This is a genomic window from Croceivirga sp. ABH4_376 (genome assembly GCF_056160685.1).
Genome location: NZ_JBSWXQ010000008.1, coordinates 1 through 57,671, shown reverse-complemented (window position 1 = coordinate 57,671; position 57,671 = coordinate 1). Strand labels below are relative to the sequence as shown.

Annotated in this window: 56 protein-coding genes, 5 tRNA genes and 1 pseudogene (1 of these 62 running past the window's edge); 38 read left to right on the top strand and 24 right to left on the bottom strand. The window is 36.1% G+C overall.

Features of this window, described 5'->3' with window-relative positions; genetic code table 11:
- Window positions 1–326: the 5' portion of a ribosome silencing factor gene (gene rsfS, locus ACXAGS_RS14305; protein ID WP_010519857.1), read on the bottom strand. Its footprint begins 49 nt before the window's first position; 326 of the gene's 375 nt are visible here — the first part of the coding sequence; its start codon is at window positions 324–326; its stop codon lies beyond the left edge, outside the window.
- A gap of 94 nt (window positions 327–420) precedes the next feature.
- On the opposite strand from rsfS, the gene ACXAGS_RS14300 reads away from it, so the two are divergent.
- Window positions 421–1,152 (top strand): biotin--[acetyl-CoA-carboxylase] ligase, encoded by a 732-nt coding sequence (locus ACXAGS_RS14300; protein ID WP_474907704.1) that lies wholly within the window; start codon window positions 421–423, stop codon window positions 1,150–1,152.
- Here the strand turns inward: ACXAGS_RS14300 and ACXAGS_RS14295 are convergent.
- Together ACXAGS_RS14295 and pyrE are read right to left on the bottom strand one after the other, a co-directional pair.
- Window positions 1,146–1,544 (bottom strand): SRPBCC family protein, encoded by a 399-nt coding sequence (locus ACXAGS_RS14295; protein ID WP_474907703.1) that lies wholly within the window; start codon window positions 1,542–1,544, stop codon window positions 1,146–1,148. The two genes, ACXAGS_RS14300 and ACXAGS_RS14295, sit on opposite strands and share 7 nt — an antisense overlap.
- A 1-nt stretch (window position 1,545) precedes the next feature.
- Window positions 1,546–2,190, bottom strand: coding sequence for an orotate phosphoribosyltransferase (pyrE, locus tag ACXAGS_RS14290; protein ID WP_474907701.1), 645 nt, complete (start codon window positions 2,188–2,190; stop codon window positions 1,546–1,548).
- Window positions 2,191–2,197: 7 nt separating this feature from the next.
- Here pyrE and ACXAGS_RS14285 point away from each other — a divergent pair, with 7 nt between their 5' ends.
- On the top strand, window positions 2,198–2,791 hold the full coding sequence (locus ACXAGS_RS14285) for an NUDIX hydrolase (RefSeq protein ID WP_474907700.1): 594 nt from the start codon (window positions 2,198–2,200) through the stop codon (window positions 2,789–2,791).
- Here ACXAGS_RS14285 and ACXAGS_RS14280 read toward each other — a convergent pair.
- The 5 genes from ACXAGS_RS14280 to ACXAGS_RS14260 form a co-directional block, all read right to left on the bottom strand.
- A complete protein-coding gene (locus tag ACXAGS_RS14280) occupies window positions 2,780–4,561 on the bottom strand; it encodes a M14 family metallopeptidase (RefSeq protein WP_474907698.1) in 1,782 nt (593 codons plus the stop codon). The genes ACXAGS_RS14285 and ACXAGS_RS14280 overlap by 12 nt on opposite strands.
- Window positions 4,562–4,603: 42 nt before the next feature.
- On the bottom strand, window positions 4,604–5,014 hold the full coding sequence (locus tag ACXAGS_RS14275; RefSeq protein WP_474907697.1) for a response regulator: 411 nt from the start codon (window positions 5,012–5,014) through the stop codon (window positions 4,604–4,606).
- Window positions 5,004–6,779: a PAS domain-containing sensor histidine kinase gene (locus tag ACXAGS_RS14270; RefSeq protein WP_474907695.1), complete on the bottom strand. Its 1,776-nt coding sequence runs from the start codon at window positions 6,777–6,779 to the stop codon at window positions 5,004–5,006. The genes ACXAGS_RS14275 and ACXAGS_RS14270 overlap by 11 nt, the downstream gene beginning before the upstream one ends.
- 220 nt (window positions 6,780–6,999) lie before the next feature.
- Window positions 7,000–7,464: a pantetheine-phosphate adenylyltransferase gene (coaD, locus tag ACXAGS_RS14265; protein WP_474907694.1), complete on the bottom strand. Its 465-nt coding sequence runs from the start codon at window positions 7,462–7,464 to the stop codon at window positions 7,000–7,002.
- Between the two features lie 34 nt (window positions 7,465–7,498).
- Window positions 7,499–8,479: a D-alanine--D-alanine ligase gene (locus ACXAGS_RS14260; RefSeq protein ID WP_474907693.1), complete on the bottom strand. Its 981-nt coding sequence runs from the start codon at window positions 8,477–8,479 to the stop codon at window positions 7,499–7,501.
- 76 nt (window positions 8,480–8,555) lie between these two features.
- Here ACXAGS_RS14260 and ACXAGS_RS14255 point away from each other — a divergent pair, with 76 nt between their 5' ends.
- The 4 genes from ACXAGS_RS14255 (at window position 8,556) to ACXAGS_RS14240 (ending at window position 11,430) form a co-directional block, all read left to right on the top strand.
- The gene (locus ACXAGS_RS14255) at window positions 8,556–9,146 is read left to right on the top strand and encodes a PASTA domain-containing protein (protein ID WP_474907691.1); all 591 of its coding nucleotides are present in this window, start codon (window positions 8,556–8,558) and stop codon (window positions 9,144–9,146) included.
- Window positions 9,146–10,174: an RluA family pseudouridine synthase gene (locus ACXAGS_RS14250; protein WP_474907689.1), complete on the top strand. Its 1,029-nt coding sequence runs from the start codon at window positions 9,146–9,148 to the stop codon at window positions 10,172–10,174. The genes ACXAGS_RS14255 and ACXAGS_RS14250 overlap by 1 nt, the downstream gene beginning before the upstream one ends.
- A gap of 89 nt (window positions 10,175–10,263) precedes the next feature.
- On the top strand, window positions 10,264–11,025 hold the full coding sequence (gene yaaA / locus ACXAGS_RS14245; protein ID WP_474907688.1) for a peroxide stress protein YaaA: 762 nt from the start codon (window positions 10,264–10,266) through the stop codon (window positions 11,023–11,025).
- Between the two features lie 45 nt (window positions 11,026–11,070).
- Entirely contained in the window at window positions 11,071–11,430 is a 360-nt protein-coding gene (locus ACXAGS_RS14240) for a hypothetical protein (protein WP_474907687.1), read from the top strand.
- On the opposite strand, the gene ACXAGS_RS14235 is transcribed toward ACXAGS_RS14240, so the two are convergent.
- Entirely contained in the window at window positions 11,431–11,559 is a 129-nt protein-coding gene (locus ACXAGS_RS14235; RefSeq protein WP_010519843.1) for a 30S ribosomal protein THX, read from the bottom strand.
- Window positions 11,560–11,624: 65 nt separating this feature from the next.
- On the opposite strand from ACXAGS_RS14235, the gene ACXAGS_RS14230 reads away from it, so the two are divergent.
- A complete protein-coding gene (locus tag ACXAGS_RS14230) occupies window positions 11,625–12,284 on the top strand; it encodes a uracil-DNA glycosylase family protein (RefSeq protein WP_474907685.1) in 660 nt (219 codons plus the stop codon).
- 197 nt (window positions 12,285–12,481) lie between these two features.
- Window positions 12,482–15,028, top strand: coding sequence for a phosphoenolpyruvate carboxylase (locus tag ACXAGS_RS14225; protein WP_474907761.1), 2,547 nt, complete (start codon window positions 12,482–12,484; stop codon window positions 15,026–15,028).
- A gap of 57 nt (window positions 15,029–15,085) precedes the next feature.
- Here ACXAGS_RS14225 and ACXAGS_RS14220 read toward each other — a convergent pair whose 3' ends face one another.
- The 11 genes from ACXAGS_RS14220 to ACXAGS_RS14170 form a co-directional block, all read right to left on the bottom strand.
- Window positions 15,086–15,229 (bottom strand): hypothetical protein, encoded by a 144-nt coding sequence (locus ACXAGS_RS14220; RefSeq protein WP_010519840.1) that lies wholly within the window; start codon window positions 15,227–15,229, stop codon window positions 15,086–15,088.
- Window positions 15,230–15,401: 172 nt separating this feature from the next.
- Window positions 15,402–16,901 carry a M20/M25/M40 family metallo-hydrolase gene (locus ACXAGS_RS14215; RefSeq protein WP_474907683.1) on the bottom strand — a complete coding sequence of 500 codons (1,500 nt, stop codon included), beginning with the start codon at window positions 16,899–16,901 and terminating at the stop codon, window positions 15,402–15,404.
- Between the two features lie 51 nt (window positions 16,902–16,952).
- A complete protein-coding gene (locus ACXAGS_RS14210; protein ID WP_474907682.1) occupies window positions 16,953–17,177 on the bottom strand; it encodes a hypothetical protein in 225 nt (74 codons plus the stop codon).
- A gap of 1 nt (window position 17,178) precedes the next feature.
- Entirely contained in the window at window positions 17,179–17,940 is a 762-nt protein-coding gene (gene trpA, locus ACXAGS_RS14205) for a tryptophan synthase subunit alpha (RefSeq protein WP_474907681.1), read from the bottom strand.
- Window positions 17,941–18,014: 74 nt separating this feature from the next.
- Window positions 18,015–19,196 carry a tryptophan synthase subunit beta gene (trpB, locus tag ACXAGS_RS14200; RefSeq protein ID WP_474907679.1) on the bottom strand — a complete coding sequence of 394 codons (1,182 nt, stop codon included), beginning with the start codon at window positions 19,194–19,196 and terminating at the stop codon, window positions 18,015–18,017.
- Window positions 19,177–19,806, bottom strand: coding sequence for a phosphoribosylanthranilate isomerase (locus tag ACXAGS_RS14195; RefSeq protein ID WP_474907677.1), 630 nt, complete (start codon window positions 19,804–19,806; stop codon window positions 19,177–19,179). The genes trpB and ACXAGS_RS14195 overlap by 20 nt, the downstream gene beginning before the upstream one ends.
- Window positions 19,807–19,810: 4 nt before the next feature.
- Window positions 19,811–20,599 (bottom strand): indole-3-glycerol phosphate synthase TrpC, encoded by a 789-nt coding sequence (trpC, locus tag ACXAGS_RS14190; RefSeq protein ID WP_474907676.1) that lies wholly within the window; start codon window positions 20,597–20,599, stop codon window positions 19,811–19,813.
- A gap of 95 nt (window positions 20,600–20,694) precedes the next feature.
- The gene (gene trpD, locus ACXAGS_RS14185) at window positions 20,695–21,687 is read right to left on the bottom strand and encodes an anthranilate phosphoribosyltransferase (protein ID WP_474907674.1); all 993 of its coding nucleotides are present in this window, start codon (window positions 21,685–21,687) and stop codon (window positions 20,695–20,697) included.
- Between the two features lie 126 nt (window positions 21,688–21,813).
- Complete coding sequence (locus ACXAGS_RS14180) at window positions 21,814–22,377, bottom strand: anthranilate synthase component II (RefSeq protein ID WP_474907672.1); 564 nt, start codon at window positions 22,375–22,377, stop codon at window positions 21,814–21,816.
- Window position 22,378: 1 nt separating this feature from the next.
- The gene (locus ACXAGS_RS14175) at window positions 22,379–23,779 is read right to left on the bottom strand and encodes an anthranilate synthase component I family protein (protein WP_474907670.1); all 1,401 of its coding nucleotides are present in this window, start codon (window positions 23,777–23,779) and stop codon (window positions 22,379–22,381) included.
- A gap of 207 nt (window positions 23,780–23,986) precedes the next feature.
- Window positions 23,987–24,484 (bottom strand): hypothetical protein, encoded by a 498-nt coding sequence (locus ACXAGS_RS14170; protein ID WP_474907668.1) that lies wholly within the window; start codon window positions 24,482–24,484, stop codon window positions 23,987–23,989.
- A 363-nt stretch (window positions 24,485–24,847) separates the two neighbouring features.
- On the opposite strand from ACXAGS_RS14170, the gene ACXAGS_RS14165 reads away from it, so the two are divergent.
- A complete protein-coding gene (locus tag ACXAGS_RS14165) occupies window positions 24,848–28,000 on the top strand; it encodes a SusC/RagA family TonB-linked outer membrane protein (protein WP_474907666.1) in 3,153 nt (1,050 codons plus the stop codon).
- A 10-nt stretch (window positions 28,001–28,010) separates the two neighbouring features.
- Window positions 28,011–29,462: a SusD/RagB family nutrient-binding outer membrane lipoprotein gene (locus ACXAGS_RS14160; protein ID WP_474907664.1), complete on the top strand. Its 1,452-nt coding sequence runs from the start codon at window positions 28,011–28,013 to the stop codon at window positions 29,460–29,462.
- A 116-nt stretch (window positions 29,463–29,578) separates the two neighbouring features.
- Here the strand turns inward: ACXAGS_RS14160 and ACXAGS_RS14155 are convergent, their stop codons facing one another.
- The 3 genes from ACXAGS_RS14155 to ACXAGS_RS14145 are packed head-to-tail and all read right to left on the bottom strand — an operon-like array spanning window position 29,579 to window position 31,256.
- Window positions 29,579–30,148, bottom strand: a complete 570-nt coding sequence (locus ACXAGS_RS14155) for a YceI family protein (protein ID WP_474907662.1) — start codon at window positions 30,146–30,148, stop codon at window positions 29,579–29,581.
- Window positions 30,149–30,175: 27 nt separating this feature from the next.
- Window positions 30,176–30,808, bottom strand: coding sequence for an NAD(P)H-dependent oxidoreductase (locus ACXAGS_RS14150; protein WP_474907660.1), 633 nt, complete (start codon window positions 30,806–30,808; stop codon window positions 30,176–30,178).
- A 1-nt stretch (window position 30,809) separates the two neighbouring features.
- The gene (locus ACXAGS_RS14145) at window positions 30,810–31,256 is read right to left on the bottom strand and encodes a MarR family winged helix-turn-helix transcriptional regulator (protein WP_474907659.1); all 447 of its coding nucleotides are present in this window, start codon (window positions 31,254–31,256) and stop codon (window positions 30,810–30,812) included.
- Window positions 31,257–31,389: 133 nt separating this feature from the next.
- On the opposite strand from ACXAGS_RS14145, the gene ACXAGS_RS14140 reads away from it, so the two are divergent.
- The 27 genes from ACXAGS_RS14140 to ACXAGS_RS14010 all read left to right on the top strand — a co-directional run bounded on the left by ACXAGS_RS14140 (window position 31,390) and on the right by ACXAGS_RS14010 (window position 54,953).
- The gene (locus ACXAGS_RS14140) at window positions 31,390–31,914 is read left to right on the top strand and encodes a TlpA disulfide reductase family protein (RefSeq protein WP_474907657.1); all 525 of its coding nucleotides are present in this window, start codon (window positions 31,390–31,392) and stop codon (window positions 31,912–31,914) included.
- Between the two features lie 17 nt (window positions 31,915–31,931).
- Entirely contained in the window at window positions 31,932–32,549 is a 618-nt protein-coding gene (locus tag ACXAGS_RS14135; RefSeq protein ID WP_474907656.1) for a thioredoxin family protein, read from the top strand.
- Between the two features lie 57 nt (window positions 32,550–32,606).
- Window positions 32,607–32,918, top strand: coding sequence for a rhodanese-like domain-containing protein (locus ACXAGS_RS14130; RefSeq protein ID WP_474907654.1), 312 nt, complete (start codon window positions 32,607–32,609; stop codon window positions 32,916–32,918).
- 51 nt (window positions 32,919–32,969) lie between these two features.
- Window positions 32,970–34,250 carry a DUF2851 family protein gene (locus ACXAGS_RS14125; RefSeq protein WP_474907652.1) on the top strand — a complete coding sequence of 427 codons (1,281 nt, stop codon included), beginning with the start codon at window positions 32,970–32,972 and terminating at the stop codon, window positions 34,248–34,250.
- Between the two features lie 8 nt (window positions 34,251–34,258).
- Entirely contained in the window at window positions 34,259–34,486 is a 228-nt protein-coding gene (locus ACXAGS_RS14120) for a PspC domain-containing protein (protein WP_010519823.1), read from the top strand.
- A gap of 2 nt (window positions 34,487–34,488) precedes the next feature.
- Window positions 34,489–35,499, top strand: coding sequence for a potassium channel family protein (locus ACXAGS_RS14115; RefSeq protein ID WP_474907651.1), 1,011 nt, complete (start codon window positions 34,489–34,491; stop codon window positions 35,497–35,499).
- Between the two features lie 96 nt (window positions 35,500–35,595).
- Window positions 35,596–37,665: an amino acid carrier protein gene (locus ACXAGS_RS14110; protein WP_474907649.1), complete on the top strand. Its 2,070-nt coding sequence runs from the start codon at window positions 35,596–35,598 to the stop codon at window positions 37,663–37,665.
- A gap of 122 nt (window positions 37,666–37,787) precedes the next feature.
- Window positions 37,788–38,552: a ComEA family DNA-binding protein gene (locus ACXAGS_RS14105; protein WP_474907648.1), complete on the top strand. Its 765-nt coding sequence runs from the start codon at window positions 37,788–37,790 to the stop codon at window positions 38,550–38,552.
- A gap of 10 nt (window positions 38,553–38,562) precedes the next feature.
- Entirely contained in the window at window positions 38,563–39,732 is a 1,170-nt protein-coding gene (locus ACXAGS_RS14100) for an acyl-CoA dehydrogenase family protein (RefSeq protein WP_474907647.1), read from the top strand.
- 92 nt (window positions 39,733–39,824) lie between these two features.
- On the top strand, window positions 39,825–40,019 hold the full coding sequence (gene rpsU / locus ACXAGS_RS14095) for a 30S ribosomal protein S21 (protein WP_010519818.1): 195 nt from the start codon (window positions 39,825–39,827) through the stop codon (window positions 40,017–40,019).
- A gap of 75 nt (window positions 40,020–40,094) precedes the next feature.
- Window positions 40,095–40,982 carry a tyrosine-type recombinase/integrase gene (locus ACXAGS_RS14090; protein WP_474907645.1) on the top strand — a complete coding sequence of 296 codons (888 nt, stop codon included), beginning with the start codon at window positions 40,095–40,097 and terminating at the stop codon, window positions 40,980–40,982.
- A gap of 43 nt (window positions 40,983–41,025) precedes the next feature.
- A complete protein-coding gene (hpf, locus tag ACXAGS_RS14085) occupies window positions 41,026–41,328 on the top strand; it encodes a ribosome hibernation-promoting factor, HPF/YfiA family (protein WP_010519816.1) in 303 nt (100 codons plus the stop codon).
- Between the two features lie 103 nt (window positions 41,329–41,431).
- Window positions 41,432–41,505: transfer RNA gene (locus tag ACXAGS_RS14080), tRNA-Thr, on the top strand.
- A gap of 27 nt (window positions 41,506–41,532) precedes the next feature.
- A tRNA-Tyr gene (locus ACXAGS_RS14075) sits at window positions 41,533–41,614 on the top strand.
- Between the two features lie 70 nt (window positions 41,615–41,684).
- Window positions 41,685–41,757: transfer RNA gene (locus ACXAGS_RS14070), tRNA-Gly, on the top strand.
- A gap of 76 nt (window positions 41,758–41,833) precedes the next feature.
- A tRNA-Thr gene (locus tag ACXAGS_RS14065) sits at window positions 41,834–41,905 on the top strand.
- Between the two features lie 47 nt (window positions 41,906–41,952).
- The gene (tuf, locus tag ACXAGS_RS14060; protein WP_010519815.1) at window positions 41,953–43,140 is read left to right on the top strand and encodes an elongation factor Tu; all 1,188 of its coding nucleotides are present in this window, start codon (window positions 41,953–41,955) and stop codon (window positions 43,138–43,140) included.
- A 67-nt stretch (window positions 43,141–43,207) separates the two neighbouring features.
- Window positions 43,208–43,280: transfer RNA gene (locus ACXAGS_RS14055), tRNA-Trp, on the top strand.
- Window positions 43,281–43,296: 16 nt separating this feature from the next.
- Window positions 43,297–43,596, top strand: a complete 300-nt coding sequence (gene secE / locus ACXAGS_RS14050) for a preprotein translocase subunit SecE (protein WP_474907643.1) — start codon at window positions 43,297–43,299, stop codon at window positions 43,594–43,596.
- A gap of 5 nt (window positions 43,597–43,601) precedes the next feature.
- Complete coding sequence (gene nusG, locus ACXAGS_RS14045; RefSeq protein ID WP_010519813.1) at window positions 43,602–44,153, top strand: transcription termination/antitermination protein NusG; 552 nt, start codon at window positions 43,602–43,604, stop codon at window positions 44,151–44,153.
- Between the two features lie 67 nt (window positions 44,154–44,220).
- Window positions 44,221–44,658 carry a 50S ribosomal protein L11 gene (rplK, locus tag ACXAGS_RS14040; protein ID WP_010519812.1) on the top strand — a complete coding sequence of 146 codons (438 nt, stop codon included), beginning with the start codon at window positions 44,221–44,223 and terminating at the stop codon, window positions 44,656–44,658.
- Window positions 44,659–44,675: 17 nt separating this feature from the next.
- Window positions 44,676–45,365, top strand: a complete 690-nt coding sequence (rplA, locus tag ACXAGS_RS14035) for a 50S ribosomal protein L1 (protein WP_010519811.1) — start codon at window positions 44,676–44,678, stop codon at window positions 45,363–45,365.
- Between the two features lie 25 nt (window positions 45,366–45,390).
- On the top strand, window positions 45,391–45,906 hold the full coding sequence (gene rplJ / locus ACXAGS_RS14030) for a 50S ribosomal protein L10 (protein WP_474907641.1): 516 nt from the start codon (window positions 45,391–45,393) through the stop codon (window positions 45,904–45,906).
- A 52-nt stretch (window positions 45,907–45,958) separates the two neighbouring features.
- Window positions 45,959–46,339: a 50S ribosomal protein L7/L12 gene (rplL, locus tag ACXAGS_RS14025; RefSeq protein WP_474907640.1), complete on the top strand. Its 381-nt coding sequence runs from the start codon at window positions 45,959–45,961 to the stop codon at window positions 46,337–46,339.
- A gap of 130 nt (window positions 46,340–46,469) precedes the next feature.
- Window positions 46,470–50,279: a DNA-directed RNA polymerase subunit beta gene (rpoB, locus tag ACXAGS_RS14020; RefSeq protein WP_474907639.1), complete on the top strand. Its 3,810-nt coding sequence runs from the start codon at window positions 46,470–46,472 to the stop codon at window positions 50,277–50,279.
- A gap of 61 nt (window positions 50,280–50,340) precedes the next feature.
- A complete protein-coding gene (gene rpoC, locus ACXAGS_RS14015; protein ID WP_474907638.1) occupies window positions 50,341–54,639 on the top strand; it encodes a DNA-directed RNA polymerase subunit beta' in 4,299 nt (1,432 codons plus the stop codon).
- A gap of 2 nt (window positions 54,640–54,641) precedes the next feature.
- Window positions 54,642–54,953 (top strand): DUF3467 domain-containing protein, encoded by a 312-nt coding sequence (locus tag ACXAGS_RS14010; protein ID WP_474907636.1) that lies wholly within the window; start codon window positions 54,642–54,644, stop codon window positions 54,951–54,953.
- 57 nt (window positions 54,954–55,010) lie between these two features.
- Here the strand turns inward: ACXAGS_RS14010 and ACXAGS_RS14005 are convergent, their stop codons facing one another.
- Entirely contained in the window at window positions 55,011–56,597 is a 1,587-nt protein-coding gene (locus tag ACXAGS_RS14005) for a peptide chain release factor 3 (RefSeq protein WP_474907634.1), read from the bottom strand.
- A 338-nt stretch (window positions 56,598–56,935) separates the two neighbouring features.
- Between ACXAGS_RS14005 and ACXAGS_RS14000 the strand changes: the two are divergent.
- Window positions 56,936–57,671 (top strand): annotated as a pseudogene (locus ACXAGS_RS14000) (hypothetical protein); the annotation flags it as partial.

Genomic DNA, 57,671 nt, shown 5'->3' with positions numbered 1-57,671 from the left:
CCTTCTATATCATAATATTCTCTTACATGTTTCTGGAAAACATGTACAACCACATTCACATAGTCCATTAAAACCCACTCGGCATTATCAGAACCTTCTACGTGCCAAGGCTTATCTTTTAAAGCTTTACTTACGGTTTTTTGAACGGAAGAGACTATAGCGTTCACATGGGTATTGGATGTACCATTGCAAATAACAAAATAATCGCAGACCGTATTTTCAATATCCCTTAAATCCAATAAACTAATATCCAGTCCTTTTACTTCTTCTATCCCAGCAATAATTAAGGCAATAAGTTCATCTGCATTGGTTTTGTTTCCCTGCATCCAATAATTTTAAAATTTTTACAAAGTTATTATTTTTTTGTTTTGTCCAATTGTGTTTTTAACATAACATTGAAACATATTAGGACAACACATTATGCAATTAATCAAACTTGATGCCACTGCTTCTACAAATCTGTATTTAAAAGAGCTCTTAGCAGCTGGTATTACAGAAGATTACACGGTGGTTTGGGCAAAAAACCAAACCAAAGGAAGAGGGCAAATGGGCAACCAGTGGCTTGTGGAGCCCGGTAAAAACTTAACATTTAGTGTGTTAAAGTCAGGTTTAGATTTGGCCCCCGAAGACTTTTTTTATCTTAATATAGTGGTTTCTTTGGCTATTGTTGATGTGTTGAGGAGCATGACAATTGTTCCTATAACCGTGAAATGGCCAAACGACATTATGGCAGGGAATAAGAAGATTTGTGGAATTCTAACAGAAAATCAGTTTAAGGGAGCCGTAATAGATAAGTCAATTATGGGGATTGGTTTAAACGTTAACCAATCTTATTTTGAAGGTATGTCTAACGTTACCTCACTAAAAAAACTTGTTGGTACGGATTTTAATCTAGAAGTGATTTTGGCTGAATTGGTTAAGGCCTTGAAAAGCAAATTTTTAGAGTATCCAAAGCAAAATTATCTAGCGCTTTTGAAAGTCTATGAGCAGCAATTGTTCAGGATAAATAAGGTTTCAGCTTTTGAAGACGGGAAAGGTGAGATTAGTAATGCAATGATACTTGGGGTTGCAAGAAGTGGAAAATTAAAACTCCTTAAAGAAGATGAATCCATAATTCAAATTGCATTTAAGGAGCTTAAATTACTTTATTGACCTATTTTTTCAAGATTATCTGTTAAGGTCTGCATAAAATTGCTAATCGGCTTTTTTATCATCATGGCCATCATAGCATTAAATTCTCCTTCAAAACTTAAACCAACTTCGCTGGTATTTGTGGCAGGTTCTGCTATATCTGCAGTAAGGGTAAACGGAAGTTTATCGCTTGCAGCGCCAAGTACAACTTTTGAGTTAGGTGTTTTTTCTTTAAGCCTTAAAACAATTTCCGGCATTCCTTTTAATGCAAATTTGAAAGTTTGATCATCCAAAACCTCAAATTTATCTATGTTATCTGGCATTAAAATTTTAAAATTTTTTATATCAGAAAGAAATTCGAAAACGGTTTTGTTGTCTTGATTTACGGTTTTCTTAGGTGTTTCTATGTGCATTTTATTCAGTTTTCCATTCAGCTGGGTTCTCCCGCCACTTTAATAATGTTTGTAGTTGTTCTTCTTTAATATAATGGGTATCAGAAGCTTGTTCTATTAGGTGTGCGTAATCGCTCAAGGTATGCAGCTCTAATCCGCTTTCAGAAAAATTATCGGTTGCGGCATTAAATCCGTAAGAAAATATAGCAACCATTCCCTTTACCTCTGCTTTTGCATCCTTCAAGGCTTTTACTGCATTTAGGCTACTTTTACCCGTGCTAATTAAATCTTCTATTACTACAACAGTCTGCCCTGGGTTAAGTTGCCCTTCTATTTGGTTTTGCCTACCATGGGATTTTGGTTCTGGCCTAACGTAAATAAAAGGTAGGCCCAATGCCTCTGCTACCAAGATGCCAATACCAATGGCGCCTGTGGCAACCCCGGCAATAACATCTGGTTTTCCATACAGTTTCTCTACTTGTTTAGCCAACTCTTCGCGCACATAATTGCGTATTTTAGGGTAAGACAAGATTATTCTATTGTCACAATAGATAGGAGATTTCCAGCCAGAAGCCCACGTAAAAGGATTTTCTGGGCTCAATTTAATTGCATTAATTTGCAGCAACAGTTCTGCCGTTTTCTTGGCACTATTTTTATCCAAAATCATAGAGCAAATGTATAAAGTTTTTGTAAATGAGAAACCTCTTTATCTAACAAATAAAAAGCCTCTGGAACAAGAGAACGTCTATGATATTGAAGAAGCGAATCTAAAAAGCCTTTTAGATTCTTTTTTTCATAAAAATAGCTCTGGAGCTTTCCTTTTTGATCCTAAGGGAGACGTGTTGAATACATTTGCTAAAGAGGTTCCTATTGTTTTAGCAGCAGGAGGTGTGGTAAAAAATGGTAAGGACAAGATTTTGTTTATAAAACGAAATAAAAAATGGGATCTGCCAAAGGGTAAATTGGATAAAGGCGAAACCATTGAAGCTGCGGCAATTAGAGAGGTAGAAGAAGAAACCGGAATTAGCGGGCTAGAATTGGGTGATTTTCTTCAGATAACCTATCACGTTTTTTCTAGAAAAGGTAAATACAAGCTCAAAGTTGTTTATTGGTATAAAATGCATTCTACTTTTGATGGTAAACTAGTACCACAACAAGAGGAAGGTATTACCAAAGTTAAATGGAAAGGGGTTCAAAAAGGTAAAAAAGCACTTAAGAATACCTATGAAAATATCAGATTATTATTTGAAGAGAACTCAATTTACTAGACCCTCTAAACTATATAAGTTGTTGGTAATCTTAACTATTGGATACCTTAAATGTGCTTTTTCATAATACTTAGACCTTTTAAAGATAAAATTCAATTGTGCATACCAATTGGAAGCAAAGATGGTATCCGTAGCTTTTTTTTGTTCAAATTCCTTTTTAAGTAAAGTATCCTTTTCAAAAATCTCCAGTGCCGTATCTTCAAAAACATAGGGAGAAAATCCTTCTTTTTGTTGTAAAACGGTGTCAAAGAAATTCCAATTAAAAAAGGAATCAACAGCTATAGGTTCCAATGTTTCTATTATATATCTAAATGCATCTTGTTCCGTAGCAATTAAATAATCACCTTTCTTAACAGGTACCGTATCGTTAATAGTAGCTACGCGGGTATTGTAATGCGGGTAGTGCCCTTCATAAGCAGAACTGTAAGTTTTGTAATCTTCTATGCTATAAACCTCAACTGTTAAGGTGGTGTCTTTTTTTAGCTCTTTTAACTGTACATTGTTTTGTCTTAATCGTTGCAAAACGTCAGTGTAGCTCTTTGGAATAATATAAGCATTTGGTACCTCTACGGTATCTTTTGGTATGTAATTATTCTGGTATTTAATGGTATACGTTTCTGGCTTTGAGCGGTCATATTTTAATCTATTCTTACCGGTAATTGCACTAACAATGGTGTCTGCTTTAAAACCTTTAAATGCTAAGTCTATTGTTTTTGTGGTATCTACCGTCCAATTTAAATAGTAGGTTTTCTGTTCTTTTTGGCTATTAAGAGCTTCCGCTTTTAGTTTTTTAATCTTTTGGTAGTCTTTATCGGTAATGGAAATTAATTGCTCCATTAAGGCATAAGTGCCTTCTACACGTTCTTTATAAGGTTTTAGCATATGGGTTTCTACCATTAGGCCTAAGGTGTTCCAGAGGGTGGTATAACCAGTAGAGTATCTGGGATTGTCTAAAAATTGACTAAAACCAGTTTCTGGTGGTCTATTAAAAACATTTACATAAGGGGTAATGTCCCAGTTTTTGTCCTGTAAACTTTTTTCTAATTGCGATTTTAATTCATTTTCTAAATAGATACCGAGTTCGTTTCCTAATTTATTGTGTTGTGTAAATAAATGTGTTAAGGTATACTGATAATCTGCTCCATTACTTACATGATTGTCTACAAAAACATCTGGTTTTACCATATGAAAAATACTAGCAAATGTTGCGGCATTTTTAGTATCCATTTTTATGAAATCCCTATTTAAATCATAGTTAAGGGCATTGCCTCTAAAGCCGTATGCTAGTGGTCCATTTTGGTTGGCTCTGGAATATGAGTTTCTGTTAAGCATACCACCAATATTGTAGACGGGAATGGCTGTAATTACTGTGTTTTTGGGTGCTTTTAATTTTCCTATTGCCATATCTCTAAAAAGCATCATGGTAGCGTCTATACCATCACTTTCTCCCGGATGAATTCCATTATTTATGAGAAGAATGGCTTTGTCTTCTCTTATTTTACTAAAATTAAAATTAGCATCTGGGTTAAAGGTGACTAAATGTAGTGGTAGGCCGTAATCTGTAGTTCCAATGTTTTGCACATTGATTTCTGCGTAATCTTTTGCTAATCTAAGATAGTAGGAGATTGTTTCGTCATAAGTAGCTGTTTCCAAACCTTTACTTAATTCATACTTTGTAGAAAAATTTAATTTTTCTTTCTCTGGATCTTTTTTACAACTTACAAGAAATAAAGAAGATAAAAATACGCCTAAAAGTACCTTAGAATTCATACAAGCCCCATAAAATGAAGCTGTAAATGTAAGTAATAATAGTTAGGAAGCCATTTCTAATACAGCTAAATCGTTGATGTCTAACTTATGAATAGGTTTGGTTAAATAGTCTATTTGATGCATAGATTTTTTAGCGTACTCTTGCCACTTATTGCGATCTGCAATATCTATTGATGAGGTTATGATTTTTATATTGATTTTTTGGGTAATAGGCAATTCCAAAAAGTTTTCCAAAAACGTCCAACCATCCATAATGGGCATGTTAATGTCCAAGAAAATTAAAGAAGGCAAAGTTCTGCCATCTTTTATTCGGCTTTTAATGGCATCTAGGGCTACAGAGCCGTTACAGAAATCTGTAGGATTAATGTCTTTGGAAATACGTTCTAGTCTCTTTTTTAAGCCAAAAACAGTTATTAAATCGTCATCTATAATGAATACGGAATTATTTTTCATATCCTATAATTATACTAAATGTTGAACCTTTATTCTCTTTGCTTTTAACCGCTAGTTTAGCCCCCATTGCTTCTGCTTGGTTTCTTGCAATAAACAAGCCTATACCTTTTGCTTCGGCATTGTTATGGAATGTTTTATACATGCCAAATAGTTTGTCTTTATGTTGCTTTAAATTTAAGCCTAGGCCATTATCTTCTATATGGATAACTATTTTTCCGTTTTCTTTAGAAGTGTAAGCTCTTATTTGTGGCGTAGTATTGGGACGTCTATATTTTATGGCATTATTAATAAACTGAATTAGAATGTTTTCTAAGTAAATGGGTACAGTTTTTAAGTAAAGGTTTTCCGAAACTTGATTGTTTAATCTGGCCCCGGAAACATCTAACTGATCTTTAAGATGTGTGGCAGCTTTATTGATTAAATCGTGCAGATTAACAATTTCCCTATCTAGTTTTAATTGTTGGTTAATTTCCAACACCTGGTTCAAGTGTTCTAGGGTTTCTGCTAGGTTTGTGGCAGATTCTCCTAGCATTCCCAGTAGATTTTTGGTTTCATCTGGGTCTTCTTCTAAATTTAAAAAATTTAAAAGCATGGTTATGTTAGCGGAATGCGAACGTATATTGTGAGAAACAATATGGGCAAAATCTATAAGCTTGTTATTTTGGACGGTGGTTACCTGTATCAGTTGTTTTAACTCTCTTTCTTTTTGTACAACATCTGATATATCTAAACTAATACCTATGATTCCCTTAATTTCTCCTTTAAGATTTTTAAAAGGAATTTTGGAGGTTAAAAGAGCTAGTTCTTTACCACTATTAAGTTTAGTAATGCTACGTCTGCCAAGAATTGGTCTGCCCGTTTGCATAACTTGAAGGTCTTCTGCCCTAAATCCTTCTGCTATTTCTGCATCAAAAAGTTCAAAATCATCCTTTCCAATAATTTCCTCTTTTGGTAATCCTATGAACTCTTCTTCTTGCTTATTAACAAGTATTTTCCTTGATTGGGTGTCTTTTATAAAAACGCTTGCAGGTAAACTATCTATTAAAGTTTTTAATAAATTTTCATTTTCTTCTATAGTTATTTTAGAGTTAACCTGTTCGGTAATATCCTGTAAGGTGCCTACCAACTTTATTATCTTACCATGGCTATAAATGGGTCTGCAAGCAACATTTAAGTGTTTTTTGTTTCCTTTAGCAGAGGTTATCTTTAGCTTTTCGTGCCAAGTAATCCCAATTTCAGAGCTATTTTTAAATAGCATCTTAACAATGTCTTTTTCTCTATCATTTCGGTAAAATTCTAAAGTGTTTTTTACGGTAGGTTCAAACTCTGGACCAACTTCAAAAATTTCTTTAGCGGTTTGTGACCAGCTAATAGAATAATTATCTATGTCAAACTCCCAAAAACCTACTTTAGATATTTCTGATTGTAAGTTTAATAAGTTGTCTAACTTATCGTATTTAATATCGTTTAGGGTCTTTTGGGTAACATCATCTACTTTATGTATGGTACCAATGGTATTTTGGTTTTCATCAAACCAAGGAGAAAAACTCCACTTAAAGAATGTGTTGTTAGGTCCTCTGGTTATACCTTGCTTACTAATGCCAGATAAACCTTCTGCAATTACTTGTTTCCAATCGTTGCCCGCGTATTTTTTAAGTAATGCGCAAATGGAATGTCCATTTATATTATCAAATTGGAATCCGTGGTATCTTACCCATTCATCGGTTGCTTCAACCAATTTCCCATGACTATCAATTAAAGCCATAGCCAGTGGTAAACTCTTAATGGAGTAAGTGTTTATGCTACCTTTAGTGTTCAATATGTTTGGATTTGCATTCAAATACACAGGAAATTTCCTACAATTATATTAAGTTAATACTTAAAATCTTCTTAATTGTTGTGTATATGCAAAAAAACGATGTTTCTTCTTCTATTTTGTTTATTTTACCTTGAAGAAACGTTAATTATGGTTGAATAGCAGTTACTTATAGTTTACCGGTATATTTTACGGTATCTGGAACCAATCCAGAATAGTCTCCACCGTTACGTATTACATCCCTAACAATTGAACTGCTTATGTAAGATTTGCCAGATGAGGTTAATAAGAACACCGTTTCAATTTCGGATAGTTTTCTATTGGTATGGGCAATTGCTTTTTCAAATTCAAAATCCGCAGGATTTCTAAGTCCCCTTAAAATAAAGCTAGCATCTATTTCTTTACAAAAATCTACGGTTAAACCTTGGTAGGTAAGTACTTTAATACGAGGTTCGTCTTTAAAGGCTTCTTCGATAAATTGTTGGCGTTCTTCTAAAGAGAACATATATTTTTTTTGTGCATTAATACCAATTGCAATTATTAATTCATCAAAGAGTGTAATGCCTCTTTGTATTATATCATAATGGCCTAAGGTAAGTGGGTCAAAAGAACCTGGAAATATTGCGCGTCTCATTTAGTTAAATTGATGTTGGGTTAAAAATAAGGGTTTATTTATTGAACAGTGCATCTTCTATTGCGCTACCAAATAATTCTTCCAAACTAATACCTGCTACCTTTGCTTGTTGGGGTAGTATGCTTTCTTCTGTTAGACCAGGAGTAGTATTAACCTCAAGTAGATGCGGTATGTTGTTTACAAAGATAAATTCACTCCTTGTATACCCTTTTAATTTTAAAACCTTGTAAATTTTAAGTGCTAACTCACTTACGGTTTTCTGTTGTTCTTTAGTTAGCCTTGCAGGCGTTATTTCCTGTGATTTTCCCTGATATTTTGCTTCATAATCAAAAAAGTCATTATCAGATACTATTTCTGTAATAGGTAAGACCATAGCCTCTCCTTTGTATGTAATTACACCAACGGATACTTCTGTACCGTCTAAGAACGATTCAATTATTACTTCATCATCTTCCTGTAATGCATTGTCTATTGCTTGGGGTAATTCTTTTGCCTCATAAACCTTTGAGATACCATAGCTACTTCCGGCTTTATTGGCTTTTACAAAACAAGGCAGGCCTACAACATCTATAATTTTTGAGGTATTGATCTCATCCCCTTTGTTATACGGTAGTGAGGTTGCACAAGGTATACCGTAGGGTTTTAGGGTGCTAAGAAGGTCTCTTTTGTTAAAGGTCAATGCTGCTTGGTAGTAATTGCAGGCAGTTTGTGGTATTCCAATTAATTCTAGGTAGGCTTGTAATAGACCATCTTCCCCAGGTGTGCCATGTATGGCATTAAATACACAATCAAAGCGTACGGTTTTATTCTTAATAGTTAAAGAAAAATCGGCCTTATTAATTTCATTTTCGTTACCAAGTTTATCTATGTAGTACCACTTTTCTGTGGTTAATAATACCGGGTAAACATTGTATTTTTCTTTATTTAAAAATTTGGTAACCACTGAGCCACTCTTTTTTGAAATTTCTTTTTCGCTAGAGTAACCTCCCATTACAATGGCTATATTCTTTTTCATCCTTCACTATTAATGTAAAGCCAAAGTAAATAAAAAAACAGGGCGTTTTTCTATATTTGCCCGTAAACAATTTCCAATGAAGGATTTTTTAAGCTTTCTTAAAAGCAAGACATTTTTAATACAATTGGCTATCGCCGCCATATTGATCGTACTTTTGGTGTTCTTAACCTTAGGATGGTTAAAAAGTACTACCAATCATGGGGAATTTGTAGAGGTTCCAGACTTTTCTAAAATGTCTGTAATGGAGATGAGGAAAACAGCAGAAGATATGGGATTACGCTATGAGGTATTGGACTCTACGGATTACAACCCTGAATATCCCCGTTTTTCTATATTAGAGCAAAACCCGCCTGCTGGATCCAAAGTTAAGCACGACAGAAAAATTTACTTTACCGTAAACCCATCTGGGTATAAGAAAGTTTCTGTTCCACAAATAATACAAGTTACCAGAAGAAACGCTAGCTCAATGTTGCGTGCTGTTGGTCTAGATGTGGAACGGGTTACTTATGTAGATGAAATTGGAAAAGACATGGTCTATCGTATAAAATACAAAGGAAAAGATATAAGCCCTGGCGAAAGACTGCCAAAAACTTCCAAAGTAGAGTTGATTTGTGGTAACGGAACCGTGCCACAAGAAGCCATTATAAAATCTGAATCTTCTCAATAATGGAGACAGAGGCATTTGGTCCGTCTCAAGAAGACGACTTATTTGAGCATCATAAATTTGTGGCATCCAAAGGGCAAGAGCCCTTAAGGGTAGATAAGTTTTTAATGAATTTTATAGAAAACGCTACACGTAATAAAATTCAACAAGCAGCAAAAGATGGTCATATTTGGGTTAACGGAGCCACGGTAAAACAAAACTATAAAGTTAAAGCGGGCGATGTGGTTAAAGTTTTATTTGAGCATCCTCCTTACGAGTATTTACTTACGCCAGAAGACATTCCTTTAGATATTGTTTATGAGGACGATTATCTAATGGTTGTGAACAAACCTGCAGGCATGGTAGTGCACCCGGGTCATGGTAATTACTCTGGTACTTTGGTAAATGCCTTAGTGCATCATTTTGAGTCATTACCTAATAATAGTTCGGGTAGGCCAGGTTTGGTACATCGTATAGATAAAGATACTTCTGGTTTATTGGTGGTTGCCAAAACAGAAGAAGCCATGACTCACTTGGCCAATCAATTTTTTGAAAAAACCTCTAAAAGAGAATATGTTGCCTTGGTTTGGGGAAATATAGAAGAAGACGAAGGAACCATTGAGGGGCACTTGGCTAGAAACCCTAAAAACCGCTTGCAAATGATGGTTTTTCCTGATGGTGACCAAGGGAAAGAGGCGGTAACCCATTTTAAGGTCTTAGAAAGGCTAGGTTATGTTACTTTGGTATCTTGTAAGTTAGAAACAGGAAGAACCCACCAAATACGTGTTCATATGAAATATATTGGGCATACCTTGTTCAACGATGAACGTTATGGCGGAGATAAAATACTCAAAGGAACTACCTTTACCAAGTACAAGCAGTTTGTAGAAAACACCTTTAAAGTATTACCTAGACAGGCATTACATGCCAAAACACTCGGTTTTATACATCCCATTACGGGAAAAGAGCTCAATTTTGATTCTGCAATACCAGAAGATATGGTTGCAGCTATTGAAAAATGGAGAGGTTACAGTCAACATTTAAAAGCATAAGAAAATTTAATTGTACTATTTAAAACAGCATTAGAAGTAACTTTCTAATTGATGGTATATCCGTTATTTTTGATTAAAAATAATTTCCAATGAAAATTGTCATTTCTCCGGCTAAGTCTTTAGATTTTGAATCTAATTTGCCTACTAATCAATACAGTCAACCGCAATTTATAGCAAAGGCAGAAAAATTAAATAAGACTTTGGCCAAGAAAAAGCCAAAAGCTTTAATGGAGTTAATGTCAATATCCGATAATTTGGCGCAATTAAACTGGGAACGAAACCAACAATTTAGTACCCCGTTTACTACAGAAAATGCAAGACCCGCGGTTTTTGCTTTTAATGGAGATGTGTATCAAGGTTTAGACGCTTACAGCTTAAAAGACATTCAGATAGAACAATTACAGGAGAAATTAAGAATACTTTCTGGACTTTATGGAATATTAAAACCATTGGATTTAATACAGCCTTATCGTTTAGAAATGGGTACTCAATTAAAGGTGGGTAGGTGTAAGAATCTCTATGAGTTTTGGAAGAAAGAATTAACCAATCACCTAAACTCAGAACTTGAAGAAGGCGAATTGTTTATAAACCTGGCAAGTAATGAATATTTTAGTGTATTGGATAAAAAAGCATTAAAAGTCCCAGTAATTACCCCAGTTTTTAAAGATTGGAAAAACGATAAATTAAAGGTAATTAGTTTTTTTGCAAAAAAGGCAAGAGGTGCCATGGTACGCTATATTGTAGATAACAAAGTGGAAACCATTGAAGAATTAATGTCTTTTGATTACGATGGTTATGAGTTTAGCCAAGCCCATACTGTTAAAGCTAATGAACCAGTCTTTATTAGATAGAATAAAAATCACGATAAAGCGTTACAAGAATAAAGCGCATTAGGTATGAAAAAGCTATTCTTGTTCCTCATTGTTTTCTCAACAATTAATACTGCTTGTAACGACCGTGATGATAATTTAGAATCTGTAAACATTCGTGTTCAAAACGTTAGTGCAATAAATTTTAATACGGTCACGGTTGGAGACCAGAACCTTATATTTGAAAACATTGCAGCAGATAGCTATTCAGATTATCAAGAGGTGGTTACTGGCTATATGGAGGATATTATTACGGTAGAGGCAGATTCTACTTCTTATACTTACAAACCAGATATGCGCACAGATTCCTTACCTATAGGTTTGTATACCTACAAGTTATCCTTATCCGAAGAAGGGGTTTTGGAAATGGAATTTTTAATTGATTAATTACTTGGCTCTTTCCAACCCAATTTTTTCTTCTGGGGTAGTATGCTTTTTAATTTTTCTTTTACGTCTGGCACCGTAAGATTTGTTGGCTATTTTACCACGCTTACTTTTTACGTCCCCTTTTCCCATAACAGTTTATTTTACTAAAAGGTAATAATTTTTATAACTGCCAGCAAAAGCTATCTTTGATTATTATGTTTTTGCACACCCATCCGTATCCACCCTATTTATTCCCTGGAGTAGAAAAATTAATCGTAGGCACTTTGCCACCTCCAAGGTTTACACTAAAACAATTTAAAGAAGGCGATGTTGATTTCTGTTATGGAAGTAGAGACGGTCAGCTATGGCCAATACTAGACCGTATTTTTAATTTAAAATTACTTTACGAAACCACAGAAGCAGCCATTGCCCAACGCAAACTTTTTTTAAGGAGTAGAAATATTGGCATCTGTGATATTGTAGATTGTGCAGAAAGAGAAAAAGTAGATGCGTCCGATTTAGGTATGCAGAAGGTAAAACTTAGGAATATATTTGGGTATTTAGAGCAATATCCCACCATACATACTTTATTATTTACCGGAGGTAACAGTAAAAATGGGCCAGAATATTTTTTTAGAAAATTAGCCAAGGCACATTCGGTCACTTACCGGGCAATAGAAACTTCGGTGCCAAGAATTCATCAATTTACCCATCCTAAAACCAATAAAATAATTTCTACAATTAGTTTAACCGCACCCAGCGGTGCAGCAAATAGGGCTGTAGGTAGTTTAATGGAATACAAAAGGCTAAAATCTGAAAACCCAGATTTTAATACTTTGGATTTTAGGGTTAGGCAATACAAGCCTTTTTTCTAATTTCATTTTTTAATCAGAACATACATTATTCTTTAAATGTATTAGGCAAAGGAATGGTTAGGTTTATAACCCATACTTATTTTGTTAGGTTTGTATATGGGTCAATATAAAATGTGATAGGAGTATTATCAGTAGTTTTCTAGCACTATATTCCCGAGATTTGAAATTCATCTAGAAAAAAGAGCTTAATGAACAAAATGCAACAAGTAAAACGTTTGGCAGAGTTTAAAAAGTCTGTCACCAATAGGTACAACATCTATAATAGTTTGTTCCTTAGTCTGCCCTATGCAGATATGGAAAACGTTGCCACCTTGGTTCCTTTATTATTTGAGCAATGCGAAAAAGGTTTAAATGCTGGTAAAAAACCAGAAGAAATATTAGAGAACTTCTTTACAGGCGTAGCAGGTATAAAAGACGAGAAACAGCGCATAGATTTCATGTTTCGAATTATACAATACGTAGAACGCCAAGTGGTTCTGTATGATAGTGTAGAAGATGCCGCATTTCCAAAATTGCAAAAATATACCAACTCACTAGGAATCAAGGATTATTTTGAATTGGTAGACCAAAATAAAAATTGGGATAAGATTTCTAAAAAGCTCTCTACTTTTAGTGCAAGGATTGTATTAACAGCACACCCAACCCAATTTTATACTCCGGCGGTTTTGGATATTATTTCAGAACTAAGAAGAATGATAGAGGATAACCGTATCAACGATATTGATACCACCTTGCAGCAGCTAGGTTTAACTTCTTTGGTCAATTCTAGAAAACCAACCCCTCTAGACGAAGCAAAAAACATTATCCACATTCTAAGGAATACGTATTACGATGCAATAGGAGATTTATTCCTGGACATTAAACGTAATATTAGGGACGAGAAATTTGATAATTACGACATTATAAAGCTTGGATTTTGGCCCGGAGGAGACCGTGACGGGAATCCATATGTTACAGAAGATATTACTAAAAAAGTAGCAGACGAGTTACGACTTACCCTAATGAAGTGCTACTACAATGATATTAAGGCGCTGCGTAAAAAGTTAACTTTTAGAGGCTTGTCTGAGCCATTGGGATTATTGAGCGATAAGCTTTACAAGGCTATGTTCCAAACAGAGTTTTTGGTTTCTTATGAAGAGATAATAGAAAGCTTGGAGCAGGTAAAAGAAATCTTGGTGGCAGATTACCATGGTCTGTATTTAGAAGATTTGAACAATATGATTGACAAAGTGCATATTTTTAAAGTGCATTTTGCAACCTTGGATATTCGCCAAGATCATAGTAAACATTATTTAACGGTTACCGAGGTGCTTAAAAAGCAAGGTGTAATTAAAGATAATTTAGAAGAATTATCCCAGGAGGAGTTAATAGATTGCCTGCTAAATAAAGACATAAAGGTTAACGCTACAGACTTTGATGAAGATATTGTGGTACAAACCTTAACCAATATTTCTAGATTAAAAGAAATACAAAGAAGAAACGGTGAGGCTGGTTGTAACCGTTATATCATTAGTAATAGTGAAGATATCTATTCGGTACTTTTTGTATTTGGCTTATTTAGATGGTGTGGTTGGAAAACTGAAGACATTACTTTTGATATTGTTCCGCTCTTCGAGACCATGAAAGGTATGGAGGCTGCAGAAGAAGTAATGCAAGCGTTATTTGATATACCAATGTACAAAGAACACCTAGCACGTAGAAAAGACGTACATACTATTATGTTGGGCTTCTCTGATGGTACCAAAGATGGTGGGTATTTAAAAGCCAATTGGTCTATTTTAAAAACAAAGGAAACCCTAAGCAAAGTATGTAAAAAGAATGGTATTAAAGCTATTTTCTTTGATGGTAGGGGCGGACCACCAGCACGTGGTGGTGGTAAAACACATCGTTTTTATGCTGCACAGACCAAAGACGTTGCCAACCATGAGATACAACTAACCGTACAAGGGCAAACTATTACTAGTACATTTGGTACCAAAGAGCAGTTTAAACATAACGCGGAGCAATTGCTTACTGCAGGCTTAAGCAACAACTTGTTTGGTAAAGAGCATAAGATTTCTGGAGAGCAACGTAGGTTAATAGAAAAGCTTTCCAAATTAAGTTTTGATAAGTACGATGCGCTAAAACAGCATGAAAAGTTTATTCCGTATTTGGAGCATAGAAGTACTTTAAAATATTACACTAAGGCAAACATTGGTAGTAGACCAGGTAAGCGTGGTAATAAAAAGCAATTAACGTTATCTGACCTTAGGGCGATTTCTTTTGTAGGTTCTTGGAGCCAATTAAAGCAAAATGTACCCGGTTACTTTGGTTTAGGTACTGCCATTGCCCAGCTAAAAGAGGAAGGTAAGATGAACGAGGTGAAAAAACTATTTAAAGAAGTGCCTTTCTTTAGAGCTCTAATGATGAATAGTATGATGTCTTTAGCAAAAACCAATTTCAATTTAACTAGTTACATGAAGGAGGATAAGGAGTTCGGTGATTTTTGGAAGATTCTATACCAAGAGTTTGAACTGTCTAAAAAGATGCTATTGCAAATTTCTGGACATAAGATTCTGATGGAAGACGAAGCTGTCTCTAGGGAATCTGTTAAGATTAGAGAAAAAATTGTGTTGCCATTATTGGTAATTCAGCAGAATGCACTTTTCCACATTACCAAAGATTCTGAGTTTAAAGAGTTGTATGAGAAGATAGTTACCCGTAGTCTCTATGGTAACATTAACGCCAGTAGAAACTCGGCCTAAAGAATAAAAAAAGCCCTTGAAAATCAGGGGCTTTTTTATGTTTAAAAAGAATTGTAATTATCCTTTGTTCTGCTGTTTTTTAACGGTATCCTCATCAATATCAAAATCATTGGTTTTAATATTGGTATTCCCAGTTGGATTGGTAGGATTCGTTTGTTCTACTTTTCGTTTAAATTTCTTTTTATCTTCAATGATTCCCATAGTATTTTTTTTAATTAATAACTATTGAGAATATACTGAATGCTGGAGCCAAACTCCGTTAAGAGCCTTTTAAAACTATGTTATTGGATGTTAATGCGTTACTAGTTATTGTTTTACCGTTAATAATGGGCTAAAACCAAGGCCAAAGAGATAGTCTCATAAAATAACAGCATTACTTCAAAGGTGTGCTTAGTATGTTGTAAAAAGCACGGATTCCATAGGCAAGTTGTCCAATTTTTAAATTTTCATTTGGGCTATGCTGATTGTTATCCGGATTCACCATAGGAACAATAAAAGCAGGAATCTTTAATTCGTTTATAAATGGAGAAATAGGCACCGTACCACCCATTATACGGATTTGTACCACATCTTGCTCAAAGGTGTTTTTTAATGTGTTAGCCAAGAAAACTCCGTAAGGATTGTCTAAATCCGTTCGGAAAGCATCGGTTACGCCACGTTCGGTAATGGTTATTAATTTGTCAAATTGTAAACGCTCTGTTTTTGTGGGTCCATGGTCCAATACCTTAAAGCCTTGTTTTGTTATGTGTTCTTTAACTAGCTTTTTTAATCGGTTGCCATCACTTTCTGGAACCAAACGTAAGTCTAATTCTGCCGTAGCGCTTTCTGGTACAATGGTTCTGGCAGCATCCCCTGTCCATCCAGAGCTTAGGCCACGAACGTTTAAACTAGGAAACTGTAACGATTCTTGGTAATAACTCCCTACTTTTTCTGATGTTTTAAATTGAAGTTTTTCTTTGATTACGGCATCGTCATCCGGAACTTTTTTCAATACCGCTTGTATATCATCATTTATAAAAATGCCATCATAATATCCGGGTATAGTTACTTTTCCATCTATATCCTTCATACTTGCCAATAAATGTGCCAACTGAAATCCAGGATTGGGCGCATAGTTACCATAATGTCCACTATGTTTGGGTTTTATTGGCCCATAGGTGGTTAAACTTAAGGTGGTAATACCCCTACAACCGTATACCATAGTAGGTAGGCCAGAGCCATGGCTTGGACCATCTGAAATTACCAAAAAATCTGCGGCTAACAATTCTCTATATTGTTTTACCGCATTAGGCAGGCTTTTGCTACCTTTTTCTTCTTCACTATCTAAAATAACTTTAATGTTGTATGGAAATTCCTTGTCGTCCTTTTTAAGTAAATCCAACGCATGTAAGAACATCACTATAGGTCCTTTATCATCGGAGGTGGAGCGGCCAAATAGGCGCCAATCATAGTTTATATCATCATTTAGCGCAGAAAAATCAACCGTTTCAAAACCATCCGCGACCGGTTTTTTTAAAACTGTTTTATACGGATTTGGTTGGTCCCATTTGCTTGCATCTATCCCTTGCCCATCTAAGTGCATGTAGAATAATATTGTGGTTTTGCCGTCTTTCATTGGAGTGTTGGCAAAAAATAGGGGTAGACCTTCTGTATCTAAGATAGCCGAATTGAATCCGCGTTTATCAAACTGCTTTTTTAACCAGAATAAGTTGTTGTCTATATCGTCTGGGTTTAGGGCATCATTGGGTATGGCCACAAATTCACGTAAATCTGTAATGGCAAGGGCAACCTCAGATTTTACTTTTGTAGAATCTTGGGCAGCTAATGTTGATGAAACCCCAATGACGAGTATGGCTAAAATAGTTTTGAACATGAAGAATAAATTGGTTAGTGAAAAATATCTCAAATTGTAACCTTATCCAATTTATCCTGACTTTTTCTTTACAATAGTAAGTACAATTCTTCTTAGGAGTAACAAAAAGGGAAATCCGTGGAACAGAATATCAAACCAATCCATATATTTCATGCCAATACCCCCGCCTACAACCCATCTAATTTTACCCCAAAGATGTGGTTCAGGAAAAAATGGGGCTAGCCCAAGCGTTAAGCATAGGAGTAATAGAATACGGTAATCGTCAATCCATTTCATATTACCTAATCCCCTTTACAAACGAATCAATGTTAGCTGTGCCGTGCGCAGTTAAATGTTTTATGAAAGCCGAGCCAATTATTGCTCCTTTAGCCTTAGCAGTAGCTGCTGTAAATGTTTCGTTATTGCTTATGCCAAAGCCAACTACTTGGGGGTTTTTAAGGTTTAAGCCATCAATGCGCTCAAAATATTCTGTTTGTTCGTTTCCAAATCCGCTTTTGGCACCCGTGGTACTGGCAGAACTTACCATATAGATAAATCCTTCAGAAGCTGCATCTATCTGGCGTATTCTAGCTTCACTGGTTTGTGGGGTAATTAAGAACACATTAATTAAGCCGTGAGCTTTAAAAATTGCTTCATATTCTTTTAAGTACACATCCAAAGGTAAATCAGGGAGTATCAGTCCATCAATCCCCAACTCCTCACATTTTTTACAGAAGGCTTCTACGCCGTATTGTAGAACTGGGTTAAAATAGCCCATAATGATTAACGGAATAGAAACGGTTTTTCTAATATCTTTTAGCTGCTCAAAGAGTTTAGCGGTGGTCATGCCATTTTTAAGTGCAGCAGTAGAGCTTTCTTGTATGGTAGGGCCATCTGCTAAGGGATCGCTAAACGGTAATCCAATTTCTATCATGTCTACCCCAGCTTTTTCCAATTCTTCAATAACGGTCACGGTATTTTCCAATTTTGGATAGCCAGCGGTAAAATATATAGAGAGTAACTTTTGGTCTTCTTGTAATTTTTGATTTATTCTATTCATCTAAAATAGTATTAGGTAAAAAGTGATGTGCTGTAAATCTTAAGTCGTTGTACACGAAATTTTAGCGCGTTGCACTATAGTTTAAAGTAATCTATATACGTCTGTAAATCCTTATCACCCCTTCCAGATAAACTAATGACCACTACATCATCGGGTTTAAAGGTTTTATACTTGAATAAGGCCAATGCGTGCGAAGTTTCTATAGCAGGAATAATACCTTCTAGTTGGGTTAATTCTAAGCCCGCTTCCATAGCCTCATCATCCGTAGCCGAGAAAAATTCGCCACGCCCAGATTTGTACAAATGCGAATGCAGTGGCCCAACCCCAGGATAATCCAAACCGGCAGATATAGAGTAAGGCTCTGTAATTTGTCCGTCTTCTGTTTGCATTAATAGTGTTTTGCAACCATGGATGATGCCTTCTTTACCTAATTTAGAAGTAGCGGCACTTTCGCCAGAATTTACGCCTTTACCAGCAGCTTCTACAGCTACAATACCTACTTCTTCCTCATCTAAAAAATGATAATACGTACCAGCAGCATTACTACCACCACCTATACAAGCAACTACATAGTCTGGAAGTTCACGTCCTTCTTTTTCTTTTAATTGCCATTTTATTTCTTCTGATATTACCGACTGAAATCTGGTAACCATATCTGGGTATGGGTGAGGACCAATAGCAGAACCAATGATGTAATGGGTGTCTACAGGGTTGTTAATCCAATCCCTGATAGCTTCATTGGTGGCATCTTTTAAGGTTCTACTACCAGATAATGCAGGTTTTACCGTAGCACCCAGCATTTTCATTCTGGCTACGTTGGGTGCCTGTCTGGCAATGTCAATTTCTCCCATGTACACCACACAATCTATGCCCATTAAGGCACAAACCGTGGCGGTAGCTACGCCATGTTGGCCAGCACCGGTTTCTGCAATGATGCGTTTTTTACCCAGTTTTTTGGCCATTAAAATCTGACCTATGGTATTGTTTACTTTGTGTGCCCCCGTATGGTTTAAATCTTCCCTTTTTAGATAAACCTTACAGTTGTATTTTTCTGATAAACGATTGGCGAAATACAATGGACTAGGACGGCCCACGTAGTCTTTCAAAAGTTGATGAAATTCTTTTTGAAAATCATCTTCGTACATCAACTTTAAATAATTTTGGCGTAATTCTTCTACGTTTGGGTAGAGCATTTCTGGAATAAATGCGCCGCCAAAATCCCCGTAATATCCGCGGTCATCTACGTGATACTTCATCGTCAATTCTTTTTTTAAATGCTATTAGTTTTTCAATGTCTTTTTTTCCTGGTTTGGTTTCAAACCTACTGTTTACATCTATGGCGTAACAGTATTTGGCCTCTGGCCGATATAAAAAGGTCAATACTTCATCTATATTCTCTAAACCGATACCACCACTTAAAAAATAGGGTTTGGTAGACGGGTAGTTTTCTAAAACTTCCCAATCAAATGTGTATCCGTTGCCGCCAGGATTTTTTCCTTTGGTATCAAAAAGGTAATAGTCGCACACGTCCTCGTATGGTTTCAATACAGAAAAATCAAAGCTATCTGCAATGCCAAATACCTTAATTACTTTTATGTTGAGGTTTCTTATTTGCGCACACAATTCTGGTGATTCTTGACCGTGCAATTGCACCATTTGCAACCCATGTAGGCTAACTTTTTGTAAGATTTCTTCAATCGATGCATTTACAAATACCCCTACTTTATCAATTTTTCTAGTGATAGTTGGGATAACCCCAACAAGATTACGTGGCGATTTTTCGTAAAAAATAAAACCCATGTAATCTGGCGCTATCGCCGCTACTTCCTTAGGGTTGTATTTCATTCCGCAAACCTTCAGCTTCATACCCTTAAACCTTTTGCAAAGCATTAATAAAATCAAGAGCGCTTTGCCCCGGATTATCAGTTTTCATAAAATTTTCACCTATTAAGAAACCTTGGTAACCGTATTGTTTTAGCTCGTTAATGGCAGTTGCGGAACTAATACCACTTTCAGAGACTTTTACAAAATCTTCTGGTATTTGTGTAGCTAGCGTTTTACTGGTTTCCAGACTAACCTCAAAGGTTTTTAGGTTACGGTTATTTACACCCAACATATCTAAACTAGGCATGATGGATTTTTGTAATTCTTCTTCATTATGAACTTCTAGCAATACGTCCATTCCTAAACTTTTTGCAAGTTCTGAAAGCGATTTAATTTCTTTTTGAGATAGAACCGCCGCTATCAAAAGAATAACGTCTGCGCCGTATGCTTTAGCTTCTAAAACCTGATACTCGTCTATCATAAATTCTTTGCGAAGCAATGGCATAGAAACGCAGGCCCTAGCCAATAACAAATCTTCTATAGACCCACCAAAGTATTTAATATCCGTAAGGACACTAATACCACACATACCAGCATTTTCATAACCTTTAGCTACCATACCTACGTTGGTGTTTTGGTTTATGGTCTGCTTGCTGGGCGAACGCCTTTTGTGTTCTGCAATAATACCAGATTGGCTATTTCTTAAGGCCGTAGACAAGGATGCACCAGTTCTATTAAAAAGAATTGATTTTTCTAATTGAGAAGCGGGAATCAACCCTTTTTTTAAATCGACTTCCTTTCTTTTGTCAGCAACTATTTTATCTAGAATGTTCATGTTTTCTTTATGTATTTCTTCTTTTTCTATGGACGAAAAAGAATTTTAGAATCTAGCTTTATTAAACAATCATTAAAAGCATCAACCAGTAATCACTAATTACTTAATGACCTTAACTTGTTTAGAGCCAAAAGACCCTTTCCGTTTAAAAGCGATTCCTTTGCTTTTTCAAAACCTTCTTTAGGAGTGCAATTCTCTACCGTAGCAATGGCAACACCTGCGTTGGCACATACTACATTATTTTGTGCTTCTGTACCTTTACCGTTAAGGATATTTAAGAATATTTGAGCGGAGTCCGCAACATCTTCCCCACCAACAATTTCCGAAGCATTTACCGCTTTTATGCCAAAATCAACCGGTTCTAGCATGCTTTCCGTACCGTTAGAAATGGTCTTTGTAGCACCTGTTAAACTTATTTCGTCATAACCATCTAACGCATGCAATACCGTAAAATTCTTATCTGTATTCTGATATAAATAACCGTACATACGGGCCAGCTCTAGGTTAAAAACCCCAACCATCTGGTTTTTAGGAAAAGCAGGATTTACCATGGGCCCCAACATATTAAAAAAGGTTTTAACGGCTAATTCTTTTCGGATTGGTCCCACATTTTTCATCGCTGGATGAAATAAAGGAGCATGGAGTACACAAATACCGGCTTCGTCCATAGATTTCTTAAGAAAATCGGCTTCATTACTGAATTTAATGCCCAAAAACTCCATAACGTTACTACTACCACATTTAGAAGAAACGCCATAATTACCATGTTTGGTTACGTGTATACCCGCGCCAGCCGTAACAAAAGAAGCTAGGGTAGAGATGTTAAAAGTGTCTTTGCCATCGCCTCCTGTACCACAAAGGTCTATAGGATTGTAATCGCTTAAATCTACCGCAACGCACAATTCTAGTAAGGCGTCTCTAAATCCTTCTAATTCTTCTATGGTGATGCTACGCATCATGTACACGGTTAGGAATGCCGCTATCTGACTGGTGTTATAATCGCCCTTAGCAATATTTACCAAGATTTGTTTGGCATCGTCCTTAGAAAGGATTTCGTGATTAATTAATCTATTTAGTGTCTCTTTCATTTCCTTATCTTTTATTTCCGCCAGGGCGGAACTTGCATAAAGCTAATTCTTCAATTAGGTGTCAAAATATGGAGTTGTTTACTCCTGCTTAATGACAATTTTTTGTTTGCGGTTTTTACCAAATTATCAACCAGCTAACCAGTTCTTCAACATTTCTTTACCTTCTGGAGTAAGTACCGATTCTGGGTGAAATTGAACCCCTCTTACATCATGGGTTTTATGTTTTAGGGACATAATTTGACCGTTTTCGTCAAAAGAGGTGGCTTCCAAACAATCTGGTAATTCTTTACCCACAACCCAGGAGTGGTACCTGCCAACTTGTATTTTCTTTGGTAATCCCTTAAAAATGTAGTCCTCTCCAGTAATTTCTATTTCCGTAGCAATGCCATGGTATACTTGGTCTAGGTTTACTAGGCTACCACCATAAACTTCGCCAATGGCCTGTTGCCCCAAACACACTCCAAATATTTTTTTGGTTGCTCCGTAAGTTTCAATAATTGGTTTTAATAAACCTGCTTCTTCCGGAATACCGGGTCCTGGAGAAAGCACTATTAACTCATAAGCGGCAACCTCTTCTAAGGTTAGTTGGTCGTTTCGTTTTACAACAACTTCGCAATCCAATTCTTCTAGATAGTGTACTAGGTTATAGGTAAAACTATCGTAATTATCAATCATTAATACTTTCTTCATCTTAGATAGTTTCTGCAATTTCTAAGGCTTTGTTTAAAGCACCAAGTTTGTTGTATGTTTCTTGTAATTCGTCATCTGGGTTAGAGGCTGCAACCAAGCCAGCACCGGCCTGGTAATACAATTCGTGATTTTTACTTAGGAAAGTTCTAATCATAATTGCATGATTAAAGTTGCCACTAAAGTCCATGAATCCTATAGCACCGCCATAATACCCTCTACTCGTTTTCTCGTACTTTTCTATAAGCTGCATGGCCATATGTTTAGGAGCGCCACTAAGTGTACCTGCAGGGAATGTATCTGCCACTATTTTTAAGGTTGGTATGTCCTCTTTTTTCATTCCAGTAACTTTGGAAACTAAATGGATTACGTGAGAGAAGTATTGTACCTCTCTATAGGTATCTACATTTACCGTATTGCCATTTCTGCTTAAATCATTACGGGCCAAATCTACCAACATTACATGCTCGCTATTTTCCTTATCGTCCGCGGCTAATTTTTTGGCCAGTTCCGCATCTCTTTCATCGTTTCCGGTACGTTTATATGTGCCAGCTATGGGGTGAATTTCTGCTTTACCGTCTTTAACAATTAACTGTGCCTCTGGGCTACTTCCAAATATTTTAAAATCGCCATAATCAAAAAAGAATAGGTACGGAGACGGATTGATGGAGCGTAGGGCGCGGTATACATTAAACTCATCTCCCTTAAATTTTTGGGTAAATCTTCTAGATAAAACCAATTGAAAAACATCTCCTCTTTGGCAATGTTTTTTGGCTATTTCTACATGCTTTTTGTACTCAACATCTTCCAAATTGGAAATAGGAGCACCAACCCGATTAAAATTGTACGAAGCAAAAGTTCTAATGTTAAACAAACGCTCAATCTCTTCTAAGTTATTTTCAGATTCGTAACAATGAGCAAATAAATAAGCTTCGTTCTTAAAGTGGTTAATGGCAATGATATTCTGGTATACCGCATAGTAGATATCTGGGATATTTACAGAATTGTCTTTTTTTCTAAGCTCTAAGTCTTCAAAATATCTTACAGCGTCATACGCCATAAAGCCAAAAAGCCCGTTGGTTATAAATTTAAAATCGTGCTCTGGCGCCTTAAAACTTTTTGCAAACGAATCTACTTCTGCCACTACATCCGTTTCTGGAGTGATATTGGTTACGGAAATAGTGCCATCAGGATATTGTTTTTCTAGCACTTCGTTTTCTACCTTAATATGTGCAATGGGGTTGCAGCAGATGTAAGAAAAGCTATTGTCGTTAGCATGGTAGTCACTACTTTCTAATAATATGCTATTAGGAAATTTATCCCTAATTTTTAAATACACACTAACTGGCGTAATGGTATCTGCCAGTATTTGCTTAAAGTGTGTTTTAAGTTCAAATTGTTTCATTTATAGGGTTCTTTGCGGTATGCTGTTAAAATTTTAGTTGTGATATAAAATGGAAAAAGGCTTGTCGTGATGACAAGCCTTTTTCTAATATTGTTATAGGTAGGACTAGCTCACGACGTTGTTCGTAAGTTACTCCACCACCAATTATTTTTTGTAAACATTTTCATTGCCGTAAATATAGGAATGAAAATTTAATTGACCAATAAATTAATTTATGGAACGCAATTGAAAGTTATCTTCTATTGCATTTATTGATTCGTTATGGTTAGGTTTTTCTAGAAATACAAGTATGTCTGCATTGTTCTGCCAATCCTCGTCTCTAGATAAAGTCACTTCAACTTTTCTAATAGATTGTATTTCTTCAAAATTTAAATTTATCATGGCATCTTGTAAATACCAATGGTACTCAATATTACCATTGTCATCAAAAATGGCAAATGCTTTTTTTATACTAGTAGAACGCGAAATATTTAAACTTAAATATTCTTCAATTTGTGCTTGTATCTCCATTTCTTCCCTAACGCTTTCTAGTTTAAAGGGAGAAAATTTTGAGGATACCGTGAACTTTAAATGCCAGGGATAGTTTTGTCTTAAAGAAGCTTCTAATGTATCTTCATAGGTGGCAAAGAAAACTGGGGCTTTCTCTTCTTTTAAATTTTGATTGATTTGATGATAGTCTTGTGCTAAATTATTGTTTTGGAGCATGATTTTCTATTTTGTTTAGCCCAAATATGCAACGTGATAATCTGTTTCTAAATGGTTTTAAGTTTAATGTAAGTTCACTTTAGGTAAAATTGTAATATCTGTAGGTGAGTTGTTTCTATGGAATTTAGGATATGATAGTTGATAAGGTTCGCATTTTTTTTTAATTATCTGTTTTTTATGAATTGCTGGTTATTTTCTTATTAACAAATTAGGTGTAGTGATTTTATTGAAATCATAATATATACGCGGTGTATATGTCTTTTTGTAAATTTTAACATAAAATAATCAATAAAATTCCTTTTTGTTTGCAAATAATTAATCAAAAATTAAGATTTGCTAAGACTAATTCAAAAATAACAACTTATGAAAACAAAATCGCTCACGCTTCTGTTGGCGTTTTTTTTGTGTGTTTTACACGCACAAGAAAAAACAATTACCGGTCTGGTAACGGATGGTTCCGGACTTCCTCTCCCAGGGGTAAATATTATGGTAGAAGGAACAACTATCGGTACTCAAACTGATTTTGATGGTAACTATTCCATTTCTGCAGGGGAGGGAAACACGTTGGTTTTTACCTATTTAGGCTTTAAAAAACAATCAATTACTGTGGCAAATTTGACCACAATTAATGTACAATTATTAGAGGACGCACAGGCATTGGCAGAGGTTGTGGTAACTGGTCAAGGAATACAAAGAGAAAAAAAGGCTTTAGGTTTTTCACAACAATCTGTAGGAGGGGAAAAATTGGTTCAAGCACGGGAAACCGATGTTGCCAATGCACTAGCAGGTAAAATTTCAGGTGTACAAATAATAGGTAACAGTAGCTCTACTTTTGGAGAGTCTCAGATAAGACTAAGGGGTAATGATAATTTACTCTATGTGGTAGATGGCGTTCGTATTTATACTCCTAGTGATATTAATACGGATAATGTGGCAGACATCTCTGTACTAAAAGGAGCATCTGCAACAGCAGTTTATGGTCCAGAAGGAAGAAATGGTGTTGTGATAATTACAAGTAAGACAGGTACCTCAGGAATTTCTCAATTTGAAATTGATCATTCCATGTCTGTAAGTTCTGTGACTACTTTACCAGATTATCAAAATGAATATGGAGGTGGGTATAGTCAAGAATTTAATGTTTTTAGTTATGATCCAGCAATCGATCCTGTTGAATGGGCCGAATTTGATGGTGATTTGTATCCTGATTTTTGGGCCGATGAAAGCTGGGGGCCTAGACTAGATGGTCAAATGGTTAGGCATTGGGATAGCTGGATAACAGGAACCGAAGAATTTGGGAAAACAAGGGCATGGGAAAAATCTCCAAACGATGTTAAAAGTTTTTATGAAGCAGCATTGACAACGAATACAACCTTGGCTTTCTCAAAGGCTGGAGAAAATTATAATATTAGAACTACAGCGTCATATGTTAATCAAAATGGTGTTGTCCCCAATTCCCATAGTAAGTATGCTAAAGTGGCAATCAACGCATCTTATAACCCTACAGAAAAACTAAAGTTCATAGCCAATGTAAACATTGAAGATAGAGATAGATTAAATACTCCTGATCAAGGGTATGGAAATTTAGGGTCCAATTTTAATCAGTGGTGGCAACGACAATTAGATTTTAATAGGTTACAAGAATATGTAAGAAATGGACAAACGGTTTCTTGGAATATGAGAGGGCCAAGGGACACTAGACCGCTTTATTGGGATATGCCGTACTTTCAATCTTATGAAAACGATTTAAACCAGTATAAAAATTCATATTTTGGGAAGTTAGGAATCGTCTATGATATTACAGAATATTTAGATTTTCAATTTGATATTAGAAAAACCTTTCATTCCTATATGACGGATGATCGTAGAACTACTATAAGTACATTGGATACGGGTTATTATTACGAGTCTCAGGTAAGAAATGAACGTACCGATTTTTTTGGAATGCTTAATTTTAAAAAGAGATTTTTAAATGATGATCTTGATGTGGCCATATCGATTGGAGCAGAGGATGTAGCAATAGGTTATCGTGTGCTTTATGCGAACACAAATGGAGATTTAACTATACCCGATTTTTACAACCTTGCCGGTTCACAGGATCCGGTAACAGCGGTTAATTCTGCTTCAAATACGCAAACCAATGGTTTGTTTACAACGGCCTCTGTAGGTTATAAGAGTACAATTTATCTTGATGGATCGTATAGATACGATTGGTCTTCCACTGCTAGAGCAGATGAAAATAGAGTAACTACATATGGGGGTTCATTGAGTTTTTTGGCACATAATATTCTGCCAAAAAATGATGTGCTAACATTTGCTAAGTTCAGAGCTGGTTATGCAAAAGCCCCATTCTTTCCTAATCCTTATTTAACTCAAAACGTATATTCTGTTGGTTCATTATATCAAGGTAACGGTAGACTTTCGGTTTCTTCCGTTCAAGAAAATCCAAATTTAACAGGTGGAACAAGAGAAGAATTGGAATTTGGGACGGAACTTCAATTTTTTAAAAATAGATTGTCTCTGGATTTAACTTATTTTGACAGAATAGATAAAGATTTGCCCATTAATGTTCCATTAGATGGTGCTACTGGTTATTCTAACATAACAGTAAATAGTGGAAAGCAATCTTCCAATGGTTTCGAACTAGGTTTAACTGGGGATGTATTTGCTGGTGAAGACTTCAATTGGGAATTAGGCGTGAATTTTGCAACTTTAAAAAGAGTTGTAGACGAATTATATCCTGGAATTGATGCAAGGGATTTAAGTACTTACACCGCTAATATGAGGCTTCAAGAACGTGTAGGAGAAGAATGGGGCCTTCTATACGGAACAGGTTTTGCAACGGACCAAAATGGAAATATAATATTTTCTGAAAACGATGGTAATTACTATTACAGTATTCAACAGAATAAGTTTTTAGGTTCTCTTTTGCCAGATTTCACTGGGGGTCTAACTTCAAATATGAGTTATAAAAATATATCATTAGCTCTTGGATTTGATTTTCAAAAGGGAGGTCGCTATTATTCAAGAACTGAACGTTATTTTGATCATTCTGGTCTGTCTACTAAAACAGCTGGTTTAAATGATAGAGGTTTTTCAAAAAGAGACCCAATTGATGATGGAGGAGGAGTTCATATTACAGGTGTTCTACAAACTGGAGTTGATGATCAAGGAAATCCAATTTCAGATGGTACTGTTGTAGATACCTATGTTGACCCTCAAGTTTTATACAACCTTGGAAATCTAGGTAATATTTATGAAAACAACCTTCACGACGCATCATACATCAAATTGAGAACAGTAAGGTTGGGATATAATTTTGATAAAAACCTAGTTGAAAAATTGAGTTTGAGTAGTGCTTCTTTAAGCGTATTTGCTAATAACGTTTGGTTAATATCATCAGATTTACCTTGGGTAGATCCTTCAGAGATAGAGAAAAGAGGAGGTTACAATTGGGCAGAAGCCGGGCAATTACCCATGACACGTACTATTGGTATGAATCTTAAACTAACTTTTTAAATAAACAGAAATGAAAACAAGACATACACCTATATACATAATTTTATCACTGATCATGCTTGTTTCCGCATGTGATACTGTAGATTATGGTGATACAAATGACAATCCTAATGGCCCCACTGCCGCGGTTACATCACAATTGCTTACGAGTGCTATGGTTAGTTTCTCTTCAATTTTAACGGATATTACACCGGTCTTGTACATGCAACATGTTACAGAAGGTCAGTATCCAGGTAATTCAAGATACGCTACATTAAACTTTAGTTATGATGCATGGTATACTGGACCAATGCAAAACTTAAACGAGATTATTAGGCTAAATAGTGATGAAACTACTTCTTCAGAAGCTTTAGCTTATGGGGATAATAACAATCAAATTGCCGTGGCCAAATTGATTAGGGCATTCTATGTTCATAACATGACAGACAAATGGGGAGCACTACCTTGGTCAGAAGCATTTTTAGGAATTGAAAGTCCTCAACCAAAATTCGATACACAAGAAAGTATCTACAATTATGCCTTTGATGAAATTGAAGAAGCTTTATCATTAATTAATTTAGGGGCAAGTGGACCAACTGGAGATTTTCTTTTTGATGGGGATATGTTAAAATGGCAAGCATTTGCAAATAACCTTAAAATGACCATGGCTCTTAGAATTTCAATGGTAAATCCTAGTTTGGCAAAAATAAAATTTGAAGAAGCAGTTTCTTCTGGTCTTTTGATTACTTCTAATGAAGATAATTTAGAGTATACATATGGTACCGATGATGCTAGCGATAATCCATGGAATGATAGATTTAAAACTAGGGAAGATTACATTTTATCTAGAACAATGGTAGAAAGTCTTAGGTCAGAACAAGATCCCAGATTGTTCGAGTATGCAGAAGTTGCAAGAGATAGTGTATCTACACTCACTAATTTTCCTGGTGAGCTTGATTTAGGTTATGTCGGCGCTCCACATGGTGCTGTTAATGGCAATGTACCTAGTTATTCTTTTATTAAAAATGAAATTATTTATACACCTGATTTTCCTACTCCTATATACACTTCTGCACAGGTAAAATTTGCGTTGGCCGAGGCTGCTTTGAACGGTTGGTCCGTAGGAGGTAAAACTGCTTCTGAGTTTTACGAAGAAGGAATTGCTGACTCTATGGAATATTGGGGCGTTCCAGAAGATGATATTACAAATTATTTAGGTTCACATCCTTTTACAAATATAGAGGACATTGCTTATGAAAAATGGGTCGCTTTATACTTAAATGGTCATGAAGCTTGGGCAGAATGGCGACGATTGGATGCGCCTAATTTAGAGCCATCATCATTTGCAAGTGACCCAAGAATACCAGTAAGGTATGCGTACGATGCATCTATAGCTGATAATAACAAAGCAAATTATGATGCCATGATTAATTTTCAAGGTCCAGATAATCTTCACACCAAACTTTGGTGGGATGTTAATTAATTTTCATTTAAATTGATTAGTTTGAGAAGGAGCACTATAACCATAGTGCTCTTTTGAACTTAAAAAGCCCACTCGTTTTAGAGTGGGCTTTTTTTAAAATAAATAGATTGAAATTTTTAGAATTCCAAATCAACAACTAAGTCAAATTCGTCATAAATGGTTTTATCACCTAGGTTGTCAAAAAAGCTTCCAGAACCATAACGAATATCGTAAGCGGCTCTATCCACCTTTAAAGATGCGGTAGCTTTACTTCCATAAACAGACATTTCAAAGGTTACTGGTTTTGTAGTTCCTTTAATGGTTAAATCACCAGTAACTTCGTAAGAATTTTTTCCTGTTGCCTTTACATCGGTAATTTTTAATATGGACGTTTTGTGCTCTTCTACGCCAAAGAAATCTGCAGAGTTTAGGTGGCCGTCTAATTTTCCTTTCATGTCGCCAGAAAGGTCTGTAGTATTAATGGTGGTCATATCTACTACAAACATACCTCCGGTTAATTTATCTCCCTCAAAATCTAAGTATCCTTCTTTAAGAGAAATTGTTCCTTCGTGAGAGCCCGTTACTTTATAGCCTTTCCAAGTTACTTTACTTTTTTCTACATCTACTGTTTTTTTCTCGTCTATTGGATTAGCGGAAACTACACCAAAAACAAGAGCAAGTGCTAAGCTAAATAATTTAGTTTTCATGATTTTTAAAATTTAAAGTGTTTAGATTTATATAAATGTGAATAATTCTTCTTTTGATTTACGCACCTTTGCGTAGTGTTGGGTTTGGTCTTCTTCTGAGCGGTAACCAATAGGTAATGCTACGGCAGCGTTTAACCCTTTTTCGGTTAATCCTAATATTTCATTGTAGGCTTCACTTTCAAAACCTTCCATGGGGCAGCTATCTACCTCTAATGCAGCACAAACATCCATGGCGTTACCCAAAGCAATATAGACCTGTTTTGCAGTCCATATATTTTTAACCTCTTGTGATAACTCGGTTATTTTAGATTTCATAAAATCACCATAACCAGACAAGGCTTCTTTTGGTAAATTTCTGGTGTTGCCAACATTCTCTAGGTACGCATCAATGTAAGTATTGTCTACATCTGTTTTATTGGCGAAAACCAATAGGTGAGAAGCGTCTACAATTTGTGTTTGGCCCCATGACACGGGTTGTAACTTTTCTCTAATTGCCTTATCCGTAATTACAAATACTTCATAAGGTTGTAGCCCGTAAGAAGACGCACTTAATTGTATTGCTTCTAATATTTTATCTAAGTCTTCTTGAGAAACTTTTTTCGTATTGTCAAATTTCTTTACTGCGTAGCGCCACTTTAAAGGCGATAGTATATCACTCATCTTAAAATTTATCTAATAGTTGATTCAACTTTATTAATTCTTCGTCTGTTATGTTTGCGGTCAATTCATTTTCTGCCCGTAACATTGCGGCATCCATTTTTTCAAGGGCTTCAATTCCCTTAGCCGTAATAGAAATTTCTACCTTTCTTCTATTTTCCGGGCACACTTTACGTTCAACATATGCTTTGGCAATTAATTTATCTACTAATCTAGTGGTATTACTCATTTTACTAACCATGCGTTCACTTATGGTAGATAAGTTAGCAGGTTTGCCATTTTGTCCTCTTAAAATGCGTAGAACATTAAACTGCTGTGTAGAAACATCAAATGGCTTTAAAACCGTAGTTATTTTTTCAGAAACACTATTTACAATTAATTGCATGTGTATTAAAGTTCGTGGTCTTAACGGTATCTTCTTCCTTGTTTTTATAATCTGCTCTACATTCATGTCTCTACAACAATTGTATATACAAATGTATATTTATTTTGAATGTAGAAGCTAATGGCAAGGCTAATATTTTGTTAAACATTTATAGTCACTCTAAGACTAACCTTAATTTTAAAATTGAAATACCTTGAATATGAGAATATTGTTGACTCTTATGGTGATATTATTTGTAGTATCCTGTAAACAAGAAAAAAAACAATTAACAACGACTAATGCAGATGAACAAGTAAAAGAGGAAGAATTTAAAGCCTTTCCCGTTTATGATTTTAAGGGTCTAAAACCACTTTTGAACAAAGAAAGCGATACCATTTATATTGTAAATTTTTGGGCTACCTGGTGTAAACCTTGCATAGCAGAACTACCAGATTTTGAAAAGACCTATGCCGAAAGAAAAGAGCAAAAAGTAGAATTGCTATTAGTAAGTTTAGATATGCCTAATCTATGGGAAAAAAGATTAGTGCCATTTGTAGAAGAGAAAAAATTAAAAGGTAAAGTTGTAATTTTAGATGACCCTAAGATGAATGATTGGATACCACAAGTTGATGAAAATTGGGGTGGTGGTATTCCGGCTACATTAATTTACAATAAAAACAAACGATTGTTTTTTGAAGAAGGACTTTCTTATGAAAAGCTTAACGAAGCATTAAATACTTTCTAAAAATAAAAATTGGAACTATGAAAACACGTTTAACTTTAAAGGCAATTGGCATTCTTGGTTGCTTCCTTATGTTATTTGCAAGTACGGTTTCTGCACAAGAAGGCCTTGCAATAGGGGATATGGCCCCTGATTTTAAACTAAAGAATATTGATGGTAACTTAGTATCCTTGGCAGACTATACAAACGCAAAGGGATATTTAGTTGTTTTTACCTGTAATACCTGCCCCTACGCACAAGCCTATGAAGAACGAATTAAAAAATTGCATGCTAAATACGAGCCACAAAATGTGCCTGTAATTGCTATAAATCCTAATAACCCTAAAGTTAAGGCCGGAGATAGTTTTGATGCTATGCAAAATAGGGCAAAGGATAAAGGGTTTGAATTTCCGTATCTAGTGGACGAGGGACAAAAAGTATACCCTAAATATGGAGCTACTAGAACACCTCATGTGTATTTATTGAAAAAGACAGATAATGGAAACAAGGTTGCTTATATAGGTGCTATTGATGATAATTATCAGGACGAATCACAGGTAGAGGATCGTTTTGTTGAAGATGCAGTGGATACTATGCTTAAGGGAACAGAAATTAAAGTTACCACTACCAAAGCCATAGGTTGCTCTATTAAGGCATAATAAATCTAATTGTTATAGGCGTATTGCTTAAGTTTGTGAAGCTTTAAAAAAATAAATATGGCAAATTTATCTCAAGAAGAATGGGCAGAAAAATTGAAAAATGATTCCAATTCTTTTTTACTAGATGTTAGGACACCAGAAGAAGTAGAAGATGGTTTTATACCGGGAGCAACCAATATAGATATTTACTTAGGTCCAGAATTTTTGACTGAAATTGAAAAACTAGATAAAAGTAAAAACTATTATGTTTATTGCCGTTCTGGGGCTAGAAGTGGCCAAGCTTGTGCAATAATGAATAATGCCGGTTTTGAAACCACCTATAATCTAGAAGGCGGTTTTATGAACTGGGAAGGAGAAGTTGCAGAATAACTCTCTATTGATAATTTGTTGCTTTTTTAGAATATTTTCTAAATTAGTTCCATGCGAGAGGATTTTCTCCATTACGTTTGGAAAAATTATAAGTTAAAGGGTAAAACCTTAAGTACACACCAGGGCGAGCTAATTGAAGTACTTCATTTGGGTACACATAACAAATTAGCTGGCCCTGATTTTTTTAATGTTAAACTAAGAATAGGTGGCCAGCTTTGGGCCGGTAATGTAGAAATACACATAAAATCTTCAGATTGGTATTTACATAGTCACGAAAATGATGTTAACTATGATAATGTTATACTTCACGTGGTTTGGGAACATAATGTAGAAGTCTATAGAAAGGATGGTAGTATAATTCCTGTTTTGGAAGTCGCAGATTTGGTACCGTTATCTTTACAGAAGTATTATAATGATTTGGTTTATACATCAATTGGAAAGTTTATCAATTGTGAAAATGATATCTCGCAAATAGATGATTTTCTATGGGAAAATTGGTTAGAGCGTTTGTATATAAGTCGCCTTGAAAAAAAACACCTAGAAATAGCTAACTTATTAAAAGCCAATCAAAACAATTGGGAAAAAGTGTTATTCATAATGCTTATGAAAAATTTTGGTCTCAACATAAACGGACCTAAGTTTTATCAGTTTGCAAAAGGAGTACCGTTTTCCGTAGTTAGAAAGGTATCTAATCACCCATTACAATTAGAAGCCTTATTGTTTGGAGGATTGGGTTTGTTGGCTGGTGATTCAAAAGACGATTACCAGAGAAGTTTATTACAGGAATATAAATTTCTAAAACAAAAGTTTAACCTAGAGATTGAAACAGGGCAAAAAGTAGATTTCTTTGGTTTACGGCCCATGAATTTCCCTACTATAAGACTAGCACAAATAACTGCTTTGTATTGCACACATCAGAATTTATTTTCAGTTTTAATGGGGTTAAGTACCATTGAAGAGTTATACCCATTATTTAAAGTAAACACAGGTGCATACTGGGATAATCATTATAGTTTTGGTAAAGAAAGTGCTTACAAGAAAAAAACTGTTTCCAATTCGTTCATAGCCCTTTTAGTAATCAATTCCCTAATTCCGCTTAAATTTTCATACCAAAAAAGTAAGGGTAACCTAGATGTAGAAAAGCTATTGCAATGGGTTATGGAACTTCCAGAAGAGAAGAATACTATAACAAAAGGATTTAAGGCAATAGGTAAACAGGTAAAAAACGCCATGCAAAGCCAAGGTGTTTTAGAACTAAAGAAAAATTACTGCGACAAAAATCAATGCCTACAATGTACTATAGGTGGTAAGCTATTGAATAGAATTAAGTAATTTTGGGTATGGATTGGTTCTATAACCTTTTATATTACTTTCAAAAGCGTGGCTTTGAAGTTTGCGAACGAATCGCAGAACGTATTGGTATACGGGCAAGAGTAGTGCGTACTACTTTTATTTATTTAACCTTTGTAACCTTAGGTTTTGGCTTTGCATTATACCTTTTTATAGCTTTTTGGTTAAAAATAAAGGATTTAGTGTATACAAAAAGAACCTCTGTATTTGATTTATAAGAATGGAAAGGATATTTAAATCCCGTTTGGCAATAGCACTTTCGCTTATGTTTTCCATTTTTGTAATTGGGGTTTTTGGGTACCGTATGTTGGCCAATTATTCTTGGATAGAGGCTGTTTATATGACTATCATAACGGTTACCACCGTTGGCTTTTCTGAAGTTAGACCGCTAGACGCCAACGCTAAAGTATTTACCGTTTTTTTAATCGTTACCAGTGTATTTATTTTTGGTTTTGCCATATCCGTAGTTTCTGAATATATTTTAAGTAGAAATTCCCTTCAACTACTAAAGAAAAAGCGCGTGAAAAATAAAATTGATAGCTTGGAAAACCACGTAATCGTTTGCGGTTACGGCCGTAATGGACAGCAAGCAGCAGAACGGTTACAAGCATATAAGAAACCATTTGTAGTTATTGAAAAAGAAAAAAGCATTATAGAGGCTAACGAAGATGAGGTGCTTTTTGTTGAAGGAGATGTAAATGATGATGAGATTTTATTGGCAGCGGGCATACAAAAAGCACAGTATTTAGTAGCCGCCTTACCAGATGATGCTTTAAATTTGTTTGTAGTATTATCCGCAAGACAATTAAACAAAAACTTATTTATAATCAGCAGGGCTTCGTTGGTTAGTTCCGTAAAAAAATTACAATTTGCTGGTGCAGATAAAGTAATAATGCCAGATAAAATTGGAGGCGACCACATGGCCTCATTGGTTGTAATGCCAGATTTAATCACCTTTATGGATAAGCTTTCTATTGAAGGTGAAAATACTACTAATTTGGAGGAAGTAGAAATTACGGATTTTACAGACCAAATTGATTGCCAATCCATTAGGGATTTAGATTTAAGGCGCAAAACAGGATGCACCATAATTGGTTACATAGATCCACTTGGTAATTATATTATTAACCCAGAAGCAGATCAACAGTTAGAACCTAAAGGAAAGGTAATTGTTTTGGGTAGGCCCGAGCAAATACAAAAACTAAATCAAATGTTCCAAATAGGAGAGTAATCCTCAACAAAATTTGATTGACTTGTATTTTTTTAAGATATTGGCACCTTAACGATTTTTTAATCTTACAGATACCAAAAAACCAATAATCAAAATATGAAGAGAATAATTAGTGCATGTTTCATGCTGCTGGGTATAATGGCAAGTTCCCAAGACCTTACGGTAAAGCCGGGAATTTATAATCCGTCTAAACAGATTAATGATGGGGTTATAGATTTGCAAGTTTTGGGCGGAACGCCTCCATACAGTTACAAATGGAGCAACCAAAGTACACCGCTATCTTCAAAAAGAGCTACTGGTTTGGTAGAAGGAATACCTTACACTGTTGTAGTATCGGATGCCAAAGGTAATTCGGTCACTAAAGTATATAAAGTAGAAACAAGTACAATTGCCGAAGTTTTTAATGGAACCATGACACCTGCGGTACAGGCGCTTGGTTCTGTTTTGTTTTGGGATCCTTTTGCTGCAATAGGTATTTATGACCCCGTTGCCTATGCAGATAAAAAATTGGTAAGTACTCCAGGATGGTCTGCAGATGTGGAAGATAAATTTGTGCTAAAGGAATGGCTAAAGAAAGAGGGGCAAACGGTAGCTAAAGGAGATCAAATTGCCATAATTTCAAGCCAAAAGAATGGTGAGCAAACGGTAATTGCATCAGCAACCGGAACGCTTAATTACTTAGTAAAGGAAGGAAATGTAATCTATAACTCAGAAAACGCTGAGCATGTAATAGAACAAGGAGCTCACTTCTTAGCTGAAATAGTTTACGACGATCCTATTGTAATGACCCATCCAAATGGTGATCCTTTAACAAAAGGAATTCCGTTTATTGTTATTTGGTTGGTATTGGGCGCGTTGTTCTTTACAATAAGAATGGGCTTTATTAACATAAGAGGCTTTAGGCATTCAATTGATTTAGCCAAAGGTAAATATGATGACCCAGATGCTCCAGGGCAGGTAACGCATTTTCAAGCATTGGCAACTGCCGTTTCTGGTACCGTTGGTCTTGGAAACATTGCAGGTGTGGCTGTTGCGGTTTCTTTAGGAGGTGCCGGTGCTACTTTCTGGATGATTGTCTGTGGTTTGCTTGGTATGTCTTCTAAATTTGTAGAATGTACACTAGGAGTAAAATATAGAGATATTTTACCGGATGGTCGGGTTTTTGGTGGACCCATGAACTATTTAAGATATGGTCTAGAAAAAAGAAACCTTAAAGGTTTTGGTAAAGTATTGGCAGGTGTTTTTGCGGTCTTAGCAATTGGTGCCTCTTTTGGTGGTGGAAATATGTTCCAAGCCAACCAATCTTTTGAGCAATTGGCAGGGCAGTTTCCGGCTTTAGCTGGTAACGGTTTCTGGTTTGGTGTTGTTACCGCTGTACTGGTAGGTGTTGTTATTATTGGTGGTATAAATAGTATTGCAAAGGTAACGGGTCGTGTTGTGCCTGTTATGGCCTCGGTTTATATTGTTGCTGCATTGGCTGTTATCTTAATGAACATTCAAAATATTGGTCCTGCTTTTTCTGCAATAGTAGAGGGTGCTTTTAGCCCTTCCGCATTAAAAGGTGGTATTGTAGGTGTTTTAGTGGTAGGTTTCCAACGGGCGGCATTCTCTAATGAAGCCGGCGTGGGTTCTGCAGCTATTGCACACAGTACGGCAAAAACGAAGCACCCACCTTCTGAAGGTTTTGTTGCGTTGTTAGAGCCTTTTATAGATACAGTTGTGGTTTGTACCTTAACAGCTTTGGTGCTTATTTTTACCGGAATGCATGAGGTAGAAGGTCTTGCTGGGGCGCAATTAACTTCAGATGCTTTTGGTAGCCAAATCTCATGGTTCCCTTATGTGTTGGCATTGGCAGTTTTCTTATTTGCTTTTTCAACTATGATTTCATGGTCTTACTATGGTATGCGTGCCTGGACATATTTATTCGGCAAAAGCAAGAAGTCCGAAATGATTTACAAAATCTTGTTCTTGGTATTTGTAGTTATTGGGGCCTCTGTTAGCTTAGGTGCAGTATTGGATTTCTCTGATATGATGATTCTAGCGATGTCTTTCCCTAATATTATAGGATTATATATTATGTCTGGTGAAGTGAAGGCAGACTTAAATGAATATTGGAAAAAATTAAAGTCCAACCAATTGTTTAAAAAACAACGTTTGGCTAAATAATTCATTCCTAAATGAAAACTAATAAATCCCGCTTTGGACTTAATAAACAAGAACAAAGCGGGATTTTTGTTGTGTTCGTTTTACTAGCTATATATTTCACGGCTAAATTTAGCTTGAGTTATATGGATAAACGTACTGTTTCTGAGGTTCAATTAGATAGAGAAACACAATCCTATGTGGATAGCTTAATTCAGGTTAGCTCTGTTGAAAGGAGCTATCAGTTTAAACCCTTTAATCCCAATTTTATTTCAGACTATAAAGGCTATCAATTGGGCATGTCTACACCTCAAATAGATGCTCTGTTAATGTATAGGTCTGCTGGCAAATATGTTAATACCGCTAAGGAGTTTCAGAAAGTTACCGGTGTATCAGATTCATTATTACAATTAATGAAGCCTTATTTTAAGTTTCCGGATTGGGTTGCAAATGGCAAGAAGTCAAAATCAAAGGAGGTGCAACTTAAAAAGGAGCATAAAGAAAAAAATCCACTACCAATAGACATTAATAGTGCAACGGTAGCGGATTTTCAAATGATTTACGGTATTGGAGAAAAGTTGTCGGCAAGAATTGTAAAATTCAGGGATAGATTAGGTGGGTTTCTTACAGAGGAACAATTAGTGGACGTTTACGGTTTAGACGAACAAATAGCTAAAAAAGCCATGAAGGTCTTTGTGGTGAAAAATCAACCAAGTATTAAAAGAATCAATATTAACCAAGCTACTGCAGAAGAACTTAAAAGTTTGGTTTATATCAATTGGAATTTAGCAAATTCGATTGTAGCATACAGGGAATTAAACGGAGCCTTTACCTCAATACAGGATTTAGAAAAAGTAGCTGGGTTTCCTAAAGAAAAACTACACAGAATAGCCTTATATTTGTCTTTATAAAAAAGTTGCTATGAACAATATGTACTTCACTGAAGAACATAGGTTATTTAGGCAGAGCCTAAAAGATTTTCTACAAAAAGAAGTTGTGCCCCACGTTGAAAAATGGGAGGGAACTGGCCAAATAGACCGTTTTATATGGGAGAAGTTTGGTGAAATGGGATATTTTGGATTAATGACCCCAGAAGAGTATTCTGGGTTAGATTTAGATTTATTCTATACGGTTATCTTTTTAGAAGAATTACAATGCATTAATTCTGGCGGTTTTGCCGCGGCTATGTGGGCCCATGAATATTTGGCAATGACTTATTTAAATAAGCTGGCCAACCCCCAACAAAAGAAAGCTTACTTGGAGCCTAGCGTATTAGGTGATAAAATTGGTTGCTTGGGCGTTTCGGAACCTTTTGGAGGAAGTGATGTGGCAGCTATGCGAACTACGGCTGTAAAAAAAGGAGATGTTTATGTTGTTAACGGTTCAAAAACGTTTATTACTAATGGCGTTTATGGAGATTACATTGTTCTAGCAGCAAAAACGGATGCTAATGCCGGCCATAAAGGTATCAGTATGTTTATAGTGGATAGGAACGCAGAAGGAGTAACGGCAAATAAACTAAATAAATTAGGTTGGCGAGCATCGGATACGGCAGAGCTTGCATTTGATAATGTTGAGGTACCTGCAGAGAACCTTCTTGGTGATGAAGGGAGTGGATTTGTATATATAATGGAGGCTTTTGCCTTGGAGCGTTTAGTAATGGGGGTAAACGCACACGCTCGGGCGGAATATGCATTGGAGTATACCCAACAGTATATGTCAGAAAGGGAAGCGTTTGGTAAATCCATTAACCAGTTTCAAGCACTAAGGCATAGAATAGTGGACTTATACGCAGATATGGTGCTTTGTAAACAGTTTAATTATAGTACCATCGCTAAAATGCAACAAGGAGAATATGTGGTAAAAGAGGCTACAATATCTAAGTTGAAATCTACTAAAATGGCAGATGAGGTAATGTATAATTGCCTGCAATTTTTAGGGGGGTATGGTTACATAGAAGATTATCCTTTAGCCAGATTAAGCAGAGATAGTAGGTTGGGGCCAATTGGAGGTGGTACATCCGAAATTTTAAAGGAAATTCTGGCAAAGATTATAATTGATAAAAAGGAATATAAAAAACCGGTAAAGTAATTTTTACTAAAAATTATATTATTTCTTTTCACATTAAAAAATAATTGTACTTTTGCCATCCCAAAATACTAAAAGAAAGGAGGTTGTAGCCAATGTTAATTATACCAGTAAAAGAAGGAGAAAACATCGATAGAGCTTTAAAGCGTTTCAAGCGTAAGTTTGATAGAACCGGTGCTATGAGACAGCTAAGAAGCCGTCAACAATATACAAAGCCTTCTGTAAGGCGTAGAGCAGAAATCCAAAAAGCTCAGTACATACAAGGTCTTAGAGATAAAGAGGAATTGTAGTAGTTAAAAAACAAGGAATTAAATCCCGCCAATTGGCGGGATTTTTTTATTTTCAGTGGTATCCAATTAAATAATATGTCTGTAAGTCTTTTTTTAGACTATTTACTTTTAGAGAAGAAATATGCAAAAAATACTGTTCTTGCATATGAAGCGGATATTTCTTCTTTTCAACAGTTCTTGGTTGAAGAAGGTTTAGAACAAGTTTCTTATAACGAAATACGGGCATGGATTGTTTTTCTAATGGAAGAGGGGAACCAAGCTAGGACGGTAAATAGAAAGTTAGCTTCCTTAAAGGCATATTACGCTTTTTTGTTAAGAACTGGTGCAATAGAAATAAATCCCTTTTCAAAGCACAAAGCCATAAAGGAAGAAAAGAAAATACATATACCCTTTTCTGCAACAGAGATGGAGAATGTCTTGGATTTAATTGGTTATCCAGAAGATTTTGAAGGTGTCAGGGATCGATTGATAGTTTATCTGCTATATACAACAGGAATAAGGCGGTCCGAACTAATTAATCTAAAAATTAGCAACGTAGATTTTGTTGGGCAAAATATTAAGGTTCTTGGAAAAAGAAAAAAGGAACGCCTAATCCCTATGTTGTCGGGTTTGGCTAATCAGGCTAAACTTTATGTGGAACAGAGGAATAAATTGGAAACTATTAAGGATGGTGACTACTTTTTCCTAACAAAACGAGGGGTTAAATTATACGAAAATCTTGTTTATCGGGTTATTAATAAGTACCTTAGTAAGGTATCGCCTAAGGTAAAAAAGAGTCCGCATATGTTAAGACATACATTTGCTACGCATCTTTTGAACCAAGGGGCAGACCTTAATGCTGTGAAAGAGTTATTAGGGCATTCAAGTTTGGCTGCAACACAAGTTTATACGCACAATAGTATTGCGGAGCTTAAAAAAGCGCACAAACTTGCCCACCCAAGAAACAAGAAAAAAAATTCTTGATTGTTTAACCGTCTGTTTCCAAGCAGACCTAAATCTTTAATTTATGAAGGTGAACTCACAATCCGTTAATTTCGATGCAGATCAAAAATTGTTAAATTTTGTACAAGGCAGAATGGATAAATTAGAATTGTTTTACGATAAAGTGATCAGTTCAGATGTTTATTTGAAGGTTCAAAATACCAGTTCAAAAGAGAACAAGATTGTGGAAATTAAAGTGCAAATTCCAAGAGATCAATTGATTGTAAAAAAGCAATGTAAATCTTTTGAGGAAGCAGTAGATAGTGCATGTAGTTCATTGGAAAGATTGTTGGTAAAAAAGAAGGAAAAATTACGAGCACACGCTTAGATAAAATTTTTTGCAAAAAGTTTTGAATAAATAAAAATATGTCTACATTTGCAGTCCGTTAGAAATAGCGGGCTTTTTTTGTGAGAAAAAAGGCGGTTAAAAGGCCGATATAGCTCAGCTGGCTAGAGCAGCTGATTTGTAATCAGCAGGTCGTGGGTTCGAGTCCCTCTATCGGCTCTGAAATACTGAAAAAAAACACAAGGCGGGGAGATACTCAAGCGGCCAACGAGGGCAGACTGTAAATCTGCTGACTATGTCTTCGCAGGTTCGAATCCTGCTCTCCCCACTAAAGCCTTTTGTGAAGTTGTTTTTGTATAATTTCCAAAAGGTAATATTGAAATTTTGAAATAAAAATTGCGGGAGTAGCTCAGTTGGTAGAGCGTCAGCCTTCCAAGCTGAATGTCGCCGGTTCGAACCCGGTCTCCCGCTCTAAGTCAAACCCGAAATTCGGGTTACTCTTCCGTTATGGGAGGCTATTTAAAAAGTAGTTGTTTCAACACTTTACGCCGGTGTAGCTCAGGGGTAGAGCGTTTCCTTGGTAAGGAAGAGGTCACGGGTTCAATTCCCGTCATTGGCTCAAACGATTTTGACACTAATATAAACTAAGATTAAAAATCATTTAAAATGGCTAAGGAAACTTTTGATCGTTCCAAACCACACCTTAATATAGGTACTATTGGACACGTAGACCACGGTAAAACAACTTTAACTGCTGCTATTACAACTGTATTGGCTAACGCAGGTCTTTCTGAGCTTAGAAGCTTTGATTCTATTGATAACGCTCCTGAGGAGAAAGAAAGAGGTATTACTATTAATACGTCTCACGTAGAGTATCAAACAGCTAACCGTCACTACGCTCATGTTGACTGTCCTGGTCACGCGGATTACGTAAAGAACATGGTTACTGGTGCTGCTCAGATGGATGGTGCTATTTTGGTTGTTGCTGCAACTGATGGTCCTATGCCTCAAACTCGTGAGCACATTTTATTAGGTCGTCAGGTAGGTATTCCTAGAATCGTTGTTTTCTTGAACAAAGTTGACATGGTTGACGATGAGGAGTTGTTGGAGTTGGTTGAAATGGAAGTTAGAGAATTACTTTCTTTCTATGAGTATGATGGAGATAATGGTCCTGTTATTGCTGGTTCAGCTTTAGGTGCTCTTAATGGTGAGCAAAAATGGGTTGACACTGTAATGAGCTTAATGGAAGCTGTGGATGAGTGGATTGAGCTTCCTGCTAGAGATGTAGATAAGGATTTCTTGATGCCAATCGAAGATGTATTTACAATTACAGGTCGTGGTACTGTTGCAACAGGACGTATCGAAACTGGTGTTGCTAATACAGGTGATCCTGTAGATATCATTGGTATGGGTGCAGAGAAGTTGTCTTCTACTATTACTGGTGTTGAGATGTTCCGTAAAATTTTGGATAGAGGTGAAGCTGGTGATAACGTAGGTCTTTTGTTAAGAGGTATTGAAAAATCTGATATCAAAAGAGGAATGGTTATTTGTAAGCCAGGTTCTGTTAAGCCGCATGCTAAATTCAAGGCAGAGGTTTATATCTTGAAGAAAGAAGAAGGTGGTCGTCACACTCCTTTCCATAACAATTACCGTCCTCAGTTCTATGTAAGAACAACTGACGTAACTGGTAATATCAACCTTCCTGATGGAGTAGAAATGGTAATGCCAGGTGATAACTTGACTATTACAGTTGATTTAATTCAGCCAATCGCATTGAGCGTAGGTCTACGTTTCGCTATCCGTGAAGGTGGTAGAACTGTAGGTGCCGGACAGGTTACTGAAATTTTAGATTAATTATTTTATATAAATAAAAGTTTATACTGAGGGTGTTCGTCTAAGACGAATACCTTTCAGTGTAAATACGGGTGTAGCTCAGTTGGTAGAGCACTGGTCTCCAAAACCAGGTGTCGGGAGTTCGAGTCTCTCCTCCCGTGCTTAAAGTTATTTCTTATGTTGACTTACGTTAGAGAATCTTGGGAAGAACTAAAGAATAATGTTACGTGGTTAAACCGCGAACAGGCTTCCAATTTAATGGTTGTTGTTGCAGTTTTTTCTATATTGTTTGCACTTGCAACTTGGGGTGTAGATATGTTCTTTTCTGATTTGATTACCGGAAAGTTATTTGATGTGGAAACGTATCAAAACTTCTGGAGCACTGGCTTTTTTGGTGTACTTAGAATAGTATGGTACGCATTCTTGTTGTTTGCTATTGCTGTTGGGGTTAACTCATTCTTTGGTAAGAAAAAATAAAGTCAATGTCGGAAATTCTAGAGAAAAAATGGTATGTAGTTCGTGCAGTAAGCGGGCAAGAAAATAAGATAAAGGGTTATATCGAGAACGAAATTGAACGTGCTGGGTATGGTGATTATCTGGAAGAGGTGTTGGTTCCTACAGAAAAGGTGGTTCAAATACGAAACGGTAAAAAAATAAATAAAGAGCGTACTTACTTCCCTGGGTATATAATGGTTAAAGCTAATCTAGGTGGTGAGATGGTACACTTAATAAAATCTATAACAAATGTTATTGGATTTCTTGGTGAGACAAAAGGGGGTGATCCTGTTCCGTTAAGAAAATCCGAGGTGAATAGAATGTTAGGTAAGGTAGATGAGTTGGCGGTTAATACGGATAATGTGGCTATACCTTACGTTCTTGGAGAGACGGTAAAAGTTATAGATGGTCCTTTCAATGGATTCAATGGAACTGTTGAAAAGATTAATGAGGAAAAGCGTAAGCTTGAGGTAATGGTAAAAATTTTCGGAAGAAAAACACCATTGGAGTTGAGTTATATGCAGGTAGAAAAAATTTAGAGCAAGAGCTGTTACAAATATAAATTGTGTGCTTCCAAATACACAATTCAAATTTTAATTAAACAAAATGGCAAAAGAAGTAGATAAGGTTGTAAAACTACAAGTTAGGGGAGGTGCTGCGAATCCGTCGCCACCGGTTGGACCCGCCTTAGGTGCTGCTGGTGTTAACATCATGGAGTTCTGTAAGCAATTTAACGCTAGAACACAGGATAAACAAGGTAAGGTATTACCTGTTGTTATCACCGTTTACAAAGACAAATCTTTCGAGTTTGTTGTAAAAACACCACCTGCGGCCGTTCAATTGATGGAAGCAGCTAAGATTAAAAAAGGATCTGGCGAACCTAATCGAGTTAAATCAGGGTCTGTAAGTTGGGACCAAGTAAGAACAATTGCTGAGGAAAAGATGGTAGACTTAAATGCGTTTACTGTAGAATCTGCAATGATGATGGTAGCTGGTACAGCACGTTCCATGGGTCTTAAAGTATCTGGAACCAAACCTTTTTAATCTAAAAGCAATTTAGAATGGCAAAATTGACTAAAAAGCAAAAAGAAGCTCAATTGAAAATTGATAGGAATAAAATGTATTCCTTAGAAGAGGCTTCTGCTTTAGTAAAAGAAATTACCAACGTAAATTTTGATGCGTCTGTAGACCTAGCGGTTCGTTTGGGTGTAGATCCTAGAAAAGCAAACCAAATGGTACGTGGTGTGGTTACATTACCACATGGTACAGGTAAAGATGTTAAAGTTTTAGCATTGGTGACACCAGATAAAGAAGCTGAGGCCAAAGAGGCTGGCGCTGATTTTGTTGGTTTGGATGAATACCTTGATAAAATCAAAGGTGGATGGACAGATGTTGATGTAATCGTTACCATGCCTAGTGTAATGGGTAAGTTAGGTCCATTGGGTAGAATCTTAGGACCCAGAGGTCTAATGCCTAATCCAAAAACTGGAACAGTAACTATGGATATAGGAAAGGCTGTTGCAGATGTAAAGGGTGGTAAAATTGACTTCAAAGTAGATAAAACTGGTATAGTACATGCTGCTATAGGTAAGGTTTCGTTTTCTGCAGATAAAATTGCAGGTAATGCAAAAGAGCTTATAGATACGCTTGTTAAACTTAAGCCAGCTGCTGCTAAAGGTGTTTACATGAAAAGTATTTACCTAAGTAGTACCATGAGTCCTAGTGTTCAACTTGATCCAAAAGCAGTTTAATAGCGAGTAGCTCAAATTCAAAACAATGACAAGAGAAGAAAAAGCAACCGTAATTGAAGATTTGACTGCTCAGTTAGCGGATAGTTCTACCATTTATTTGGCAGATATTTCTGGTCTTGATGCAACGCAAACTTCAGATTTAAGAAGAGCTTGTTTTAAGGCTAATATAAAATTAGCAGTTGTAAAGAATACATTGCTTGCAAAAGCAATGGAAGCTTCGGAGAAAGAGTTTGGTGAGCTTCCTGGCGTACTTAAAGGTAATACATCTTTAATGTTGTCAGAAACTGGAAATGCTCCAGCTAAACTTATCAAAAACTTTAGAAAGAAAGCAGAAAGACCAATTTTGAAAGGCGCTTTCGTTGAAGAAGCTGTGTATGTAGGTGATGAAAACCTAGATGCGCTAGTTAATATCAAATCTAAGGAGGAAGTTATTGGGGATATCATTGGATTATTGCAATCTCCTGCTAAAAACGTTATCTCTGGACTTAAGTCTGGTGGTGGTAAATTGGCTGGTATTCTTAAGACTTTATCCGAGAAATAATTTGTACGCACAATAACCTTTATATTTTAAAATTTTATTAAACGATAGAAAAATGGCAGATTTAAAAGATTTTGCAGAACAGTTGGTTAACCTTACCGTAAAAGAGGTAAATGAATTAGCTGACATCCTTAAAGAAGAGTATGGTATAGAACCTGCTGCTGCTGCAGTAGCTGTTGCTGCTGGTGGCGGTGCTGCTGGTGGTGGTGAAGCTGCAGAAGAGAAAACTGAGTTTGATGTAATCCTTAAAGCTGCTGGTGGTTCTAAATTAGCTGTAGTTAAGTTAGTTAAAGAACTTACTGGTCTAGGATTAAAAGACGCTAAAGAAATCGTTGACAGTGCACCTAAAGCAATTAAAGAAGGTGTTTCTAAAGACGAAGCTGAAGGAATCAAAAATTCTTTGGAAGAAGCAGGAGCAGAAGTTGAGCTTAAATAATAGCAGTAACTATAATTTAAGGGTTAAGGTCTTACCGATTATCGGTTAAGACCTTAGCCCGTTTTATAAAGCAACGTGTAATGGTGCACGTGTCCCATTTAGAGATTTCACTATAAAAACTCGTCCATAGATGTTCAATAATCAGACTGAAAGAGTAAACTTTGCATCGGCTAAGAACATACCGGAATACCCGGATTTCTTGGACATTCAGATTAAATCTTTTCAAGACTTTTTTCAACTTGAGACTAAATCTGACGAAAGAGGCAACGAAGGTTTGTACAATACCTTCATGGAAAATTTTCCAATAACTGATACAAGAAATCAATTTGTTTTAGAGTTCTTGGATTACTTTATAGATCCTCCAAGATATTCCATACAGGAATGTATAGAAAGAGGTCTTACTTATAGTGTGCCGCTTAAGGCAAGATTAAAATTATACTGTACCGATCCCGAGCATGAGGATTTCGAAACAATTGTACAGGATGTATATTTAGGTACTATCCCATACATGACGCCTAGTGGAACTTTTGTTGTAAACGGGGCAGAGCGTGTGGTTGTATCTCAGTTGCATAGATCGCCAGGTGTATTCTTTGGTCAATCTTTCCATGCAAATGGCACAAAGTTGTATTCTGCAAGAGTTATTCCATTTAAAGGTTCTTGGATAGAATTTGCAACAGATATCAATAGCGTTATGTACGCTTATATTGATAGGAAGAAAAAATTACCGGTTACTACCTTGTTCAGGGCAATTGGCTTTGAAAGAGATAAGGATATTTTAGAAATCTTTGATTTATCAGAAGAAGTAAAGGTTTCTAAAGCCGGACTTAAAAAAGTATTAGGACGTAAGCTTGCTGCTAGGGTATTGAACACCTGGCACGAGGATTTTGTAGATGAGGATACAGGTGAAGTTGTTTCTATAGAAAGAAACGAAATTGTATTAGATCGAGATACTGTTCTTGAAAAAGAACATATTGATGAAATCTTGGACGCTGATGTTAAGACTATTCTTTTACACAAGGAAAATAATAGTCAGTCAGATTACGCTATTATTCACAATACGTTACAAAAGGATCCTACCAACTCTGAAAAGGAAGCGGTAGAGCATATCTATAGACAATTACGTAATGCAGAACCGCCAGATGAGGAGACTGCACGTGGTATTATAGATAAATTGTTCTTCTCAGATCAACGTTACAACTTAGGAGAAGTTGGTCGTTATAGGATGAATAAGAAATTAGGTTTGGATATTGGAATGGACAAACAGGTTTTGACCAAAGATGATATTATAACCATTATAAAATATTTAATTGAGTTGATTAACTCTAAAGCGGAGATAGATGATATCGACCACTTGTCTAACCGTCGTGTTAGAACAGTTGGTGAGCAATTATCATCTCAATTTGGTGTTGGTCTAGCTCGTATGGCACGTACCATTCGTGAACGTATGAACGTTCGTGATAACGAGGTGTTTACACCTATTGATTTGATTAATGCAAAGACCTTGTCTTCGGTGATCAATTCGTTCTTTGGTACTAACCAATTGTCTCAGTTTATGGATCAAACTAATCCATTGGCAGAGATAACGCATAAAAGACGCTTATCGGCATTAGGACCGGGTGGTCTTTCAAGAGAAAGAGCTGGTTTTGAGGTGCGAGACGTTCACTATACACACTATGGTAGACTTTGTCCTATTGAAACACCTGAAGGACCAAACATTGGTTTGATTTCTTCTTTGGGGGTATTTGCCAAGGTAAATCAAATGGGCTTCTTGGAAACTCCCTATCGTAAGGTAGAGGATGGAAAAGTAGATGTTAAAAACCACATTTACTTAAGTGCAGAGGAAGAAGAAGGAATGAAGATCGCACAAGCTAACATTCCTTTAAAAGAAGATGGTTCCATAGATACGGATAAAGTTATTGCAAGAGAAGAAGGTGATTTCCCTGTAGTTGAGCCAACAGATATACAGTACACAGATGTTGCGCCTAACCAGATTGCTTCAATTTCTGCATCACTTATTCCTTTCTTGGAGCATGATGATGCAAACCGTGCCTTGATGGGATCTAACATGATGCGCCAGGCAGTACCATTATTAAGACCTGAGTCCCCAATTGTAGGAACAGGACTAGAAGGACAAGTTGCTAAAGATTCTAGAGTATTGATTAATGCTGAAGAAGACGGTGTTGTAGATTATGTTGATGCACAGAAAATTGTGTTGAAATACACCCGTTCAGAAGAAGAGCGTTTAATCAGCTTTGATGAGGATTACAAAACATATGACCTAATTAAGTTCCGTAAAACAAACCAAGGAACATCTATCAACCTTAAGCCTATTGTAAGAAAAGGTGATAAGGTACAGAAAGGACAAGTTCTTTGTGAAGGTTACGCAACACAGAAAGGAGAACTCGCCTTAGGTAGAAATATGAAGGTTGCCTTCATGCCTTGGAAAGGTTATAACTTTGAGGATGCAATCGTAATATCTGAGAAGGTAGTAAAAGAAGATATCTTTACTTCAATCCATATAGATGAGTATTCTTTAGAGGTTAGGGATACAAAGTTAGGAGCAGAAGAATTAACCAATGATATTCCAAACGTTTCGGAAGAAGCAACCAAAGATTTGGATGAATATGGTATGATTCGTATTGGTGCAGAAGTAAAACCTGGAGATATCCTAATTGGTAAAATTACTCCTAAAGGGGAATCTGATCCAACGCCAGAAGAAAAATTATTACGTGCCATCTTTGGAGATAAGGCAGGAGATGTTAAGGATGCTTCCTTGAAAGCTTCTCCTTCACTTAGAGGTGTGGTAATAGATAAAAAATTATTCTCTAGATCTATAAAGGATAAGCGTAAGCGCTCAGAGGATAAGGAAGCAATAGCAAAATTAGAGTTGGAATATGAAGTGAAATTCCAACAACTAAAAGATGTGTTGATTGAAAAATTATTCACATTGATCAATGGTAAAACATCTCAGGGTGTTCAGAACGATTTGGGAGAAGAAGTACTTCCAAAAGGTAAAAAGTATACCATTAAGATGTTGAATTCAGTAGATGATTTTGCGCACTTGGTTAGTGGTACTTGGACTACTGATGATACAACCAATACAATGGTTGCAGATTTGCTTCACAATTATAAAATTAAATTAAACGACCTTCAAGGTAACCTAAGGAGGGATAAATTCACTATTTCAGTTGGTGATGAACTTCCTGCGGGTATAATGAAATTGGCCAAAGTATACATTGCTAAAAAGCGTAAGCTTAAAGTAGGAGATAAAATGGCTGGTCGTCACGGTAACAAAGGTATCGTTGCAAGAATTGTTCGTCAAGAAGATATGCCGTTCTTAGAAGATGGAACTCCTGTGGATATTGTATTAAACCCACTTGGTGTACCTTCTCGTATGAACATTGGTCAGATTTATGAAACTGTTTTAGGTTGGGCAGGTCTTAAATTGGATAAGAAATTTGCAACGCCAATTTTTGATGGTGCATCGTTAGATGAAATCAATAGCCTTACGGATGAGGCGGGTATTCCTCCATTTGGTCATACGTATTTGTATGACGGTGGTACGGGAGAACGTTTTGATCAACCAGCGACCGTGGGTGTAATCTATATGTTGAAATTAGGACACATGGTAGATGATAAAATGCACGCACGTTCTATAGGTCCATACTCACTTATTACACAGCAACCACTTGGTGGTAAAGCACAATTTGGTGGTCAGCGTTTTGGAGAGATGGAAGTTTGGGCACTTGAAGCTTATGGTGCTTCTGCAACCTTACGTGAGATACTTACAGTGAAGTCTGATGATGTAATCGGAAGGGCTAAAACTTATGAGTCTATCGTTAAGGGAGAGACCATGCCAGAACCTGGGTTGCCAGAATCTTTCAACGTATTAATGCACGAACTTAAAGGTTTGGGCTTAGATATTAGATTGGAAGAATAATTTGATAGTTGTACAACTATTTATAAGAGAACATAGTTAAACATTTCATCTTTATAGCATCATGGCTAGAGCAAAAGATAATAATACACAAAAAAGGTTTAATAAGATTTCCATAGGTCTGGCTTCTCCAGAATCTATTTTGGCAGAATCTAGAGGAGAGGTCTTAAAGCCTGAAACTATAAACTATAGAACGCACAAACCTGAGCGAGACGGGCTTTTCTGTGAGCGTATCTTTGGTCCTGTAAAGGATTATGAGTGTGCTTGTGGTAAGTACAAGCGTATTCGTTACCGCGGTATTGTTTGCGATCGTTGTGGGGTAGAGGTTACGGAGAAAAAGGTACGTAGAGACAGAGTTGGCCATATTAATTTGGTTGTACCTGTAGCTCATATTTGGTATTTCCGTTCTTTACCAAACAAAATTGGATACCTATTAGGGTTACCATCCAAGAAATTGGATATGATTATCTACTATGAAAGATATGTAGTAATTCAACCTGGTATCGCAAAAGGACCTGAAGGGGAAGAGTTGAATAAGATGGACTTCTTAACAGAGGAAGAATACTTAAACATCTTAGAATCTATTCCTGTAGAAAATCAATATTTAGAAGATACGGACCCTAATAAGTTCATCGCTAAAATGGGGGCGGAATGTCTTATTGATTTATTAGGTCGTATCGATTTGGAGCAGTTGTCTTACGAGTTACGTCATAAGGCCAACACGGAGACTTCAAAGCAACGTAAAACAGAAGCGCTTAAAAGACTTCAAGTTGTAGAGGCGTTGCGTGAATCTCAAGAGAATCGTGAAAATAGACCAGAATGGATGATTATGAAAGTAATTCCGGTTATTCCACCAGAATTACGTCCATTAGTACCGTTAGACGGAGGTCGTTTTGCTACTTCAGATTTAAATGACCTTTATAGAAGGGTAATAATCAGAAACAATCGTTTAAAGCGATTGATGGAAATTAAAGCGCCAGAGGTAATCCTTAGAAATGAGAAAAGGATGCTTCAAGAAGCGGTTGACTCATTGTTTGATAACACTAGAAAAGCATCTGCTGTTAAAACAGAGTCTAACAGGCCATTGAAATCCCTGTCTGATTCCTTAAAAGGTAAACAAGGTCGTTTCCGTCAAAACTTATTAGGTAAGCGTGTAGATTATTCGGCACGTTCTGTTATTGTTGTAGGTCCGGAAATGAACCTATACGAGTGCGGTTTACCAAAAGATATGGCAGCAGAGTTATACAAACCCTTTATCATCCGAAAGTTGATTGAGCGAGGTATTGTAAAAACAGTAAAATCTGCTAAAAAGATTATTGACAAAAAAGAGCCTGTAGTTTGGGACATTCTAGAAAATGTATTGAAAGGCCACCCAGTTCTATTGAACCGTGCCCCCACATTACACCGTTTGGGTATCCAAGCGTTCCAGCCTAAATTAATAGAAGGTAAAGCAATTCGTCTGCACCCATTGGCATGTACCGCATTTAATGCGGATTTTGATGGGGATCAAATGGCGGTTCACTTACCATTAGGGCCAGAAGCTATACTGGAAGCGCAACTATTAATGTTGGCTTCGCAAAACATACTTAACCCTGCAAATGGTTCTCCCATTGCTGTACCTTCTCAGGATATGGTTTTGGGTCTTTATTATATGACCAAAAAACGTGTAACCGATGATACGTATACGGTTAAAGGTGAAGGCTTAACTTTTTATTCTCCTGAAGAAGTAGAAATTGCTTTTAATGAGAAACGTGTAGAGTTAAATGCTGGTATTAAAGTTAGAACAAAAGACTTTAACGAGGAAGGCGAGTTGGTTACCCAAATCGTAGACACTACCGTAGGTAGGGTATTGTTCAACCAAATGGTTCCAGAAGAAGCTGGGTTTATAAATCAGGTTTTAACTAAGAAAGCATTAAGAAATATCATTGGTGATATTTTAGCTGTTACAGATGTTCCTAGAACAGCCGCTTTCTTGGATAAAATCAAGACTATGGGATATACTTTCGCCTTTAAAGGTGGCCTATCTTTTAGTTTAGGAGATATTATTATCCCTGCAGAGAAGCATGATATGATTGCCGAAGCCAATGAACAGGTAGATGGCATTATGATGAATTATAACATGGGTCTAATCACCAATAACGAACGTTACAATCAGGTGATTGATGTGTGGACTTCTACAAATGCAATGCTTACCGAATTAGCTATGAAGCGTATTCGTGAAGATCAGCAAGGATTTAACTCCGTGTTTATGATGTTGGATTCTGGTGCAAGGGGTTCTAAAGAACAGATTAGACAGCTTACCGGTATGCGTGGATTGATGGCTAAGCCTAAAAAGTCTACAGCCGGAGGTGGAGAAATTATTGAAAACCCAATTCTTTCTAACTTTAAAGAAGGGCTTTCAATTTTGGAATACTTTATTTCAACCCACGGTGCACGTAAAGGTCTTGCAGATACCGCATTAAAAACGGCAGATGCAGGTTACCTTACAAGAAGGCTTGTAGATGTATCTCAAGATGTGATTATTAATTCTACAGATTGTGGTACCTTAAGAGGTATTGAGGTAGAGCCATTACGTAAGAACGAAGAGATTGTTGAATCTTTAGGAGAGCGTATTATTGGTAGGGTTTCTCTACACGATGTGTACAATCCGTTAAATGAAGAGTTACTTGTAGCTGCGGGTCAAGAGATTTCAGAGGAAATCGTGAAGAAAATAGAGGCTTCTCCAATTGAAAAAATTGAAGTACGTTCACCATTGACTTGTGAAGCAGAAAAAGGTATCTGTGCTAAATGTTATGGTAGAAACCTAGCAACCAACAAAATGGTTCAAAGAGGTGAAGCCGTAGGTGTTGTTGCGGCACAATCTATTGGGGAACCAGGTACACAGCTTACGCTACGTACGTTCCACGTGGGTGGTATTGCAGGTAACATTTCAGAAGAAAATAAACTTGAGGCTAAATTTACCGGTAAAGCAGAGATTGAAGATTTGCGTTTAGTTCAAGGAGAGAACGGAGAAGGTGAAAAGGTTGATATTGTAATCTCCAGAACCTCAGAAATTAAAATTGTAGATGAAAAGACCGGTATTACGTTAAGTACTAACAATATACCTTATGGTTCTATCCTGCAAATTAAGAATGGTGCAAAAGTTTCTAAAGGAGATACTATTTGTACTTGGGATCCATATAACGGTGTAATTGTTTCTGAATTCACGGGTGAGATTGCTTATGAGAATATTGAACAAGGTGTTACCTACCAAGTAGAGATAGATGAGCAAACTGGTTTCCAAGAAAAAGTAATTTCTGAATCAAGAAATAAAAAATTAATCCCAACTCTTTTAATTAAAGACGGAAAAGGTGAAACTTTAAGATCATACAACTTACCTGTAGGGTCTCACATAATGGTAGACGATGGTGAGAAAATTAAAGAGGGTAAAACCTTAGTTAAGATTCCACGTAAATCTGCAAAAGCAGGTGATATTACTGGTGGTTTACCAAGGGTAACCGAGTTGTTTGAAGCACGTAACCCATCTAACCCAGCAGTGGTATCAGAAATTGATGGTGTAGTTTCTTTTGGTAAGATTAAGCGTGGTAATCGTGAGATTATCATTGAATCTAAATTAGGAGAAATTAAGAAATATCTAGTGAAATTATCTAATCAGATTCTTGTACAAGAAAACGATTATGTAAGAGCTGGTATGCCATTGTCTGATGGTTCAATTACACCAGAAGATATTCTTAAAATTAAAGGGCCATCTGCCGTACAGCAATACTTGGTAAATGAAGTTCAGGAAGTTTACCGTTTACAAGGTGTGAAAATCAATGATAAGCACTTTGAGGTTGTGGTAAGACAAATGATGCGTAAAGTAAGAATCCAAGATGCGGGAGACACTATTTTCTTAGAGAACCAATTGGTTCATAAAGGAGATTTCATCAAAGAAAACGATGAAATATTTGGAAAGAAAGTGGTAGAAGACGCAGGAGATTCTGATAACTTAAAGCCAGGTCAAATTGTTTCGGTAAGACAGTTAAGGGATGAAAATTCATTATTGAAACGTTCAGATAAAAACCTTGTAACCGCTCGTGATGCAGTAGCAGCAACGGCAACACCAATTCTACAGGGTATTACCAGAGCGTCACTACAAACTAAATCGTTCATTTCTGCAGCTTCTTTCCAAGAAACTACAAAAGTATTGAACGAGGCAGCAGTTAGTGGTAAAGTTGACGGTCTTGAAGGACTTAAGGAGAATGTTATTGTAGGTCATAGAATACCAGCTGGTACTGGTATGAGGGACTATGACAGCATAATCGTTGGTTCTAAAGAAGAATACGATGAAATAATGGCTCGTAAAGAGGAGTTTAAATTTTAATTATGGCTGAACAGGACAAAAAACAACAACAAATTAATATAGAATTAGATGAAAAGGTAGCCGAGGGCACTTATTCAAACCTTGCTATTATTAATCATTCTGTATCTGAATTCGTTGTTGATTTTATAAGCCTAATGCCCGGAGCGCCAAAAGGTAAGGTTAAGAGTAGGATTATTTTAACTCCACAACATGCCAAAAAGTTCTTGAAAGCATTAAGCGATAATGTTCAGCGATTTGAAAACGCTCACGGAGCTATTAAAGATTATGAGCAACCTCCTATTCCATTAAATTTTGGACCAACAGGAGAAGCCTAATAAAAAAGCCCGCAGTTAATAACTGCGGGCTTTATTTTTTTAGCAATTTTCCTGTCTTTATTCATATTCTGACGTAAAATGTAGTTTTACGTTAGGATATTTTTGTTGGGTCATCTGCAATGAGAATTGTGAATCTGCCAAGAAAACTAATTTATTGTGTTTATCTCTTGCTAAGAATTTTTGTTTTACTCTTTTAAACTCTTTGAACTCCTCATCTTTTTCATTACCTTCTACCCAACAAGCCTTATGTACGGGTAAGTTTTCATAGGTGCATTTTGCCCCATACTCGTGTTCTAGTCGGTATTGTATTACTTCATACTGTAATGCTCCTACCGTTCCAATTACTTTTCTATTATTCATTTCTAGAGTGAATAATTGGGCAACACCTTCGTCCATTAATTGGTCAATTCCCTTGTTCAGTTGTTTTGCTTTTAAGGGATCCGCGTTGTTAATGTATCTAAAATGTTCTGGTGAAAAACTAGGAATACCCTTGTAGTGTAATTCTTCTCCGCTAGTTAGGGAGTCACCTATTTTAAAGTTTCCGGTATCATGCAATCCCACTATGTCACCAGGAAAGGAAATATCTACAATTTCTTTCTTCTCGGCAAAAAATGCGTTCGGACTAGAAAATTTTAGTTTTTTACCATTTCTTACGTGCAAGTAGGGTGTGTTTCTTTCAAAAGTACCAGAAACAATTTTTATGAAGGCCAAACGATCTCTGTGCTTAGGATCCATATTGGCGTGTATTTTAAAAACGAAACCAGAGAAATCTTTTTCATTTGCTTTAACCAATCGCTCTTCTGCCATTTTAGGTCTTGGTGCTGGTGCTATATCTATAAAGCAATCCAGTAATTCTCTAACTCCAAAATTATTTAAGGCAGAACCAAAAAATACGGGTTGTAATTTACCATTTAAATAAGTCTCTTTTTCAAAAGGTGGATAAACCCCGTCAACTAATTCAAGATTTTCACGTAAAGAAACTGCAGCTTTTTCACCTATGATTTCTTCAAGTTCTGGGCTATCTATGTTATCAAAGGCAATAGTTTCTTCAATGTTTTGTTTGCTATTTCCACTGAACAAGTTAATGTTCTTCTCATAAATGTTGTAAATGCCTTTAAAATCATAACCCATTCCAATGGGAAAACTTAGAGGAGTAACATGGAGTCCTAGTTTTTGTTCTACTTCATCCAATAAATCAAATGCATCTTTACCCTCACGATCTAATTTGTTTATAAACACGATCATTGGAATATTGCGCATACGACAAACTTCTACTAGTTTTTCGGTTTGTTCCTCAACACCCTTAGCAACATCGATAACTACTATAACGCTATCTACGGCTGTTAAAGTCCTAAATGTATCTTCTGCAAAATCCTTGTGTCCCGGGGTATCTAGAATATTTATTTTTTTATCCTTGTATATGAAGGCCAGAACGGAAGTGGCTACGGAAATTCCTCTCTGTCTCTCAATTTCCATAAAATCACTCGTTGCGGATTTTTTAATTTTATTGCTTTTTACCGCTCCGGCTTCTTGTATGGCCCCACCGAAAAGGAGCAACTTTTCCGTTAGTGTCGTTTTACCTGCATCTGGGTGGGATATAATTCCGAAGGTCCTCCTTCGACTGATTTCTTTTTCAAAATTCATTCTAAAAATTTGAGCAAAAATAGTTTAAAAATCTGACTGTCTTTTAAGGAGTTCAATGGATCAATTGTTAATATCTCTTTAAGATAAAATTTATAATTTGATTGTTAGAAAGTAAAAAGAAGTTATAAATTCGCTTTAACATTAACTATAAAAATACCTTTCCCCCACTCCGTTTTATGTGTAGGTGTTAAATCATCGTAATTACTAATACTTAATCGATAAAAATGGGAAAATAATTGGAATAATAATACATATGCACAAGATTAGTCCCAACTTCTTGCTTGTCAAATAATTCCTACAAGACTATGGTGATATTGATTTAATATTATCATTGTAGTATGTCTAGAAATAGAATTTTTACCTATAATTTACTAAAATTGGTTGTTCCAATTTTAAGTTTACTGCCACTTTCATCACATGCATTTAAAATGATGGACATTGATTCATCTATTATATCATCGTTTTATAACATGGACGCGGATAACGATGGAATACCTGACAACAAGGATAAGGATATCGATGGTGATGGTATTCTCAATGTAGTGGAAGATTTGAATGAAGATGGGGATTGTGATTTTAGAACTAACCCTACAGATACTGATATGGATGGTGTTCCAGATTATCTAGATATTGATTCAGATAATGATGGGATATTGGATAATGTGGAAGCTCAATTATATACTAATTACATTGCACCTTCGGGGTTAGATCAGGATAATGATGGATTAGATAATAGTTATGAGAATTGTCCACAAGAAGGGTTAATTCCAGTCGATACCGATAATGATGGTGTCACTAATTATAGAGATATTGACTCGGATAATGATGGTATTCTTGATTTAATTGAAGCCCAGTCGCACGATGAATTAATATATTTATGTGGCATAGATAATAATAACAATGGTTTAGATGATCATTTTGAAAATATAAACAGTACGGGAATTAATCCAGTTAATTCAGATGATGATACTAATCCAAATTATCTGGACATCGACAGTGACGACGATGGTATTCCTGACAATATAGAGGGGCAACCAACGGATGGCTACGTTCCGCCAAGTGGTGAGGATACGG

Excerpts from the sequence above, each read along its gene's own strand:
- ACXAGS_RS14090 (WP_474907645.1), top strand. The coding sequence starts at position 40,095 with ATGTCTGTAAGTCTTTTTTTAGACTATTTACTTTTAGAGAAGAAATAT.
- rpoC (WP_474907638.1), top strand. The coding sequence starts at position 50,341 with ATGGCTAGAGCAAAAGATAATAATACACAAAAAAGGTTTAATAAGATT.
- rpsU (WP_010519818.1), top strand. The coding sequence starts at position 39,825 with ATGTTAATTATACCAGTAAAAGAAGGAGAAAACATCGATAGAGCTTTA.
- ACXAGS_RS14260 (WP_474907693.1), bottom strand. The coding sequence starts at position 8,479 with ATGAAAAAGAATATAGCCATTGTAATGGGAGGTTACTCTAGCGAAAAA.
- ACXAGS_RS14155 (WP_474907662.1), bottom strand. The coding sequence starts at position 30,148 with ATGAAAACTAAATTATTTAGCTTAGCACTTGCTCTTGTTTTTGGTGTA.
- ACXAGS_RS14130 (WP_474907654.1), top strand. The coding sequence starts at position 32,607 with ATGGCAAATTTATCTCAAGAAGAATGGGCAGAAAAATTGAAAAATGAT.
- ACXAGS_RS14220 (WP_010519840.1), bottom strand. The coding sequence starts at position 15,229 with ATGGGAATCATTGAAGATAAAAAGAAATTTAAACGAAAAGTAGAACAA.
- ACXAGS_RS14115 (WP_474907651.1), top strand. The coding sequence starts at position 34,489 with ATGGAAAGGATATTTAAATCCCGTTTGGCAATAGCACTTTCGCTTATG.
- ACXAGS_RS14225 (WP_474907761.1), top strand. The coding sequence starts at position 12,482 with ATGCAACAAGTAAAACGTTTGGCAGAGTTTAAAAAGTCTGTCACCAAT.
- trpC (WP_474907676.1), bottom strand. The coding sequence starts at position 20,599 with ATGAACATTCTAGATAAAATAGTTGCTGACAAAAGAAAGGAAGTCGAT.
- ACXAGS_RS14255 (WP_474907691.1), top strand. The coding sequence starts at position 8,556 with ATGAAGGATTTTTTAAGCTTTCTTAAAAGCAAGACATTTTTAATACAA.
- ACXAGS_RS14165 (WP_474907666.1), top strand. The coding sequence starts at position 24,848 with ATGAAAACAAAATCGCTCACGCTTCTGTTGGCGTTTTTTTTGTGTGTT.
- ACXAGS_RS14215 (WP_474907683.1), bottom strand. The coding sequence starts at position 16,901 with ATGTTCAAAACTATTTTAGCCATACTCGTCATTGGGGTTTCATCAACA.
- nusG (WP_010519813.1), top strand. The coding sequence starts at position 43,602 with ATGTCGGAAATTCTAGAGAAAAAATGGTATGTAGTTCGTGCAGTAAGC.
- ACXAGS_RS14235 (WP_010519843.1), bottom strand. The coding sequence starts at position 11,559 with ATGGGAAAAGGGGACGTAAAAAGTAAGCGTGGTAAAATAGCCAACAAA.
- ACXAGS_RS14300 (WP_474907704.1), top strand. The coding sequence starts at position 421 with ATGCAATTAATCAAACTTGATGCCACTGCTTCTACAAATCTGTATTTA.
- ACXAGS_RS14250 (WP_474907689.1), top strand. The coding sequence starts at position 9,146 with ATGGAGACAGAGGCATTTGGTCCGTCTCAAGAAGACGACTTATTTGAG.
- ACXAGS_RS14240 (WP_474907687.1), top strand. The coding sequence starts at position 11,071 with ATGAAAAAGCTATTCTTGTTCCTCATTGTTTTCTCAACAATTAATACT.
- ACXAGS_RS14110 (WP_474907649.1), top strand. The coding sequence starts at position 35,596 with ATGAAGAGAATAATTAGTGCATGTTTCATGCTGCTGGGTATAATGGCA.
- ACXAGS_RS14280 (WP_474907698.1), bottom strand. The coding sequence starts at position 4,561 with ATGAATTCTAAGGTACTTTTAGGCGTATTTTTATCTTCTTTATTTCTT.
- pyrE (WP_474907701.1), bottom strand. The coding sequence starts at position 2,190 with ATGATTTTGGATAAAAATAGTGCCAAGAAAACGGCAGAACTGTTGCTG.
- ACXAGS_RS14010 (WP_474907636.1), top strand. The coding sequence starts at position 54,642 with ATGGCTGAACAGGACAAAAAACAACAACAAATTAATATAGAATTAGAT.
- ACXAGS_RS14100 (WP_474907647.1), top strand. The coding sequence starts at position 38,563 with ATGAACAATATGTACTTCACTGAAGAACATAGGTTATTTAGGCAGAGC.
- ACXAGS_RS14150 (WP_474907660.1), bottom strand. The coding sequence starts at position 30,808 with ATGAGTGATATACTATCGCCTTTAAAGTGGCGCTACGCAGTAAAGAAA.
- ACXAGS_RS14270 (WP_474907695.1), bottom strand. The coding sequence starts at position 6,779 with ATGGCTTTAATTGATAGTCATGGGAAATTGGTTGAAGCAACCGATGAA.
- rplA (WP_010519811.1), top strand. The coding sequence starts at position 44,676 with ATGGCAAAATTGACTAAAAAGCAAAAAGAAGCTCAATTGAAAATTGAT.
- rpoB (WP_474907639.1), top strand. The coding sequence starts at position 46,470 with ATGTTCAATAATCAGACTGAAAGAGTAAACTTTGCATCGGCTAAGAAC.
- ACXAGS_RS14170 (WP_474907668.1), bottom strand. The coding sequence starts at position 24,484 with ATGCTCCAAAACAATAATTTAGCACAAGACTATCATCAAATCAATCAA.
- rplJ (WP_474907641.1), top strand. The coding sequence starts at position 45,391 with ATGACAAGAGAAGAAAAAGCAACCGTAATTGAAGATTTGACTGCTCAG.
- rplK (WP_010519812.1), top strand. The coding sequence starts at position 44,221 with ATGGCAAAAGAAGTAGATAAGGTTGTAAAACTACAAGTTAGGGGAGGT.
- trpB (WP_474907679.1), bottom strand. The coding sequence starts at position 19,196 with ATGAAGTATCACGTAGATGACCGCGGATATTACGGGGATTTTGGCGGC.
- ACXAGS_RS14135 (WP_474907656.1), top strand. The coding sequence starts at position 31,932 with ATGAAAACACGTTTAACTTTAAAGGCAATTGGCATTCTTGGTTGCTTC.
- yaaA (WP_474907688.1), top strand. The coding sequence starts at position 10,264 with ATGAAAATTGTCATTTCTCCGGCTAAGTCTTTAGATTTTGAATCTAAT.
- ACXAGS_RS14175 (WP_474907670.1), bottom strand. The coding sequence starts at position 23,779 with ATGAAACAATTTGAACTTAAAACACACTTTAAGCAAATACTGGCAGAT.
- ACXAGS_RS14140 (WP_474907657.1), top strand. The coding sequence starts at position 31,390 with ATGAGAATATTGTTGACTCTTATGGTGATATTATTTGTAGTATCCTGT.
- ACXAGS_RS14145 (WP_474907659.1), bottom strand. The coding sequence starts at position 31,256 with ATGAATGTAGAGCAGATTATAAAAACAAGGAAGAAGATACCGTTAAGA.
- coaD (WP_474907694.1), bottom strand. The coding sequence starts at position 7,464 with ATGAGACGCGCAATATTTCCAGGTTCTTTTGACCCACTTACCTTAGGC.
- rplL (WP_474907640.1), top strand. The coding sequence starts at position 45,959 with ATGGCAGATTTAAAAGATTTTGCAGAACAGTTGGTTAACCTTACCGTA.
- ACXAGS_RS14105 (WP_474907648.1), top strand. The coding sequence starts at position 37,788 with ATGGATAAACGTACTGTTTCTGAGGTTCAATTAGATAGAGAAACACAA.
- ACXAGS_RS14180 (WP_474907672.1), bottom strand. The coding sequence starts at position 22,377 with ATGAAGAAAGTATTAATGATTGATAATTACGATAGTTTTACCTATAAC.
- trpA (WP_474907681.1), bottom strand. The coding sequence starts at position 17,940 with ATGAATAGAATAAATCAAAAATTACAAGAAGACCAAAAGTTACTCTCT.
- ACXAGS_RS14125 (WP_474907652.1), top strand. The coding sequence starts at position 32,970 with ATGCGAGAGGATTTTCTCCATTACGTTTGGAAAAATTATAAGTTAAAG.
- ACXAGS_RS14275 (WP_474907697.1), bottom strand. The coding sequence starts at position 5,014 with ATGAAAAATAATTCCGTATTCATTATAGATGACGATTTAATAACTGTT.
- tuf (WP_010519815.1), top strand. The coding sequence starts at position 41,953 with ATGGCTAAGGAAACTTTTGATCGTTCCAAACCACACCTTAATATAGGT.
- ACXAGS_RS14285 (WP_474907700.1), top strand. The coding sequence starts at position 2,198 with ATGTATAAAGTTTTTGTAAATGAGAAACCTCTTTATCTAACAAATAAA.
- trpD (WP_474907674.1), bottom strand. The coding sequence starts at position 21,687 with ATGAAAGAGACACTAAATAGATTAATTAATCACGAAATCCTTTCTAAG.
- ACXAGS_RS14230 (WP_474907685.1), top strand. The coding sequence starts at position 11,625 with ATGTTTTTGCACACCCATCCGTATCCACCCTATTTATTCCCTGGAGTA.
- hpf (WP_010519816.1), top strand. The coding sequence starts at position 41,026 with ATGAAGGTGAACTCACAATCCGTTAATTTCGATGCAGATCAAAAATTG.
- secE (WP_474907643.1), top strand. The coding sequence starts at position 43,297 with ATGTTGACTTACGTTAGAGAATCTTGGGAAGAACTAAAGAATAATGTT.
- ACXAGS_RS14195 (WP_474907677.1), bottom strand. The coding sequence starts at position 19,806 with ATGAAGCTGAAGGTTTGCGGAATGAAATACAACCCTAAGGAAGTAGCG.
- ACXAGS_RS14295 (WP_474907703.1), bottom strand. The coding sequence starts at position 1,544 with ATGCACATAGAAACACCTAAGAAAACCGTAAATCAAGACAACAAAACC.
- ACXAGS_RS14160 (WP_474907664.1), top strand. The coding sequence starts at position 28,011 with ATGAAAACAAGACATACACCTATATACATAATTTTATCACTGATCATG.
- ACXAGS_RS14120 (WP_010519823.1), top strand. The coding sequence starts at position 34,259 with ATGGATTGGTTCTATAACCTTTTATATTACTTTCAAAAGCGTGGCTTT.
- ACXAGS_RS14210 (WP_474907682.1), bottom strand. The coding sequence starts at position 17,177 with ATGAAATGGATTGACGATTACCGTATTCTATTACTCCTATGCTTAACG.
- ACXAGS_RS14005 (WP_474907634.1), bottom strand. The coding sequence starts at position 56,597 with ATGAATTTTGAAAAAGAAATCAGTCGAAGGAGGACCTTCGGAATTATA.